Raw genomic sequence first — 57,671 nt, forward strand, 5'->3', positions numbered from 1 at the left:
GAACGAGCGATGCTTCCGGAAACGGCGGGGTCTACCTTGACCAATCCAGGGAGTGGCTAAAATATTTAGACAGCAAAAAAATCAGCTGGGTAAACTGGAATTTGTCTGATAAACAAGAGTCATCAGCAGCTTTAAACCCCGGCGCTTCTAAAAAGGGAGGATGGTCGCAATCCGACTTGTCCCCATCAGGTAAATTCGTCAGGGAAAATATCCGCAGCGGATCAAACGGTTCGTCAGGAGACTCTGGATCGAATTCGAAAGGGTCAGATCAAAAAGACCAAAAAAAGGATCAGGATAAACCAGGTCAAGACAGCGGCGCTGCAGCTAACACGATAGCAGTACAATACAGAGCGGGGGACAACAATGTAAACGGCAACCAAATCCGCCCTCAGCTCAACATTAAAAACAACAGCAAAAAAACCGTCTCTTTAAATCGAATCACTGTCCGCTACTGGTATAAAACGAATCACAAAGGACAAAATTTTGACTGCGACTATGCCCAAATCGGCTGCAGCAAAATCACACACAAATTCGTCCAATTAAAAAAAGCGGTAAACGGAGCAGACACGTATCTTGAAGTAGGGTTTAAAAATGGTACATTGGCGCCGGGTGCAAGTACAGGTGAAATCCAGATCCGTCTTCACAATGACGACTGGAGCAATTATGCCCAAAGCGGCGACTATTCATTTTTGAATTTAAACACGTTTAAAAATACGAAAAAAATCACGTTGTATGAGAACGGAAAGCTGATTTGGGGTACTGAACCTAAATAACAGCACTTTGACGGACACCGGATTTGGTGTCCGTTTTCGTATATATTATAATGGAAGGAATGAGGAATATTTTTGTAAACATGAAAGGAGATGGATGTATGAATGAAACATTGCAGCAATACATGATGCTTGTCAAGGAACACTATGACACGATCAATGGACCGGATTACACAGGCAAAGAGGAAGACATTGAAAAGAGAAAGGAACAAATCGAGCTTTACGCCAAAACGCTTCAGCAAGGCTTTTCAACAGATGATGACTATGATGAATTCGCAGATGCCGTGATTAAATGCGCATACGGAGATCTGACGATAGAAGAATTAGAAACGGTTTATCAGGAATTAACGTCTCCATAATTAATAAAATAAGGGGGAGGAGAAGCATGAAAGACATGATCATGAAGACAGACCGGCTTATTTTGCGAAAAATGAGGCGCGATGACGCCGAAAACCTGCTCGAAATCTTTTCTGATCCGATAGCCATGGAATATTATCCATCGACAAAGAATGAAAAACAGACATTGCAATGGATCGACAGGACGCTTGAAAACTATGAAAAACACGGAACCGGTCTGTGGATTGCCGAACATAAACAAACGGGCGAATTTTTAGGCCAATGCGGCATCGTGCCACAGGAAGTCGAAGGATCGAACGAAATGGAAATCGGCTATTTGTTTAAACGGAGCGTCTGGAAAAACGGCTATGCAACCGAAGCAGCATCAGCATGCAAACAATATGGATTTGAGTCATTTCATCTGAAAAAAATCGTATCTTTACCTGATGCGAAAAATCTGCCGTCCAGAAAAGTAGCCGAACGAATCGGGATGACTTTAGAAAAAACAATACATAAATGGGGAAAAGAAATTGCCGTATATTCAGTGTATCGCTAAATTTTTATTCTGTCTCACTAACTTGAGTATACTTTGATATTGAGACAGAATTTCTTTTTAACCCTCAACTTCCGAGAATATATATTATGTAAACTAGAAAAAGATTTGAAAAAGAGAGGCAATAAGTTAAGCGCCTCCCTCTCTTAATTGGAAGTTAACAGAACTGAATTACATAAATGTTATAAGGGCTGCAATGTTGCTCCCTAAATTTAAAACCTTTGCATTTCCTGCTGACTCTATTACATCTGACTTACAATCATGATTCCGACTTTCTAAACTAAATCGGGTGATCTACAACAGTCCGCGCCAAAAAATATCAAATGAGATCTCTAAAGACCGTTCAAATGATTGTTTGTTTTCGTACACCAGTTGAATGTTAAGCCCGTCATAAAGCGTAATAAATCCTATCGCGCACTTCTCCGGCGGACAGTTCACATCCGAATCCTTGAAAACATTCGCTATCCGTTCTTTTAAAGTATGCAAATATAAAAGGTATTGGGCTGAAATAAAATCACTTACTTCAGCAGGCGCTTTAAAGGACATGGCCTGCAAAAAAGCTACATTTGGCAATGCATGAAAACGGACTTGGTTTTCTTTTAAAAAGTCATATATTTGACTCTTTGCAGGCGTATGTTTTCGGGAATCGAAGTATTCATTGATAAATGAAATTTCCTCTCCAACAATCTCGGGGTATATTTCCATCAGCAATTCTTTTTTTGATGAAAAATGATAAGCGAGAGATTGTTTTCTGATTCCCAATTCTTTTGCAATATGCGACATTTTGACTCCCTCATAGCCCAATTCATTAAATTGGCGAACCGCTGTACGCTTTATATTCTCTCTGGTCAATATAGCGTCCTCCCCTCCATTTTCAGGCTGTTTTTCTCTTCAAGAAGATATATAAAATATATAATAAAACAAACAGCAGGTACATGAAAATAGCGGCAATATAGATCTCACGATAGGAATAAACCGTTGCAACCAAACCTAATAATAAGGAGCCTCCGCCAATTCCCATATCGAAAAAGTTAAAGAACGTTCCCATTGCATCCTCATGTTCATGCTCTTCCACAAGATTTATACACCATGTTTGGATGGCGGGAAAAATTGAGCCGAATCCAAAACCGTAGCATATAGCCGCTGTAAAAAACATTGCATTTGTTTGTGCGAAATATAATATTGACAGCCCTGCTATTGAAAATAGCGAGGCGGGAATCAGGATGGCGGCAGCTCCATATCGGTCAAATGTTCTGCCGGAAATAAGCCGTATAAAAAAACTGGCTCCTGCAATCAAAAAGAAAAACATCCCGACACTATGAAACCCCTTTTCAATTGCATAGAGCGAAAAGAAAGACATAATTCCAGATGCAGCAATACCAACGAATAAAATAAGTATTGACGGAAACAGTACACGTTTTTCCAATACTTTTAACTTTACAGTTCCCTTTTCGCCAGTGCCAGTTGTTTCCGGCTGTCTGCGCACGAAAACAGCCATAAGTACCGCCAGCAAAAGAACGGACATGCCGCCTAAAAAAAGTCTTTGAAAATCATAAAGCTCCAGAGCCGCGATACCGATCATCGGTCCAACGGAAACTGCAATTGTCTCACCTACTCCAAAATATCCAATTCCTTCCCCTCTTCGCTCTTTAGGGATAATTTCGGCTGCGATTGTCGCAAAATAGGTCGTCGCCAAACCAAACCCGGCCCCATGTATTAAGCGAATCAATAATAAAACGCTGACATCAGACGCCAGGTAATAGGCTCCTGTTGAGAAAGCGCTGATCACAATTCCTAAAATGAGCAAATATTTTTTATTGAACCGTAAAGCCAATGCCCCTGCAAAAGGACGAACAGCAATTGCAGAGATCATAAAAATACCCGTGACATAGCCGACTTGTTTTGCCCCTCCTCCAATAGCCGTCACAAACAAAGGCAAAGTCGGCAATAACATTTCAAATACCATAAACAAGAAAGCATTTGCAAGCGTCACAAAAACAAATGACAATGACCATATTTTTGCAGTATTTATTTTTTCTACATTCAATTCCATTTGGCTACCTCTCACTCACTGTTTTTATTTTTCTTCTCAAGCATTCACTTTAACTGACTACGGTCAGTTTGTAAATATAATTTTATAAAATTTAAGCTATTAATAAGCAGAATTTAAAAAATAAAACTTGATTAAACTGACTGTTGACAGATAGAAGTTGGGTCGCAAAGGGTATCTTCCAATAAATAAAAAAGCTACTCTCAAAGAGTAGCTTTTGTGGTGCGTGCAGGCATTAAACTTCCATATGCTTTATAAATTTAGCCTGTTTTCCTATGAAATTATTTAATGACCGGCCAAGCCGGTGAATCCGGATCTAATGTAAAGTCATAAGACTTCTCGTCGCGATACATCGGATCGGCATAAATCGACTCATGATCTTGATTTGTTGCGTTTTGATACGACGAAAACGAGTCATATTCATTCTTCTTCCAAATCCATAGACCGTCTTTGCCGGCTTCCTTGTGGTACACGTTATGATTCACTTTGTTTCCTTCATTTTTCGTAAAATCGTTTGCGATAAATATTCGCGAATCGCTTGCTGTTATGATGTTTTTTTCGATTGTATTGGTTTTTGTGTCATACTGGAGCAAAAGCTGTCCGCCATCCAGCCCCTTTGTATCATTGCGGTAAATAATATTGTGTGCAATGACAGAATGGCTGGTGCCTCCCCGCTTTTTGTCGTATCCTCCGATAGAAATGCCCGTGTACGCATTCTTATATACCGTGTTGTCGGTTATTTGAATATCATCAGCATATTTCCCTTTATGTTCAGACGTTGCTTCAATTCCGATATCGTTGCCGTAGACTGTGTTTTTCTTAATGTCAATACTTTGTCCTCCGTCAACATATATTCCGCCTGCTGAGTAGTCATCTCCATAGGCAGGATTTCCGTAAGTGGAGTTATTGTAAACTGTATTGTTTTCTACGGTCCCGTTGCGAACAAAATCGTTTTGAGCGGCCGTTCCTTCATAACCGATCAGATCAATTCCAATGTTGTTATTGTCGCGAACGACACTGCCTCTGATCGTGAAACCGTCAATGTTTCCGTTCAGCACAACCGCTTCACTCGCTCCGAGTGTCAGCTTTTCAACCGTATTGTCCTCGATCTTAATGTCTTTCATGCTGCCGGATCCATAGACGGCAATTCCGTGGGCATTGCCATCATCCGCTGTTGTTTTTATATCGCGGACGTGATTATTCTTAATGGTGATATGGCTGCTGGAGCCTGACACATAAATTCCCATGGCGGTTGCTTCTTCCGATGAAACGGAAAGATCTTGAATTGTCAGGCCGCTGATTGTGATGTATTGTTGATTGTGAATATGAATGAGCGGTGTTTCATATTCCGCGTCCTTAACAGATTCTCCGCTGATGACGACTTTTTCATTTTCGTAGTTTTGAAACGTGATAGGTTTTTCAGCCGACCCGCTCTCTTTTACATCAATTGTTTCATGATACGTGCCTTCCCGAATCATGACAGTTGTGCCGGGGACAGCTTTTTTTGCTGCATGTCCCAGAGTTCGGAACGGTTTTTCTTTCGTTCCTTCATTTTGATCATTTCCATTTGGGGCAACATACAAGCTGTTAGCCGGTTCTGCTTCTTTTGCTCCGGTCTTATCGTCATTAAAAGCGATGATAACAGAAACTAAAATACACGCTGATAAAATAAAATACCATATTCTCATACTCAGCACTCTTTTCTATTGAAAATGGATAACTAACTCAATTATAGAATATCCATTTATGGAAAACCATCGCAAACACTCGAAAGCATTTAAAAAAGGCATCCCCTATGATTCCAGGGTTGCCTCTATGTTTATGAGTTAATTCAGCTTTTACGCGTACCTTGTATGATTTTTCGTCCGCAGTCTATGAATGAGATAGCCGCCTATTCCTCCTAAAATCGAAGGAAGCACCCAGCCTAATCCGATGTCATACATCGGGAGAAACTGATTGAAAAAATGATTAATAGCTGCAATTTTTAGTCCGGCAGCATTCAGGCCGTCAAACAGACTGATGATAAAGGTCAATATCAGACTGCCTTGATACACTTCCCTCTTCCCTTTAAATAGGGGATGTAAAAATGTTAAGAATATTAAAGAAATCGCAATGGGATACAAAGTTGTTAAAACCGGCATTGAAACGTTAATCAGCTGTGTTAATCCTATATTTGCTACAAGGGTGCTGAACATTGATAAGATGACAGCGATCTTTTTATAGGAGATGTTTGGAAACAAGCCGTGGAAAAATGAAGAGCATGCTGTGATGAGTCCCACACTTGTTGTCAGACATGCTACCGTAATCATTAAGCCCAAAAAAACGGAACCATATGGTCCGAAATAATAGGATGAAACCTTTGCCAAAACCTCGGCTCCATTTTCTAAAAGACCCAGTTTTTCAACGCTGGAAGCCCCCATATATGAAAGTGCTGAATAGATCAGAGCCAAGAGCGCCGCTGCAATCGCCGTTGATTTTGCACAAACGATCATGAGCTGTTTTTTGGAGACCGCTCCCTTCTCTTTCATGGCGTTCACAATGATGATTCCAAATACAAAAGCGACAAGGGCATCAAGTGTAAAGTAACCTTCTTTGAACCCTTTAAAAAATACGTGTGATGCATATCCTTCAGACGGAGCTTGAAAGCTTCCAATTGGGTGAATAATAGCCGTAACAACGAGCAATCCGATAAATGTTAATTTAATAGGAGTTAGAAATTTTCCGATTACATCGATAATTTTAGTTGGATTCAGGGACAGCAAGCATGCCACTGTGAAAAATAATACGGTAAATATGATTAAGGCAACAGGGGCCGCATCATTTGATAAAAAAGGTTTAACCCCTATTTCAAACGACACATTGCCGGATCTGGGAATCGCGAAAAAAGGGCCGATTGCTAAATAGAGAACCGTTGTAAATACAATGCCGAACAACGGATGCACACGACTGGCCAGAGACTGCAAGTCATTTTTTCCTGAAAAAACGAATGCCGTAATGGCGAGCAATGGCAATCCGACTCCGGTCACCAAGAATCCTGCATTGGCTGTCCATACATTCTCTCCGGCCATCTGACCAAGCATAGGCGGGAAAATGAGATTTCCTGCACCGAAAAATAATGCAAATAGCATTAATCCTATGATTAGGATAAATGAAAAAGGAATTTTTTTTGCCATGATGAGTCCTCCGATTCGGGTTAAGCTATTAGTGCGTTTTTAGTAGTCAGCAGTGTAGTACGATAAAAATTTTCAAAATAAATGTCCTGAATTATCAGTAAATATTAAATAAAAGTACTATCCTACTATAGTAGCTGTTACTCGTATTGTCAAAGGTTAAGTCTGTATATAATTACGGCATGCTCTTTCTTTGAAATTGATTTACAAGTTTGTTACAACATGTAAAAATAATAATGGAAAGCAAATTCACTTTGGGAGGTTGTGAAATGCCATTAGGACCTGCAATCATTTCGGTATTAATAGTATTCGGCATCGTATATGTCATTATGAGAGCGGTAAGGAAATCTAATTGATGGCAGGACGCCTCGGCCCCGATCCCTTGTTGCATAAGCTGCATTCAATCCCCGTTCGGCACTCTGCTCTGTACTGAACAAGGAGATATATAGAATGGTATCTCATTCGCTCGGCTGAAATTGCCGGGTCATGCGGGGCAAAAGCTAAGAAAAGAGACCAGTCAAATGGAATGACTGGCCTATCTGGTATTAAATATGATTTACAAAGTAGAGACATCAATCACGAATCGATAACGCACATCGCTTGTAAGGACGCGCTCATACGCTTCATCTACTTGGTCAGCTCCGATGACCTCAATTTGCGGAGCTATGCCGTGCTCAGCAGCGAAATCAAGCATCTCTTGTGTCTCCCGTATGCCGCCGACAAGTGAACCTGCAATGCTGCGGCGGCCCATGATTAAGGAAAACACACTGTACTGATCCCGTTCAGCCGGTGCGCCGACGTTAACAAGTGTTCCATCTACGCGAAGAAGCGATAAATATGCATCAACGTCCAGATTGGCAGACACCGTGTTTAAAATAAGGTCAAAACGGCCGGCCAGTTTAGTGAATACGGCAGGATCACTAGTTGCATAGTAATGGTCTGCGCCAAAACGCAAGGCTTCTTCCTGTTTATTCAAAGAGCGGCTCAAGACCGTTACTTCTGCTCCCATGGCATGCGCGAATTGGATGGCGACGTGGCCGAGTCCCCCCATTCCCACAACGGCAACTTTCTTGCCGGGGCCTGCGTTCCAATGCTTCAAAGGAGAGTACGTGGTGATGCCTGCACACAAGAGCGGGCTTGCAACATCCAAGTTCAGGCTGTCCGGAATGCGGACAACGAAATCTTCTTTAACCACTCGGAAGTCACCTTCTTCAAATTCTCATTTTCTAATAATGGTTTCTGGGAGACGCCGATCCTCACGAAAGTGGTGTTAGACTCCTACTATTTTACCTGCCAATCCGCCTTCCCTGCCCTCCGGTTCGCCCCTGCCTGTTGGTCTTTGACAGGCATTAATTCGAACAGACCAAAAACGTGATGCAAGACACTTTTTTAGCATGAATTTGATGAATCTCAAAACAGGTTATAGATGTTAGTCTGATATGTAATATTTTTCAAGTTAACCCTTGATTTTGAATTTATTAGTGTTATCCTGGTAATGATTCATAAAACAAAGGAGTGGTTTTGTGTTTAAAAAAAGTGTTGCTATGTTCTTAGGTGTCGTGCTGATTTTTTCAATGATTCCTTACGCATCAGCAGTAGAGGGGAAAGACAAATATGTTGTGGCAAAGGAAGTAATATTGAAAACTCAAGAAGATTTCATACAATCTATGAAAAAACTATCTCCTAAAAACGATGATGAAGCAGATGAATTTTCCACTCAATACTTCAAAGATAATCCGGTAAACGAAGAACACTTGATAAATTTTTATAAAAAAGAAAAAACTGTGCTCCCTAATGCAACCTCCGGTGATACAATAGATATTGACAACTACATACTGAGTAATATTGATGAGGGAAACTTCAGTGAGCATGATTTAGGAAATGGCATAAAACTTGTCCTTACTGATTCTCCAACCTATTTTATTACTTCAGTGAGCGAAACCCCAATTGTTGAAAACAAGTTTCAGGTCAAGGCGAGGACAAAAGAACATAAGCTAGTTTACAGAGCAAAAAACATGTTTGGAATAGAATTGTTTAAGGTTCATAATGCCGCATATTTCACGTATGGCGGCAAATCTCCAAGAGCACATCAGACTTCTGCATATTATAAACGAGGGACAACATCGTTGTGGAGAGTTGAAAACTGGAAAAAAGGAACCAGAAGTGTTCCAGGCAATAAAGCGCAAGCCTATGCCGAAGGAAATTTTTTTACAGGATTCGCATTCAAGGGCTTTGATATTATTATGCAGGAATGGCATATCACAAACACAATCACTTGTAATAACAAAGGAAAAGTTGAAAGAAGCGGGAGGGTGAAATAGTTTTGTTCAAGTCTAAGATTTTTGTTTGGGTGAGTAGTATAATCACAGGATTCCTTGCTCTCGTTCACTTGTGGAATATAGCTGTAATACCAGAACAAACAGCTATGGGGTATGTAAGTGTTATAACAGCAATCCTTGTAGTGAGCGCATTATATGGCATCGTAACAGGGGCAATTGCCTATTGGATATTTAACATAATCAAGTTTCTTTCAAAAAAATTCACTCATGATTAAAGGGATGCAGACTAAAAAGTTTGCAGCCAAATAAAACAGAGAAAAAGCCGTCACCAGTCTACGCTGGAAACGGCTTTTTTTAGATTTGCAAAGGGAGTGCCTTGCATACGGATAAACGACCTGCTTACATATCCCACCAAAAGGACTCGGGAAGCGAGTATTGTCCGTTTAACAGAACCGTTGCGCCAATCACTGGAGCGATCATGTTGGCGTCTTTTTTCTCGGCCTCTTTCAATGCGCGTTCAATCGGCTCTTTCCAGCCGTGGTATGCGAGGGTAAAGGCCCCCCAATGAATCAACATCATATTCTTTCCTTTTACATCTTTGTGGGCCTGTACAGATTGTTCAGGTGTCATATGAATCCCGGACCAGCGTCTGTCATATTGACCGCCCTCCATTAATGTAAGATCAAAAGGGCCGTATTTTTTGCCGATTTCCTTAAAGTGTTTATCATATCCCCCGTCACCGCTCGTATAAAAACGCGTATGTTTTCCGAGGATGACCCAGCCGCCCCACAGGGTCGTATTTCGATTCAACATTCCTCTTCCCGAAAAGTGTTTCGACGGTGTCAAGGCTATCGTCAAACCTTGAAACTCCGTTTCATCCCACCAATTGAGTTCGGTGATTTTTTCTTTTTCAACTCCCCACCGAATCAAGTGTGCGCTGACTCCGTAAGGAACGAAGAAATGACCGGCCTTTTCCTTCAGCTTTAAGATGGATGGATAATCTAAGTGATCATAATGGTCATGTGTAATCAAGACGGCGTCAATCGGCGGCATATCATTGACCATGTGCAGGATGTCTTCGCTGTAGCGTCTGCTTCCGATAAATGATACGGGTGAAGCAATTGGACCCAGCATAGGGTCTACGAGTATTTTTTTGCGATCGATGCTCAATAAAAAAGCGGAATGTCCAAACCACGTTAAGCTGTCTTCGTTACTTTTAACGATGTTCCAATCAATCTCAGAAACAGGAATTTGTCCGGAAGGGTTGCGTTCCTTACCGCCGGAAACAGCGTCTCTCATCATCGAGAAAACCCCCGAAATTCCGCCCATATCCATCTTTGCCGGAGCTTGATTGACAAATTTGCCATCGGTATAATTGTCAAAGCTTTGATACAGCTTTTTTTGTTCTTTGCTTGGATTGCCCCCAAACACGGGGTGTAAATTGATGAACAATAAAGCAGCGGCACATACTACGATGATGAAAATGAATAAAAACATCATGATTTTTTCATTGTTCCTTCCTTTTGAGGATGATCTCTTGCTTTTCTTATTCTACCGATTATACCTGCATCATCGCCAGTGTAACGTTGCTGGATATGGTTAATACCATCGTAGCTCAACACAACGTGCAACCAAACAATGAATAAAAATGTAAAGAACCCTCCGAATTTGAAGAGTTCTTAAAATGCGTGCCGTGTAAAACGGCTATTGTGTGATCCGCTTAAATGCTCAGCCGGCGATCTCCGGAGCACCGCCAAACCTTATGCAGTAATTATTTGATTTGCACCAATAAAAATGTGTATTTGGTGCCCTCCGGCTTGTTTTTCCAATAAATCGTTACCTCCGCATCTCCCTTTTGGCGTCCTTCGTAGTCTACCGAGTTCATGTTCGGATTAGGATATGCATGAAGAATAAAGGGATCATCGACCGCAACCTCTAAATCGTCGTCCGAAAATTCAATTTGCGGACCTCCATTTATACTGCCGCAATAAAAATGTGCACGGCCGGAACCGCCAATGCCAACAGTTTCGTCGTATACGGTGAGGATGTGAGTTGAGCATTCGCTTGGTTTAATGGTACCAACTGATGCAGCATTTACAGAGATGGCATGAAAGGACGAAATCGTCGCGAGGGCAATGGCAAGGGACAAGAAATACTTGCTTAATTTTCCGATGTTCATGTTGTCAGCCTCCAACCAAATATTGTTAGTATGCATATTCTCCAGATAGAAATATATACCTCTTTCATAAGACGCTTACAAAAAAAGAGCTGACGTTAATGGTCAGCTCCCGCTTTTAAAACCGGACAGATTCAGAGGGTTGGAAAAACCGGTCCACCGCTTCATCCGTTACATCTGAAACGTGCCGATACTTGTAGTTCGGTGATTGATCACGGTCGATCAGGACGGAGCGGACGCCTTCGAAGAAATCATTGTGCTTCAAAAAGTTCTTTGCCAGCACCAGATCCGTGGCAAAGCATTCTTCCATTGTTTTATGACGTCCGTCCGCCAGCTGTTTCAATGTGATTTTCAATGAAAATGGCGATTTGGAAAGTATCGTTTTTTTCGCATTCGAGCTAAAGGTGCTTTCCTCGCTTTCGAGTGATCGAAGGATATCTTCCAGCTTATCATACTTAAAATGATGGTCAATCGCTTGCTGATCACGGGCGAGCGTGCTCTCCTGGGAGGGTTCGGTTTTCGATTCGCTGATCAGCTGATCGAGCTTTTCTTCAACGTTTGCCAGGCGCCAATCTGTTTGTTCCACTGTTTGGATCAATCGTTCTAAAGCGCCGCTCTCCATGTAGGCGTCTGCCCCATTGATATACAGCACGTCGGCTGCATGGATGACAGACGCTGTTAATCCAAGATACCGCCCTAAGCGGCCTGGGGCTTTGTTTAAAAAATAGGCTGCGCCGACATCCGGAAAGAAACCGATATTCATTTCGGGCATCGCCCATTTTGTTCTCTCCGTGACGATCCGGTGGCTGGCTCCGTATGTCAGGCCGACGCCTCCCCCCATAACGATCCCGTCCAAGCAGGCGATGATCGGTTTCGGAAATTGATAGACTGCCATATCGACTTTGTACTCCGTTTCAAAAAAGCGCTCGGCATCTTGCAGGGCCTGTTTTGACGAACGGGCTTCATAGAGTGCCTTAATATCCCCTCCGGCACACAGTCCTTTTGGTCCTGCACCTTTGATGACCACAACAGAAACGTTTTGATCCGTCTCCCACTCGTTTAACTTTTCACCAATCAGACGGACCATGTCGTATGTGAGTGAGTTGAGCGCTTTCGGACGGTTCAGAACAATCGCTGCGGCGCCGTTTTGATTGACGGAAAACAGCACGTCATCGGACATGTTGATCCACTCCTTTTATGAATGATGAAAGTCTGGTTTGCGCTTTTCGACAAATGCGTGAATTCCTTCTTTGGCATCTGAAGTGACAAACAGCTCGGCGAATCTGTTTCGCTCCCTCTCCAGTGCCTGTTCCATGCTTTCGCTGGCACCCTGTACGATACATTCGACGGCGCGCCTCACGCTGGTCATGCTTTTTCCTTCGATAAAAGACGAAGCGACGCTTGCTGCCGTCTTCATCAGCTCCTCTCCCTTTACGGACATCTGCGCAATTTTCAGCTCTACCGCCTCTTGAGCTGAAAGCGTTCGGCCCGTCAGGATAAGGTCGAGTGCTGTCGCTGTATCCGTTATGGTGCGAAGCCGTTGTGTACCTCCAAATGCAGGAATCAAGCCGAGCTTTAATTCGGGAAGACCGACTGTTGCATCGTTTGATACGATTCTGAAGTGGCAGCTCATCGCGAGTTCCAGGCCTCCGCCAAGAGCCGGTCCGTTTATCGCCGCAATGACGGGTTTTTTGGAAGCTTCGATTTCATCGCAGAGCGCCTGGCCACCTTGTGCGAGCGCCAATCCTTGTTTTTCGTCCCCAAGTTTTGAAACGAATTCTTTTATATCCGCTCCCGCCACAAAAAAGCGGCCTTCTCCTGTGATGATGATCGCTTTTGTCTCCTCGTCACGGGCCAATTCCCGAAAAAGAGAGCGCAATTCGGCGATACAGGAAGAAGAGAGTGTATTTGCCGGCGGATTGTTCAACGTGACGGTTGTGATGCCATGTTCTGTTTTAAGTGTGGCATATTTCAAGTTCAATATTGATCCCTCCCTGTTTAAATAGAAAAGGCCCCTCTTGAAAAAATCTGTTGTGCACGAGAGGGAGCCTTATGTTAAGGATTAGAACCAGCGTTCGGTGACGACCTTTTTACGCGTGTAAAACTGGACGCCGTCCTTTCCGTTTGTCCCAAGATCTCCATAGAAAGAGGCTTTGTTCCCTGCAAAGGAGAAGAACGCCATCGGAGCCGGTACGTTGACATTGACGCCGATCATTCCGGCATCGATTTTGTCGCGGAACTGCTGGGCGCTTTTCCCGCTCGATGTGTAGATGACAGCGCCGTTGGCAAACTTCGATTGATTGGCGAGCTCGATCCCCTCATCAAGGTCTTGTACACGGACGACGCTCAAGACCGGTGCGAAGATTTCGTCCTGCCAGATTTTCATCTCCGGTGTCACATGATCGAAAATCGTGGCTCCCACAAAGTATCCTTCCTGAACATCCGGATTGCGTCCGTCCACGGCAAGTGCGGCCCCTTCTTTAATGCCTGTGTCGATATAGTCAAGGACGCGTCGTTTATGGACTTCACGGATCAGCGGACCGACAAAGTGATCCTCGGATCTGCCGTCTCCTGTCTTCAGCTTCCGTGTTTCAGAGACGAGCATTTCCATGAAGTCATCGGCGATGTCATCAACGACCGCCGCAACGGAGCAGGCCATACAGCGTTCCCCGCTGCTTCCGAATGCCGCCCCGATGATGCCTTGAACCGACTTTTCAAGATGGCAATCCGGCATAACAATCGCATGGTTTTTAGCGCCGGCCAGCGCCTGAACGCGTTTCCCGTTGGCCGTGCCCGTTTGATACACATATTTTGCGACCGGTTCTGAACCAACGAAGGAGACGGCTTTAATATCATCGTTCTCCAATATTCCGTTTACAACATCCTTTCCTCCATGGACAAGGTTCAGCACACCTTTTGGAAACCCGGCTTCATAGAACAGCTCAACAAGCTTCCCGGCAAGAATAGGAGTGCGTTCCGAAGGTTTCAGGACGAACGTGTTTCCGCAGGCGATGGCGAGCGGAAACATCCAAAGAGGAACCATCATTGGAAAGTTAAACGGCGTAATGCCGGCGACGATCCCCAAAGGGTAGCGCCAAATCGATCCGTCGATGCCTCCTGCTATCGCGGGCAGGGATTCTCCCATCATTAAAGTAGGTGTGGCTGTCGCAAGCTCAACAACTTCGATTCCCCGCTGCACTTCGCCTCGGGCGTCTTTTAACGTTTTGCCGTTTTCCGTCGTAATGATGTCTGCCAATTGTTCTTTTTGCTCTTGAAGAAGCTGCAAATATTTGTATAAAAGTCTTGCCCGATTGGGGACAGGCACAAGCGACCAGGTCTGATAAGCGTGCTTGGCAGCCTGCACGGCACGATCGACATCCGCTCTCACAGATAGAGGCGCATAAGCGATGACGCTTCCGTTTGCAGGATTGACCACTTCTTCAGATTCCGTACCTAGAGAATTCACCCATTCCCCGGCGATATGGTTCATCATTTTTTTGGCATTGGTTGTGATCATTTGCTTTCTCACCTCTCCTTACTGATAAGTTGTCTTTTGTTCGCTTATTTTTTTGTATAAAACAGACATATCTTTGTCGCCGTATCCGTTCTGATCGGCGTCTTCATAAATGCCGAAGAGAATCTTGCTTACCGGCAGTTCAACCTCATTCTTCTCAGCCAAATCCAGTGCAAAGCCAAGGTCTTTCAGCAGCAGCTTCAAAGAAAAGCCAGGTTCATAGTTTTCATTCGCTATGAAACTTTTATAGTTGCGCTCATAGATCCGGCTCTGCCCATAGCTGACATTCAGCATCTCAAACAATTGGTCGAGATCGAGATTGCTGTTTTTGGCAAGGTGCAAGGCTTCACTGACACCGGCTGTATAAAAACCGATTAAGAGATTGTTGATCAGCTTCGTATTCGTTCCGCTGTCGATGTTTTCGTTCACATGAAAAATATTCTCCCCCATTGCGTTGAAAACAGGCAACGCTTTATCAAAAACGGACTTCGGACCCCCGACCATAAAGGTCAGCGTCCGGTTGACCGCCCCGATCACACCGCCGCTGACCGGCGCCGCAAGAAAATCGATCCCTTTGCTTTTCGCTTCTTCCGCAATTCGGATATTCAGTTCAGGAGCGACAGTGCTTGTATCGATCAGGAGGACGCCCGATTCAGCCAGGTGTACGATCCCCTTTTTCCCCAGAAAAACCTCCTCTGCAGCGTTTGATGAAGGAAGGCTTGTCAAGATGGCGTCACACTCTTCAACCATCTTTTCAACTGAAATCCCGATTGTTCCTCCTGCATGATGCAAGGCCAATTCAGCTTCTTTGTTAAGGTCCATTCCATACACCGTAAAGTTCTCCTGCAGCAGATTTTTCGACATTGGGAGACCCATATTGCCCAAACCGATAAATCCGATTGTTTTCACACAGTTTCCCTCCGATCACACCGTATATTTTTCATAAGCGGCTATTTTTTCTGCGATTTCGCGTTTTTGAGTAAACAGATTGCTGAAAAGGGGCAAAGAAAGGCTGCGAGCCTCTTCAAATGCGAGCTTGCTTTCGGTTTCATCAGATGCTATGCCTGATAAGGCGGTCACCGCCATCTCTTCGATTCTGCGGAAGCCTTCTTCACAAATGACGTTCGTCATCATTTCTTTCAACCGTGCTTTTTCGCTTCCGCTTCTTTGGATTGTTTTTTCGGTCCGGCGGGCGACGGATTCCATCACATAGATTTCTTTTTTCATGTCGGCGAGAAGCCGGGCGTATTCCTGCTCCTCCTGAATGTTCACACGAGAGCGTATAAGCGCTTTCAATGTTTTGCCGAAAAGCCTGTTGGACAGCTGAATAAACCGCCGGTTTCGGTTCCCCTCGCTGCTTAATTGAGCTTCCTGCCCTGAGATGCCGTTTTGCTGCGCTTCTTTCATCATCAGTTTGGCGATCGTCAAGCGGTTTATCTCGTTTGTCCCCTCGAAAATCCGGCTGATCCGTGCATCCCGGTACAATCGTTCGACTTCGTACTCCTGCATGTATCCGTAGCCGCCATGAATTTGCACCGCTTCGTCTGCAACCCGGTCGAGTATTTCGGAGCAGTGAACTTTATTGATCGCACATTCGGATGCATAGTTTGCCAGTTCTCTCAGTCTATCGTCTAATGGGAGAGCGGAATCTAAAACATTGTCCAAGCAATCTGCCGTTCTGTAAGCAGCGCTTTCCGCGCCGAAAATCAAAATCGCCATGTCAGCAATCTTTTCTTGAATCATTGAAAAACCGATGATCGGCTTGTGAAATTGTTTGCGTTGTTTGGCGTAGCTAACGGCAAGGTTCAATGCTTGTTTTGCCATTCCAATGTTCGAAAACGCGAGCTTTAAGCGGGCCATGTTTAAAATATTCAAAGCGACATGATGTCCTTTCCCGACATGACCTAGAACATTGTTGCTCGGCACCTCGACTTCCTCCAGGATTAAGGTTGCTGTCGAAGACCCTTTGATTCCCATCTTCTTCTCTTCAGGTCCGATGGAAACGCCTTTAAACGAACGTTCGATGATAAATGCTGTCATGCCTTCCGCCGTTTTTGCAAAGACAACATATACATCAGCTACCTGCGCGTTCGTAATCCACTGTTTTTCCCCATTTAAAATCCACGCTGTTCCATCCCTATTCAAGACGGCCGTTGTTTTTGCGTTTAAAGCATCTGATCCTGCGCCCGGCTCTGTCAGAGCATATGCTCCGATCCATTCGCCTGATGCCAGTTTCGGAAGGTATTTTCGTTTTTGTGCTTCTGTTCCATAATAAATATACGGCAATGTCCCGACTCCCGCATGAATATTAAAGGAGACGCTGAACGATCCGCCGGCTCCCATTTTCTCTGCCACTAACCCGGAAAGCTTCTTGCTGAGTGAAAGGCCGCCGTATTCCTCCGGAACTTCGATACTGAGTAAACCGAGCTCTCCCGCTTTTTGAAACAATTTTTTCACGCTTTCGTGATCCTGCTGATCGATCGATTCAAGAAGGGGCATGACTTCGTTTTTGACAAATGATTCTGTCGTTTTTGAAATCAGTTGATCTTCCTCTGTGAAATCTTCCGGCGTAAATCCTTCAGCAGCCGATTCGTGTTGAGAAATCAAGGGTTCATTCCATCGAAGTTTTGCTTTCCCCATTGCTTTCCTCCTCGCTTCCGCTAAATAGAGTGATAAACCGAGATAAAAAGACGATGAATCCGCTTACATTTTTCCTAATACGAATCATCGTCTCTTTTCTCATCCAGATAAGGACCAACCAATTATGAAGGGCACGGTTGTTTCGGTCATTTAGCAGGCTTTTCTTTTGCCTGTCGCCGGAACATAGACCCGCTTTTTGTTTCATGAAGCAGCTGTTCCGCGAAAAGCCCCGGGCAATGCAGCTGATGTTTAAGATATGAAGCTTTTAATATCAGCTTATCAAATAATTGGAAGATTTCCAAATGTTTTTTCAGTTTACTCTATTTTACTTGTGGAAGCTTGGGAATATGCATTGTCAGCCTTGTGGCGAACGCGTTTTGGCAAGCCGGGATTCTTTTTTCGCAAAAATAAAACAGACCATCGTTTTTATGGTCTGTTCAAAAAGGGTACCGTTGATCGCTTATTCAATTGACAAGCTTGAGACGATACATTCTGCATGGCCGGAGAGCGTAAATTCTCCAAAGCCTGCAGGCAGCAGCATGTGATCTCCTTTTTTAAAAGAAAAGTCATGGCCGCCAGCCGCGATGCGCCCTTCCCCTTCTATAGCGCTGACAAGAAGAAACGGTTTATCCTGTTTGAAACAGGCCGATCCTTTTACATCCCATTTTCTCACTGAGAAATAAGGACACTCAATCAGTACGGCTGTCTTGACATCGCCCGATGTTTCATATTGAATGGTTTCGCGATCAGGCGAAGACGGGACGGCGATCACGTCTATGCTTTTTTGCAAATGGAGCTCGCGCAGGTTTCCTTCAGCGTCTTTTCTGTCATAATCATATAGTCTGTAGGTTGTGTCTGAATTCTGCTGCGTCTCCAAGATCAAAATGCCTTTTCCGATCGCATGGACGGTTCCGCTCGGCACATAGAAGAAATCTCCCGGCTTCACTTTGACGCGGCGCAAAAGCTCATTCCATTTTCCGTGTTCGATCATTGAGACCAGTTCTTCGCGCGTCTTGGCATGGTGGCCGTAAATGATCTCCGCATCTTCTTTGCAATCAATGATATACCAGCATTCCGTTTTTCCGAGCTCCCCGTTTTCGTGCAGCTTTGCATATTCATCGTTTGGATGCACTTGTACGGATAGGTCTTGGTCGGCGTCCAAAATTTTTGTCAGAAGAGGAAAACGGTCTCCCTTTATATGTCCGAATAAATGACGGTGTTCATTCCATAATTCGCTGAGTGTGAGCCCTTTATACAAGCCGTTTTTTACGACGCTTTGTCCATTTTGATGTGCGGCGAAAGCCCAGCACTCCCCCGTTTGTTCTGATGGAATCTCATAGCCGAAAGAGGCTAAAGCTGTGCCGCCCCATATTCTTTCTTTAAAAACAGGCTCGAAAAATAATGGTTCAGTCATGACAGGCGTCCCCCTTTTTTAGATGATTTCATCCAGAAGTTTGTATGCTTCTTCTTTTGTTTGGGCAGAGAGAAGCTTGTCCCGATAGGTGTCATCCATCAGTTTTCTGGAGAGCATTTGCAGAAGTTTCAGATGCTCGTTTCCTCCGCTTTCTTTCGGGACGGCGATCATAAAAATCAGTTTGGCGTCAGTTCCGTCAAGACTCTTCCAGTCGACTCCCGAACGTTTAATGCCGAATGCTACACTCGGTTTCTTGACGGCGTCAGACTTCCCGTGCGGGATCGCGATATTCATGCCGATCGCCGTTGTCCCCTCTAGTTCGCGATTGATGATCGCTTGTTTAAATTCGCTTTCCGAATGCAGTGCGCCTTTCCGGGCCAATTTTTGAATCATTTCATCGATAATGTCGTCTCTCGTATCCCCTGATAAATGCGGCTCGATCAGTTCCGTATCGATGATGTCTGTGAGCTTTTTGATTTCCGGCATTTCGGATTTTTTGCTTTTTGCTTCGATTTCGATGTTCGGCTGCGGAATGTCATTTGCTGCAGCAGCTTCACTTACTCCTGCGGGTGCAGCTGTGACCTCTTTTTTAAGCACATTGACCAAAAGAGCGGTGACCAGAGATCCGGCAATAACGGCGATAAAGAACATCAACACATGATCGACAGCGCCAAGAACCGCTACGATCGGTCCGCCGTGGGCGACTCTGTCCCCTACATTACCGATCATGGCAATCACGGAACCAGTCATTGAACCCGCCATAATACTTGGTATGACGCGAAGCGGGTCCTGTGCAGCAAACGGTATGGCGCCTTCAGTAATGCCGAATAATCCCATTGTAAATGCTGCTTTTCCCATTTCTCTTTCTTGCGCCCGAAATTTTCTTTTTCCTAAAAACGTTGCGATGCCAAGCCCGATCGGAGGAATACAAATGGCGACGGCGATCGGGCCCATAATTTCATAGTTTCCTTCACCGATCATGGCCGAACCAAACAGGAATGCCACTTTATTGACGGGACCGCCCATATCAAACGAAATCATCGCCCCTAAAATTAATGCCAGAAGAATCGAGCTTGAGCCCTGCATACCAGCCAGCCAAACCGTCAATGATTCAAAGATCTGCGCGACAGGCGCGCCGATCAGCAATACAAACGCCAAGCCTACAATGAGCGAGGAAACCACCGGTATCACGATGATCGGCATGATCGGCTGAATGGCTTTTGGCACTTTTAATTTTTTGATGGCCAGCGCCGCATATCCGGCTAAAAAGCCCGCGATAATACCGCCGAGGAACCCTGCACCGCTCCCGCTGCCATAAAAGCTTCCCGTCGCTGCAATATATCCGCCGATCATTCCCGGCACAAGCCCCGGTTTATCCGCGATGCTGTAGGCAATATAACCAGCTAAAATCGGGATCATGAATGAGAATGAGGCAGCCCCGATTTGCTCAATCGTTTTCCAAAAAGATTCATCAGGAATCACTAACCCTTTCGGCGTCTTTTCACCTCCAAGCGTCAATGCGACCGCAATCAATAATCCCCCGACGACAATGAAAGGAACCATAAACGATACACCGTTCATTAAATGCCGGTAAATCGGATTTTGCTTTTTCTCCGTTTGTGCGGAGGCTTCCGTTTTCGCAGCCGAACGATAGACAGATATATCGCCGCTGATCGCTTTTTGTATCAATTCTTCCGGTTTTCGGATGCCTTCCTGAACACCGACAGCCAGAAGTTTTTTTCCTATAAAACGGTCTTTGTTGACCGAGCGGTCTGCGGCAATAATAATTGCGTCTGCCTCGCGGATTTCCTGCTCGGTCAGCTCATTTTCCACCCCGATGCCGCCTTGTGTTTCGACTTTCATTTGAACGCCCATTCGATCGGCCGCTTTTTGCAAATTTTCCGCAGCCATATACGTATGGGCAATGCCGTTTGGACATGATGTAATCGCTAACAGTTTCATGCGAATCCTCCTTCTGAAACTAAAGTAGTGAGCAGCTCTTGTCATTACTTTATAATAAAAACCTGCGTGTAAAAGCGTTGTTTTTTACCGCAGGCTCCGGAAAAACCGGCTTTTTTCAAAAAGCAGGACTGTTATGAGTGGCGACTTGTAAAAACATTTGGGACTGAAGGAGACAACTTATGGATGCGGAAATGAGAGGCAAACCCATTGTAACTGGGAAAGATGTCGAAAGGTTCCTAAAGAACGTAATAACAGAAAAGTTGAAACCTGGAGAGCACAAAGAAAAAAGTTAATTCAAAAAGCATCCGCAGCAATTTCACAATCAACATGGAACAGCATTTAAGATGTTAAGCGAAAATGAAGCACTTCCCTCCAACCGAACTACTTGAACTACACTCCCCTACTTTTCAGTGGGGTATGGCTTTTATATTTGATCTAGGATCTTTAATAGTTCCGCATCATTAATTTTAAAAACTATAAATTGAATATAATCAATTTTGTTTGTGTCAGGGAAATTTAAAGTGGTTATAGTAAAGTTTGTAGCGTGTTTTCCTAACAGTCCAGCAATACGCAAGGCGACATCTACATTTTCAAAATCAATATCAAAAGCTACAAATTCTTGATACTCTTGATTCACGTAATAGTTCTTTATTTTTGTATCCTTTGGATTTGAAGGATTTGACGCAGAATTAAGAAGTTTCTTGAATTTCTTAGGATCGAAGTTCATCAATGTTCAACCTCCAATATTTTGGTATTTGAAGTATAGCACAGCCTTCAACCAACGGGCTCTTATTAAGATCATTCTCCCCCTCCCCTTTAAAATTTTCCACATTTACCCGATAATAGGATCGAGGTGAATATTGGTAGAATTTAGTGAAATCGTAAAACATCAGCTTACAACGACGGGGTTAAGAAAATTAACCAAGTTCATTCGAAAGGAGTTTCCGGCAAAAGGGCAACCCCATTCTGAACAAATGAAAAAGTATGAAGCTCTTAAAAAGTTAAGTCATAATGATCTCTCCTTTGGAATAGCTCGGATGGTACGAATTGAATCAAGTTTTGACCATTCGAAATTTGCTGGACTTTTTGTTTTAATAATAGGTTCATTGCTTGGTGCATTTAAATTTATGTTAATCGATAATCCACTACCTCTTGGAGGAGAAGTTTATTTTACATTCACAGTGTTTGCAGTTTCATTGATTTTTATTGGTGTTGGATTGGATAAAAGAGATATGATAACAGCAAATTACTTTAAAGAGTTACTTGAGCAGGCAAAGGCTGATAAAGGGAATGGAAAAGAGAATGAAAAGGACAACCCTATTTCCCAAATAAGGCCTAACAATCGAATTGAAGTAAAGATCTCAAATTTATTGCCTTTTTGGAAAAAGAATAATTTTTATATAAAAGAAGCAAAAAATTTAGAGGAAATCTTACTTGAATGGTCTAACAAAGAATTGGCTTTCTACATAAGTGACTATTTTGGTTATTGGTCATCTAAAAATAAAAAAGCTGAAATGAAACGTATTAGGGGCTTAGATTTGGATACTGTTATTTTGGCTATTGCAAGATTGAAGAATATCGAAGAGTATACTGATAATTCAAAGATTATTCCAGGTCTAGCAACGGTAACCACCTTCTTTGCACCTTCACTCATACAGTACTTTGCCTATGGGAAGCTTACTTATTTTTCAGTCATAGTTGGATTTATTATTTCTTTGGTGACCCTTTATGTGTTTAGTGTGAAAGTTGATTTTGGAAGGACATATCGAGCAAACGCAGTTCAATTTAGAAGCTTATTGGAGCAAGTGAAATCTGAAATGGAGAAGGCGTCCTGATGGATGTCTTTTTTATTTTGGGGATATAGGGCGTTCCCTCCCTCCTCTTTAAAATTTTCCATTTATGTACGATAATCACTTTGAGGTGATTTTGCAATGAGTGCTGATGAATATTATAAAAAATATTTAGAAGAGAGTTTAATTAAGCTAAAAACTCCAGAACTCATAAAATTTATTAAAAGAGAATTTCCTGAAGAGGTGACTTATAACCATGAGGTTCACCAAAAGAAAATTGAAATTTTGAAATCCCTATCTACAACAGACTTATCGGCAGCTAGCGCCAGATTGTCTAGAATTGAGCGAAAGTTTGATCATACTAAATTATGGACTATCGGCGCTGTTTTTATTGGTACAGCTCTTGTTAATTTACAAATCTTATTTAAAGTAAACCTCACAAAAATTTCCGAGGAAAATTATATTAATTGTTTATTGTATGGTATTGCTGCCTTAACAGTGTGTTATATCATGTATAGGGGCATCAGAAAGGATAAGAAAATATCAGATACAGTAGCATATTTAAAGGACTTGATTGAACATGTTAAATCAGATAAGTAACATTTTAAGCTGAAAAGAAAAGGCATCTTAATGGTGTCTTTTTATTTTTGAAGTTGCAAATGAAAAACATTGCATCAGAAAAAGTATGTCAGGATAGAACTAAAAAAAGCAGGCCGCCCACCTGCTTAATCTGTCTTAGCTTTCTTCCATCTACTCTTAATCATCACCATGAACAAAATATGAAACAATACAACGATGATATTATACTTAGGGTCAATTTTTAAAAAGACAGTATTAAAAGTCATCACTAGAATCATGAGGAGTGTTGCAATCCACCATATAACTTCATATTTTTTATCACCCTGCTCTTGGCTCTTCTTACGTTTAACCAGGTCAAAAATCAAACAAGCAGCCACAAAAACCACTAAAACAAATGTTGTCACAGGGAAAGAAAAGTTTGATTTGACGTTATACATTATAACCGCCCCTAAAGCCCCGAATATAAAACTAATAAGTAATCTCATCGTTAATATCCTACCTTTCTTAATTTTCACATTAATTTGCTGGGATAAAGTTTATGAACAAGAATAATATACCAAAGAAAAGGTGAAAAACCCATGAACAAAAGTGAAGTTTTAGAAATATTCGAGGAGGTTCTTGAAGAGTGGTTTTCTGCTGAATTGATTCTTTTAAGCCAAGGTGGTGATGGTACTGCTAACCTTGAAATGAAAAAAGAATTGTATAGGGAGCGTTTTATTGAGGCGTTAGAAGCGACACTCGTTAGCATTATCTAAACATTTTTCGATATCTGCCTTCAAAGATAAAAAGGTTGCCCTGGTAAGGCAACCGATTGAGTGCTTTAAATGCTACCATTTGTCTATTAGATCTTGCGAAATGGAACTTCTTCAATTTTTTTGAGCGTTTCTTTTAAGAAATATCTTTCTGAATAAAAAGACTAACCCAATCAAACATAAGATGGTGATAATACTTCCTGGAATTCCAAAACTACTTAGCATATTATAGATTCTCCTTTTATATAAGTACTAACTTAATTTGGGTTTACCGTAAAAGTGCCGCCTTTATGATTAACAGTAACGGTACACCATGTTGAAGCATAAACTACAACCGCAGAATATCTCTTAGTTGCAGAGAGTGTGGTATTTTTCCCAGAAGTTGAAATTGATCCCGAGTATACTTTACCAACACCTCCGCTCCCTACTAATCCATAAGCATTGTGAAAAACTTCAGTTTTTACAGAAGTTACTTTACTGGCACCTGCAGTTGTACTTGTCTTCAGGTTAGAAGCACCGAAACTTTGATTTATCAAATTTTGAATATCGTCTTTAATGTTTCCGCTTACTTTTACTGTAACACCATTGGATGTTTTAGAGCCAGAAATGTATTTTGTAGCAAGTATATTTACATCTTCAGGATTGGCTGGGGATGCATACATTTCAACAAAAGCTTGATCTTTTAATGAGAATTCTTCTCCGATATTGTATTCTCGATCAATTCTTTCAAAGTTCGAAACTATTTCTTCTTGAGACAAGTTTGTCATCTTTTCTTTATACGCTTGTTTTTGTTCTTCCACCGTTTGGCTTGAATAATCTTCTTTTGAATCCTTTGAAACAGCATTGGTTGTGTTACTAAATGTGAAACCCAAAGTTAAAACAAGTGGCATACCTAAAAATAAGAGTTTCTTTGCTAACAAATGAAATTCCCCCTTACTAGATATTATTTGTGACTAAAAAAATGATATCATAGTAAAGGAGAATTTCATGTAAAGTTTTTGTAAATTTGCTTGTTAATCCCTGGCGACTCTATCCCCTGACGCGCTATAGAAGAAGTCAATTGCGCTACACTTAAACTCCCTGTGCTTAAACACATTCTTTTACTAGTTGGCTTCATTTTTATTAATGATTGTCTCTGAGTGTTTACTCTACTGTAGATGAATGTTAAACAGATCATAGGTTTGACGGGTTAATCTCCTCTCCCCCTTCCCTTCTGCTCAAGATACATGAAGAATGGTATGGTATTCACTTTTTTGAAATAGTGTTAGATTAAACAGACTGCTTAAAAAGGCAACTCCATATAATATGAGTTTACACATCATATAAAATTTGTTTCACTGAAGGTTCTAAATCACGAAGCTCTTCAAATCATGACAAAGACTTTTTAATACAACTTTATATTACCATGGCTCGTAAAATCCTCGAGTTTAATTAAACCTCTATCCAAGAAGTTTTCTATTACGGTTCCAACTCAAAACAAACACTGTTTAATAAATTCTTTCTTCGAAAAGTATATTTAAATTACACATTCAAAAATCTAATCTTGTGAACAACATCACCCATTGCTGTGGTAGCTTCCAATACAAAAAGAATAGGATAAGCAGAACTGATCACTGCTCACCTATCCCATTCTGTTGCCATTTATCATGTGCAAATCGATATTTTCTTGAATTTTAATGAAGGTCAGGGCGCCGCTCCGCTTTTAATAATCCAAATAAGATAAGAACTTCATCACATTTGTTTCTTTCGTCAGCTTTTGGATGAAAGCCGGCTGCTCGCTTAAGGTGGACAGCTCTTGAAACAATTGTTTTGTCATGTTTTGATCCTCATGTTTGACAGCCAGCATAAAGACGAGCGATACTTTTTCAGAGCCCCAGTCAAGCGGCTGTTTTAATGTGGCGATCGCAATGGCTGACTGCTTAATCAATTTAGCATTCGCGTGGGGAATGGCGATGCCCGCACCGATGTTTGTCGCCGACATTTTTTCTCTCATGACGGCGTGTACAGCATATTCTTTTTCCACATAGCCTTTCTCATATAAAGCCATTGCCAGCTGTTCAATCAGCTTGTAGCGGTGTTCTGACTCTTGCTGCAAGAAAACGAGAAAAGGAGTCGTGTCGTTCAGCACCTTAAACGTTTTTTGTTTTTGGCGGTACGATTCACCGAGCTGATCCATAAAATCGCCTAGCTTTTTCTCATCAGCTGACTCGAGCAGCGGTGATACAACAATATGGGGAATTGATAAATCCTCCAGGCTGACCGTTGATATGACAAGCTCGATATCTTCATGTCGCGCAGTATAGTCCGCCAAATCAGCTTTCGCGATGCAGTCCATCACGGCAATTTGGTGGAATTTCCGTTCGATTTTTGTCCGCAGCAGCTGTGACATCCCGATGCCCATGTGACAGACGATGATCGCTTTTTTATGCTTGTCTTTTCCATAGCTGAAGCGTTCGATCGCCGCTTGGAAATGCAATGTCAGATAGGCGGCTTCTTCCTCGGGAATCGAAAGTGAAAATGTTTGGTTGATGTCTTCAAGAACATCAATGACAATATGAAACAGATAAGGGTACATTTTTTTGATATCGTTGAGCATCGGATTTGATACGGAAAGATCATAGCTCAGCCGGTTTAAAACGGTATTTAGGTGAACTTTCAACCCGTTGATCAAAACACGGTCCTCGCGGAAATCCATCATTTTCAACTCTGATACGCGTTTGATTAAATATTCGACAACCTTTGGAAGCAAAGGGTTTTCCAGTCCGCTCTCCCCTTCTTTCCCAAATGGGTAACGAACTTTTCCGCCTAATATATGCAATGTTAAATAGACGGCTTCTTCTTCAGGAAAGCGGATCGCAAAAACCGCTTCCAGCCGTTTTAAACACGCATACGTCCACTGAAATTCTTTTTTCTTTTTGACTGCATCTATTTCCCCCGGCGAAATGGTGATCGGCTGTTTCATTTTGATGCGGCGGATCATCAGCAGTGTATGCAATAGTAAATTTTCGAACGTTTCATCAGTGAAATATAAAGAATGGCGCTTTTGTAATGATCTGATCTCACTTTTAACAAATTCCACTTCGTGACTTAAAAATTGGCTTTTAATAAATCGGCTTGTAAACTCCGGGTTGTCAATCAACTCCGAGATGCGCGCCAACGCTTTTCTCTTATTTTTTTCACTTCCTTCGATCTTTAAACCGAGGCGCTGCTTGGACACCAGTGTGAGGCCAAACCGCTTAAGCCAAACTTCGATTTTATTCAAATCTCTTTTGATGGAAGACTTATTCAAGAAGTGCTCGGCAGCCATTTCTTTTGCGGAAACCGGCTTTGGATTCATTAATAACTGATAAGCGATTTGCAGTATTCTTTCTTCATCAGATTGCTGCTTTGCGGCGTGATGTTGGGTATATAATTGCCGGCTTAAACGGGCCCTTTCATGATCTTCGATATTCAAATAAACGCCCAGTCCCGGTTTGCGAATCAATTGAGCATGAGAATGCTGATTGAGATAATCCTCAATCGTTTTCAGATCATTTCTGATCGTTTTTTCAGAACACTTTACCCTGTCTGCGAAATCTTGTACGACTAAATAGTCATCAGGTTCAGATAACAACAGATTCAGAATGTCTTTTTGCCTCATATTCATATCTCTCTCACCTGTTTTTCTATCCTTCCCGTCAATTTCACTCAAAAGAAATGATAGTATAAGTATACTACATACGTAACCGTTTACATTATACAGTGAAATAAAAGGGCCAAAAGTTTCGTTTTTTACCGAAACTTCCGGAAAAAATGCTTTTATCATCAACTCGGAAATTTTTCTTTTATAGGGATTTTTTACAATAGATGATAGTGAGGGGGGCAGACGGGACAAGTAAAACAGTCGTACGGCCTTGAGCAACGTTTAAGGATCAGCGGAGTTGCTCCCGCCGATCCTTAAACGTTAAAATTCTCTTTTATGATAAAAGCTCAGCGATATCGCATATGAAACAGAGATCATCACGAGCAGTACACCAACCAAAAGGATGAATGTACCCGCATTTGACATTTCGCTCAGAAAAGCCGTTAATTTTTGGCTCAATGCAAGGTTCTCCTCCGCATCTATAAATTTAAAAAAGGCAGTCCCTCCAAATATAATGACGAAAAATATAATGATATTCGCCATTTTGGACTTCAAATAGCCGTACTTAAAAATCAGCGGAAATGAGATCGAGCTAAATAAAGTGACTGCCACTACAGCACCCATGGCTCCTGAAAATGTCAATGGGAAATCAAGCGGCAAGTGCAGCAATTGTCCGAGCGCATTAATCAAAGTATAGAAGAGAATGGCATAAGCCGTATAGACATAAACCGATACATATTTCGATAAAACGATGATGCTTCTTTTAATAGGCAAGCTGATCAGGATTTTATCACTGTTGTTTTTGTCTTCTAAGGAGCTTGCGCCTAATGCCAGCTGATACGTGACAGCCAAAACCGCGACTGTATATCCGACAAGCTCAAGCTGCGACAATGTAAAAGTGAAAAAAATCATCAATAACAGCGATAGTTTCATTGCCCTTTTCTGCATTAAAATATCCTTTTTAATAAGATGATACATGTTGATCACTCCTGCCGGTAGAAAATACTAGAATATCTTCCAAAGTCGGTTTTTCTATCATGACGGAATCCCCAAAATGCTGAACGACTTCCCGCTTATCTCTGGAGAGCGCTTCAAAACCATAGCGGTTTTTCTTGATGCCGATTAAGGCGTCTTCGTTCCCTTTGCGCAGCGTATCAAGGTCTCCTTTCACAATGCAGTACTCCTCCAACAGCTCATCCTTTGTCTTGCTCAGCACGAGCCGGCCGTTATGAATGAAAGTGATATAGTCCGCTACTTTTTCTAAATCAGAGGTAATATGCGTCGAAAAGAAAATCGACTTGTTTTCGTCCTGCAGCAATGTTTGCAGCACGTCAAGGAGCTCGGACCTGACAAGGGGATCGAGTCCTGATGTCGGTTCATCCATGATCAATAATTCGGCATGATGGGATAGCGCGACCGCCAGTGAGAATTTCATCTTCATCCCTTTTGACAAGTTTTTGATCTGTTTGTTTAAAGGGAGCTGGAAGTCTTTTGCGTAGCGCTGAAAAACAGCCTCGTCCCACTTTTTGTAAAACGGTCTGATGATTCCTTTCATTTCGTTTGGCGTCAGTTCTTCGTAAAAATAATTTTCATCGTATACAAAGCCGATTTTCTGTTTGATTTCGATATTGTGTTTTTCATTGTCGAGACCGAAAATGCTGATGTCTCCTTCATCTTTTTTGATCAGGTTCATGATCAGCTTGATGGTCGTGCTTTTTCCGGCTCCGTTCGGGCCGATAAAACCCATAATATACCCTTTTTCAAGCGAGAAGTTGATGTTTTCTAAAGAGAAATCTTGATAATGTTTTGTTACATTTTTTAATTCCAGTATGCTGGTCACTTTTACCACTCCTCATAAACCAGTTTGAGCATCTCTTGGAGTTCCTCGTATGTTAAGCCGATTTGTTTCGCTTCAGTGACGGCTTCTGCTATGTGTTCTTCGATCAATTTGACTTTTGTTTCTCTCAGCATGTCTTTGTTGATGGCTGCGACATATGAGCCCTTTCCCGCAACTGTGACGATAAACCCTTCTCTCTCCAGCTCGTCATAGGCTCTTTTTGTTGTAATCACGCTGATTTTAAGCTCTTTGGCCAGGTTTCTGATCGATGGGAGCGCCTCTGACTCCGAGAGTTCTCCCTTGACGATTTGCTCTTTTAATTGGTTGACGATCTGCAAATAAATCGGTTCATCAGATGAATTTGAAATGATGATATTCAAAGCATGACATCCCTCTATTCGTTATAACTGTATATACACAATATAAACAGTTATAACACCTTTGTCAAACAATAACAAAACAATGCATATCAATTGCAATGTTTTGTATTACGTGGCAGAAGAAAACCTCCTGTTTCCTGCACGGCGGTAGAGATTCGATAATATTGAAGAAATAAGGAAGCAGATCATCCAACAATGTTGTTTATCATTTTTCCTGTAAAAAGGAAAAGTTGAATGAATAAATCCCAATTTCTCAATGTGACACAGAGAAATTGGGATTTTTATCAGTGTTGAAAATCAGCTTTTTGGAGTAAATCCTCTTAGTTATACTCCAGAATAGGCGGAGAATCCTCCATCGACCGGTATGATGGTTCCAGTGACAAATCGCGAGGCTTTATCGCTTACCAACCATAATAACGTTCCGATTAGATCTTCCGGAACCCCAAATCTATCCAACGGCGTCTGGTTGATAATTTTTTGTGCTCGCTCCGTATATGTTCCGTCTTCATTGAGCAATAGGCTCCTATTTTGGGCGGTAAGAAAAAAGCCTGGGGCAATGGCATTGACACGAATTCCGACTTTTGACATATGCACAGCAAGCCATTGGGTAAAGTTACTGACGGCCGCTTTTGCACCGCTGTAGGCGGGAATTTTCGTCAGCGGCGTATAGGCGTTCATGGATGAGATGTTAACGATCACATTTCCGTCGTGATCAGCCATGTCTTTTGCAAATACTTGAGTGGTTAACAGTGTGCCAAGAAAGTTTACATCAAATACAGACCTTACACCCTCTATTTCTAAATCAAAAAACGTAGTCAATTCTTTAGTATTCAAGTCTTTTTTATATAAATATTCTTTATCTGTTGTTCCCATTGGATGATTGCCGCCTGCACCGTTAATGAGGATATTGCATCTGCCGAATGTTCTGTTAATGAGTTGTTTCGCTTGTTCAAGGCTTTGTTTATCAAGGACGTTTGCTGTAACGGCAAGTGCTTCGCCTCCGTTTTCTTGGATATCTCTCGCTACTCTGTCTGCCGATTCAGCTCTTCGGCTGACTACTGCTACTTTTGCACCGCATTGAGCTAATGCTTTAGCGAAACCGCTGCATAAGATGCCGCTTCCACCTGTCACTACAGCCACCTTATCTTTCAAGTTGACATGAAAAGGAATCTGCACATTTATCCCTCGTCTCTGCATTTTAGTTAGTGCTTGTTCATTTATTGCATTCAAAGGCTATCCGCTTCTTTTCTTTCGTCAATGTTTCCCACATTCCATTTAAATACACTGCACCAAGCGCCCGGTCATATAAACCATAACCCGGTTTTCCGGTCTCTCCCCAAATCATCCTTCCATGATCCGGTCTGGCTGGTCCGGCAAAATCTATATCTCTTAATGCTCTTACGATTTCATACATATCTAAAGAACCGTCTTCTGAACGGTGGGAGGATTCTTGAAATGACTTTTCCCCGATGATCTTAATGTTTCTCAGGTGCACAAAGTTGACTTTTCCTTTTTTTCCGAAATAACGAATCAATTCCGGAATATCATTTGTTGACTTCACACCCAGTGACCCGCTGCATAAACACAAACCGTTAAAGGAGCTGTCATAGAGATGAATCAATCGCTCCAAATTCTCTTTGTTCGTTATGATTCGAGGCAGTCCAAAGATAGGCCATGGCGGATCATCCGGGTGAATCGCCATTTTGACTTGTTCATTTTCTGCCGCCGGTATAACCGCTTTAATAAAATACGAAAGATTTTCCCATAAATCCTCTTCCGTCATGTGCTGATATTGTTGAAAAAGATTCTTTAGCTGTCCATCTTCATAGCTTGTGTCCCAACCGGGAAGTTTTAGTTCACCATGTAATGGATTCATTTGTCTAACTTTTTCTTCTTCATAAATTAATGCTGTAGAACCGTCTTCTAGTGCATAGTCTAAAGAAGAACGGGTCCAGTCAAAGACCGGCATGAAATTATAACAAACGATTTTAACACCCGCTTTTGCCAAGTTGCGTATCGTCGTTTTATAGTTTTCAATATATTGATCTCTTGTCGGAAGACCTAATTTAATATCTTCATGGACAGGTACACTTTCAATGACACTTAACGATAAACCATGATTTTCAATTTTTTCTTTTAACTCTACAATTTTCTCATAAGGCCATGCTTCCCCTACAGGAATATCATAAATGGCCGAAACAATTCCAGTAACGCCGGGAATTTGGCGAATATACTCTAATGTGACCGGGTCGCTGTCTCCATACCATCGAAACGTCATTTTCATGGTTCTTCCATCCTCTTCCCTCTTATTAATTAACATTCGATATCATCATTTCGCATGACAATAACAATATATTGGAGCGATTTTTTTCAAAAGAATTTGCCGATTAGTATCCGCTTACATAAATTTTCATGATCATGATTCATGTATCGTGCTCGATGACAAAATTCAGCTGGCCGGGATGTGACCGCGGACAAAGATTCCTGCTCGAATTAATGGAAACATCATCATCATGTGGCCTTAATCTTTTAATCACACGGCAAACTGTAAGAAAACGCTCCGTTCTTGCTTTCCAGTTCTGTGCCATTTACGATCAGTTTTCTCTTTTCTCCATTTGGTACGTGAAAAGTGAGTTGATCATACGATAACTCGTATGTTCCTTCCTTTTGTATTGAAAGTTTGATCCCGTCTTCTGTTGTCTCCATATCGACATGTATAAAGGCAAATGTATGAGTATATTCATTTGTTAACCCATCATCTTCATACAAACGATAAGTCGATTTTCCTTTTCCTTTGAATGGGAATAACAAAAATCCTCTTTCATCTTGGTTCTTTGTTTGGAATGTCACTTTTGCATCATTTACCGGAACGATCGCTCCCGCTTTCGCTAATAGCGGAGTATAATGTAATGGTGCCGGCAGAACGACTGTCTTCCCTCCTTCATACCATGTTCCCGTATGGAAATCATACCAGCCTTTTTCATGGTTCGGTAAATATACCTCCCGCTCCGTCATTCCTTTTTCGACGACAGATGCAACCAGCAAAGATTCACCAAGTATAAATTCATCGTTCTCTTCAAATGTTTTCTCATCATGTTCAAAATCATAAAATGTCGGTCGAATGATCGGCTGATAATGTTTGTGCGCCTCATATAGCGCGGTGTAAATGTAAGGGATGATCTTATGTCTAAACTTAATGAGTTCACGGATTTCATCGATTGTTTCAGGAAACATCCATGGTTCATTAACTGTCCCGTCATCGTTCCACGAATGAATGGTAAATCTCGGATGCATGATGCCGTTTTGAATCCATCTTACGAATAGCTCCGGTTCAGGGGCCAGTCCTGAAAATCCGCCGACATCATGGCCGAAATTGTAAATGCCTGATAAACTTAAACCGATGCCAGTTTTAATATTAAATTTTAATGTTTTCCAGCTTGTTCGGTTGTCACCGGTCCAGGTTTGTGCATAACGGTGCATGCCGGGACAGCCGGATCTTGAGATCAGGTACGGGCGTAATTCCGGGTTGTATTCTAGCTGCGCTTCGAAAGACGCTTTCATCATCAAAAGCGGGTGAAGCGCGCGGATCAGTTCAAATTCCACTTCTTTGCCGAAGCCGTGACACTTGGCATTTTGACTCCATATTTCAAATTCGTTATTATCGTTCCAAGTTGAATCAATTCCGTATTCAAGCAGCTTTTTTGTTACTTGAGCCTTCCACCAGTCGAACGTTTGGCGCTTCGTGAAATCTAAATAAGCCCCGATATCATCCCAAAATTGGGCCATTTCCGGTTTTTGTGTTTCTCTGTTTACAATGAACATGTCTTTTTCTTGTAGTTCATCAAAGTACGGATGATCCTTTAGCAAACACGGTTTAATGTTGGCGCATAAACGGACGCCCTTCTCATGGAAGTGTTGCACCATCTCTTTTGGAGCAGGAATTTTGATCTCATCCCAGTTAAAGACATAACGTTTATCACCGATAGATGTGTATCCTGACGATAACTGAAACGAATCGCATAACATATCATGTTCTTCACAAAGACGAACGAAATTTTTTAATTGTTCTTGTGCATTTGGAGCATCGGTATAGCTCATCGTAGAGCCTGAATAGCCCAGGCTCCATTTTGGCGGCAAGATCGTTTTGCCTGTCAGCCAAGAGAATGTTTCGACTACATCTTTTATTTTCGGACCGGCTATGAAGTAGTAGTCTAAATCCCCCTTTTCGGCCTGATAATAGCGGTACAGTCCATGATAGTTATCAAGCTCTGAACCCATATCAAAAATGGAAGCTGATAGATTATCATAGAACATTCCATAGGAGATGCCTGTTTTCTTATGACGTGTAATATAAAATGGGATATGTTTGTATAGCGGATCTGACCACTCTGCGTCGTACCCCATCGCATCGATATTTAACATCCGGTAGCGTTTCCCGTGTTTATCGACGTTTCCCGTTTTCTCGCCAAATCCAAAATATTGTTCCTGGACATCGCGTTGTAAATAATGGTATACGCCCTTTCCAAAAGCCCCTTCAAAATTATACCCTTGTGTTTGCCGATCGTTTGCAACATTGATCCATTCAGAACCATTGTGATAAAACCAGCTGATTCTAAAGCCGTTCAATTGAACATGAAGCTTGACCTTGCCGGTTTTCACGATAAAAACATCTTTGACTTGCTGGCATTCGTATTGAGGCAATGTAAATCCGCTCATGTCTAAACGATGGCGTCCCTCCCATGGCACATCGATCTGTCCAGGCGCGACACTCCACGTTTTTTCAAGCGTTAACGCTTCTCCCTCCGTCAGCAAAATCCGAATTATATCTTCTTCAAGAATGAATATTTTCGCATGTGCATGACCGTCATTCAAATGAAAATCCAGCACATTATTCTCTTCTTTCATAAATGTAAACATATAGGTTTCTTTAATTGACATTAAATAGACGCCTCCTGTCTTAAAGTCCAAATAATTGAGGCAGCATTAAGCTGATTTGTGGAATGTAGGTAACAATTAAAAGGACGATCATGATCGCAGCATAAAATGGCAGAATCGGTTTAACCACTCGTTCAATATCAACTTTACCTATGCTGCATCCCACAAACAGAGCACTTCCTACAGGAGGAGTGATATTGCCGATACAAAGGTTAAATACGATCATAATTCCAAAATGCACGGGATCCATGCCAAAGCTTTCAACAATTGGCAGAAAGATTGGAGTGAAAATTAGTACAGCCGGAGTGATGTCCATAAATGTACCGATTATTAATAAGATGATATTCATCATCAGCAGGATCAAAATTGGGTTATCTGTAATCCCTAAAATTCCATTGCTGATTGCCGTCGGTATGCCTGTAAACGCCATGACCAATGACAGCATCGTTGAGGTCCCAACCAAAAACATAATAACGGCTGTGATTTCTACCGTTTCCAGCAGCATTTTGGGGAGCTGTTTCCATTTCAATGTCCTATAAAAGTGCGATAACAATAAGGAATAAGCCACCGCTATTGCCGCTCCTTCAGTTGCTGTAAAAACACCGGCGATAATACCCCCGATTACGATTACAATGAGCAACAGGCTTGGAATCGCATCGAGAAGCACTTTAAAACCTTGACTAATTGTAATCTTTGGCGCAACAGGGTACTTTTTCTTTTTTGCAATCATACAGGCGACAACCATCGTAGCCAGCCCCCACAAGATTCCGGGTAAATAGCCCGCCATAAATAAAGCGGCGACAGATGTTCCGCCGCTGACTAGTGAGAAAATGATCAAAAGACCGCTAGGCGGGATAAGCAAACCAGTTGGTGCTGAAGCAATATTTACTGCGGCAGAGTAAGTCCGGTCATATCCTTCCTTTTCTTGCAGCGGCGACATGACCCCGCCGATTGCAGCAGCAGCAGCTACAGACGAACCGGAAATGGAACCGAATAACATGTTTCCGACAACATTTGTATGGGCCAGAGAACCGGGCAGCCTGCCGCTGATCAATTTTGCGAAGTTAATGAGCCGCATTGCAATACCGCCATTATTCATAATAATGCCTGATAAAATGAAGAACGGCACCGCTAATAAAGCAAAGCTGTCGATTCCAGTGACCATTTTTTGCGCCGAAGTGAAAATAGCAACATCAAAAGGAAAAATGGTAAGCATTGTTACAATGGACGCCGTCGCAATACTTACAGAAATCGGAACGCCGAGAAACAACAATATGAAGAATACTGCCGATAAAATGAGACCGGCTGCTATGGCCATATCATTTCACCTCTTTTTTAGTTTTCAAAAAGCCTCAGTCACATCTTTGCTGCTTTTTTTACATCATCACCTGACTTTTGTTTTGAATTGAATTCATGTAAAGATTCATATAAACCGGCCAAGCTGTATCCAATGATGAGTATGCCTGCAACAGGAAGTGATAGATAAACAAATCCCACCGGTATCCCTAATGCTGCTGAAGATTGCTCCATTGTGGTGATCACTGCTTTCGAACCTCCTAACACCAACACAATCAGAGCAAAAGCAATCAAAAGAATCTGAATGAAAGTATGAACGAAAACAGCTGCTTTTATTGGAAGTTTTCGAACGATAAATTCAATCGCCAAGTGCTTTTTTTTCCAAAATGCATAGGCACCGCCCAACATAGAAATCCATATCAGTGAATAGCGTAAAAATTCTTCTGAAAACGTACTAGGAGAATTTAGTATATATCGCGTAAATACTTGCCATATCGCAACCAAAACCATGATGGCCATTAGTGTGCAAGTCAAACATTCAATCGTTTTATTCACTGCTTTTTTTAAAGTTAGCATATACATCCCCCCCTTATCGAAACATATTCGAGTCGCTCATTCATCCAGAGTCATTTTACTTTTTTAGCTTTCGCACGAATTTCCCTATAGTATTTTCCGATCAATTCTTTTTTGGCAAACTCATCATGAAGCGGGCTTACCGCTTCCCGGAATGGAGTCTTGTCTGGTTTGTGGAACTTCACTCCCATTTCCTTTGCTTTCTTAACCGCATTTTCAGTTTCTTCAGCCCAAACGATTTTGTGATACTCAGTAGATTCTTTCGCCGCTTCGATCACCGCATGCTGCTGCTCTTCGCTTAATTGATCCTTTTTGTCCAAATTCATGATTAAAATATCCGGCACGATCGCATGTTCTGAGTATGAATATTCTTTTGCCACTTCCCCGTGATTGCTGCTTGTTAAAGCCATTTCGTTGTTTTCGGTGCCATCGATTACACTTGACTGCAATGCTGTATATACTTCTCCATAAGCCATCGGAGTAGGTGCTCCACCCATGAGTTCCACCATTCGAATCGCTGTAGCACTCGGCTGCACCCGAATTTTTAAACCTTTAAGGTCATTTGGGTGCATAATCGGTTTGTTCTTTGTGTAAAAGTTCCGTGAACCGGCATCATAGTAGGTTAATCCAATAAACCCTATGTTTTTCGTTGTATCATACATTTCTTTTGCAATATCACTGTCCATGGCTTCATAGAAATGATGTTTGCTGTCAAATAAATAAGGCAGGCTGAAAATGGAGTAGACCTCTGAAAAACTTTCTAAAGCGCTCGCACTTACTTTAGCCAGATCGACAGCTCCGGTTTGTGTCAATTCAATCACTTCACGCTCTGAACCGAGCTGAGCATTTGGATACAATTGCACTTTAACGGTGCCATTGGTTTTCTTTTCTACATCTTTTGAAAATTTGAGTAAAGACTTGTGGACGGGGTGCTCCTCATTATGGTTGTGAGCAAGCCGTAACGTTACGGTTTTATCGGTGCCTATTACATCGCTGCTTTTACATCCCGTAAGCATCCCAAAGATTAAAGCGCATACAAAAAACACGAATAGCATTTTTCTCATGAACTACCCTCCTTGAATCTCATGGCCGTTGCTTTCTAAGCAATGATTGATTGCGATTCATGTTTTCTTTCATTGTCATATTTTTTTGATAACGTTTACAATTTCGCTCAAATAGTGAACGAATAAGTAAAATTATTGCATTGTATATTTCGGTTTATCCCCTGAATCCCGTTTCCGATGTTGTTCAGTAACAATTTGTGTAATATTTTAGTGGTGCAAGACATTAGATGATCGTCTTTCTCACACTTCCCCTCCTTTACGGTAAGTTTAACAACGTTGTTAAAAATAAACGTTGCTTCATCATCCGAAAAACCCCTATAACAACGTTGTTATTTTATTCGGAAGATGTATATGATTGTTATTTTATAATGTATCATTTATAATAACAACGTTGTTATTTATTATCATAAAATCATTTTCGAAAATTTGCAATATTATATTTTTAAGGATTTTTTGGAGGTCCAAAATGACTGTAACCATTAAAGACATCGCCCACGCTTCCGGAGTAAGCTATTCAACAGTCTCAAAGGCTTTAAGAAACAGCCCTCTTGTAAAACCGGATACAAAGAAAAAGGTCTTGCAAGTTGCCGAACAATTAGGGTATACTCCGAATTTTGCAGCGAGAAGCTTGGCATCTAAAAAAAGTCAAACGATCGGTCTTGTCTGGCCTACAATTGAAAGAATCGCTTTATCGGCACTTGTTACAAAAATAAATGAAGTGGTCGAAAAGAACAGCTATTCAATGATTTTATCCGTTAACAGAGCTAAAGAGGCAGTAGAATTGTTCAAGAGCTTTCGCGTGGATGGAATCATGATTTTTGAAGAAGGCGGCGAAACTCAGCTTAGTGATGATGCTGGATTAACGATTCCTATCTTATCTTACGGAGTGTCAGGTGAACATACACATCCTATTATCGATGTCAATCATAAAAAAGCAATTTACAAAGCCGTTGCGTATCTGTATCAACTTGGCCACAAAAACATTAGCTACGTCGGCGACCTTTCCCCTGCCGATAAGCGTCAGATTGAAAAAAGCAAAGGGTTTGAAGAGGTTATGATGGAAGCCGGTTTAAAGTTAAGTCGAAACAGTATTTTAAATACTAATGGGTTAAGCTGGTATAACGGTTACACCGCTGCGAAAAAACTGTTACAACAAACCTCAAAACCTACAGCTATTATTAGCGGAAGCTACGATATCAGTGTAGGGATTTTACGAGCCGTAAAGGAACAACAGCTCAGCATACCAGAAGACCTATCTTTAATTTCTTATGATAATATTCCTCAAATGGCAAGCCTTGAAACCCCGCTGACGAGCGTAGGGGTTCCAATCGATCAATTGGCTCACAAAATGGTCGATTCTCTACTGTCTCTTATTCGTGAGCCGGGCTTAATACCATTAACTCAAAAAATGGACCCTGAATTAAACGTCAGAATGTCATGCGCTTCTCCAGCAGTTTTAGGCAAAGAAAACAAATAACATTTAGTACGAGTTTTTCAGGTCATCTTTTCTTTTTAAAGTGAAAAATCCCCGGCTTGGGGGTTTTTTAGTGTTCGCCGGGAATCCCTTGGTACTCATTCAGCCGCTGGCAATAGATTTTACAGAATTTCTCGGTACATTGATTTCTGAATTTTTACATGAACGGCCGCATGCCTTTTGGTACGTTCTTTCACTTTATAATAAATACAAAGCTCAGGTAAATACCTGAGCTTTGTATTTATTCGCCTGTCTCCGCAAATCGCTTAATCCGCTCTCCAATTTCATTGCGTACGCGCTGAAAGAATGCCCATTTCTCTTCTTCTGTCCCTTCTGCTTTGGCGGGATCGTCAAAACCCCAATGCTCGCGCTTGACGTGCGGCGGTGTCATCGGGCATTTATCAGCCGCGTCCCCGCACAGCGTAATGACGAGGTCTGCGTTGTGTAAGATATCGGGATCAATGATATCGGACGTCTGCTCAGAAATATCGATGCCTGCTTCTCGCATGGCTTTGACCGCGTTCGGGTTTAAACCGTGCGCTTCAATCCCTGCACTGTAGACGTTCCACTCGTCTCCGAGGTGTTTCTTCGCCCAGCCTTCAGCCATTTGGCTGCGGCAGGAGTTGCCTGTGCATAAAAAATAGATCGTCTTTTTTGACATTGGTCATCGTCTCCTATCATGTTTAGTGGATAATCAGCAGCCACACATAAAGTCCGGCAAGCGTGATGAACAGGGTTGGAATGGTCAAAATGACACCTGTTTTAAAATAGGTTCCCCAAGAAATCTTTACGCCTTTCAGTGAAAGGACGTGAAGCCACAAAAGCGTCGCCAGGGAGCCGATCGGCGTGATTTTCGGACCGAGATCAGAGCCGATGACATTGGCGTAAATCAGCGCTTCTCTGAGAATCCCGTGTGTGTCGGTATTCTGAATCGCAAGCGCATCAATCATCACTGTCGGCATATTGTTCATCAATGAAGACAGGATGGCTGCGATAAAGCCCATTCCGATTGTTCCGGCAAACAGCCCTTGATCACTGACGGTCTGGATGACCTGTGAGAGAACATCTGTTAAGCCGGCATTTCTTAAACCGTATACGACGACATACATCCCGATTGAGAAAAAAACGATCGCCCAAGGCGCTCCCTTCAGCACTTTCTTCGTTTGTACCGCGGGGCTGTTTTTCGCTGTAATTAAGAAAATGACGGCGATCACGCCTGCGATGATCGAGACGGGGATCGAGAACAGTTCGCTGATAAAGTATCCGGCCAACAAAACGGCTAATATGAGCCATGACAGGCGGAATATTTTCCTGTCTTTAATCGCTTCCGCCGGCTGTTTTACATTTGTCATGTCATAATGCCGCGGAATGCTTTTTTTGAAAAACAGAAAAAGCACGATAATGCTTGCAATGAGGGAAAACAGGTTAGGAACTATCATTCTTGTTGCATATTCGATAAATCCGATGTTGAAAAAGTCTGCTGAGACAATATTGACAAGGTTGCTGACAACAAGCGGCAGCGATGTTGTATCCGCGATAAATCCGCTTGCGATAATAAAAGGAAAAACGAGCTTTTCTTGAAAATGTAACGCGCGTACCATGGCAAGCACAATCGGCGTCAAAATTAAAGCAGCTCCGTCATTGGCAAACAGCGCGGCTACTATGGCTCCCAGCAGGGAGACATAGACGAACATCCGAATGCCGTTTCCTTTCGCTGCCTTGGCCATGTGCAGGGCGGCCCACTCGAAAAATCCGATTTCATCAAGAATCAGGGAGATGATGATGATCGCGACAAAAGCCAAAGTCGCATTCCATACGATTCCCGTCACATCTAATACATCCTGAAAATTGACGACCCCGGCAATTAAAGCCAGCACCGCACCTCCGCAGGCCGACCAGCCGATGGATAGATTTTTCGGCTGCCAAATCACGAGCGTGAGGGTCAGCAGAAAAATCAAAATCGCTAAGACTGTCGTCATCGCGTGTACGCCTCCTTCATAGGTTTCCTCTCCGGACACATCTTATAATAAAATCATTATATAAGTCAATGCTTATATAAAAACTGAAATGAAAAAGAGGGAACCGTCCTCCCTCTGCTTTCTTATTGGCACGAAACGGGTCTTTCTTTTCTTTTAACGGTTTGAAGAACCTCATCGTGTTCATCGATCTGATTGAGAATGGCAAGGACCAATTCGCGCTCCGGAAAGTCGTCATGAAGCGAATAAAAACGCCATTGCTCCCTTCTTTCTTCCTTGATCATATTTGCACTTTTCAGCTTTCGCAAATGCTGGCTGATTGCGGGCTGGCTTGTTTCAAACATATCGACAAACTGGCAGACGCAATATGGTTTCTCCTGGAGCAGCCTCAGAATCAAGAGCCGGGTGGAATCGCTCAATATCTTCATGCAGCTCACCGTGCTTTTCGAATCAAGCTTCGTTTGTACGGTCATGACATTCCCTCCAATCTCAGGCGCTTTGCAGCCGGTATATTGCATCCATTATATAAATGTCATTTTATATAATCAAGCGGTGATCATCAAGGCATGGATCTTTTGACATTCGAAAAATTGAGCGGCCCTTCACTAATCAATTCACCGCTCCTTCGGCCATATGGTTATGATTCGCCTCTCCCATGAAAACGGTAGTTGCGAAATAGACTAGTCATTCAATCCCTTTCCATCAAGAATTTGCTTTGTATATTTTTCAATCCTCGACTCTCGGGTTTTGGATTGTTTTGGTTTAGAAAAATACAGAATATAAGCTCTTTGCCGTCCCGGCGTCAATTCTTCAAACGCCGTTTTTAAAGCTGGGATTTCAGCGAATTTTTTTTGAAGCTCTTCTGGAATTGTATATTCTGCAGTCTTTTTAAAATCCACTTGCACACCGGCTTTTTCAACTTCAATGGCCTCATTTATATAAGCTTTCAACATGGTTTCCATTTCAGCTATTTCTTGTACGTTGGTAAATCGAATCTGCCGCGCGGCTTGTACATTCTCCGTCTGCTGGATGAGAATCCCGTTGGGGTCCTTTAACAATGCGCCTTTGTGAAACAGAAGTGCACAATATTCCTTAAATCCATGGATTAATACGATGTTTTTTTTCTCAAACGTATAACAAGGATGCTTCCACTTGAAATCTTCGTTCAGCTCACAGTCAAGAACGATTTGACGCAGCTTCTCAAACTCTTCCTTCCACTTTTCGGCTTTGTTTAAAAATTCATCAACCTTTGGATTCGTTCTGCTATTTGTCATCAAGGAACACTCCTCTTTAAGTCATAATGTCATTTTAACCTAATCTTGCTCCGCCGACAGCTGAAATATTTTAATCGTTCCGGAGATACAATATGCTTAGCTTAAAGAAGAGGCGGGATGATTATGAAATTTGGCATCATGACGTTTAATATCCATCATGGAAAGGGAAGGGACCGGCGCGTTGATTTAGAAAGAACAGCTGGTGTGATCGCTCAAAGCGGCTGCGACATCATCGGCCTTAATGAAGTGGATCAGCATTACTCCAATAGAAGCGATTACGAAGACCAAATCGGCCGGCTTGCAGAACAATTGAACATGCACTATGCGTACTGCCCCTCCCTTTCATTGAGTTCTGATGATTCTTCTGTGAAAAGGCAATACGGGAACGCCCTATTAACGCGTTTTCCGATTGTGAAAGAACAGCATCATTCATTTAACTTTATCAAAGGGCTTGTCGAAGGAAGGTCTCTTCTTGAGGCTGATGTCCGGATCGGTGATCGGCTCTTTCGCGTCTTTGTTACGCATTTGAGTCTGAATCCGTGGCTTCACGGCAAGCAGACGGATTTTTTAATCGAGAGGGTTCAAGAGAGCGATGTGCCTGTGATCGTCATGGGAGACTTTAATATGAAACCTTATTCACGGGGGTGGAAAAAGATCGCGGAAAAACTAGCCGACCTGTGGGATGAAAGTCAATACGGACAGGGGTTCACCTACCCTTCCCACCGCCCGAGACGGCGCTTGGACTACATCTTTCTCAGTCCGTCTTTTCATGTGACAGCGGCTGAAGTTGCCGCCGTTGATCCGAGCGCTTCCGACCATCTGCCGCTTAAGGGCAGCGTGACATATTAAAGGACGGCTTTAGAAGCCGTCCTTAAGCTTTTGCAATGCCCAGCAAAACGCCGGCTGCGACAATCAGTATGATGCCGATGGCGATACCGATCAGCTGCCGCTTCGTTTTCTTTTCGCCGAGTAAAATAATGCCGCCGAGCGTTGAGATGACGATCCCCATCTGCGATAGCGAAAAGCTGGTCGCTACACCGACCCGCGGCTGGGAAATGAATAAAAACATGTTTCCCGCTGCCCAGATTAAACCCGGAATGATGTTTTTGATGACGTAAAAATTAAACGGCTTATGCCTGAATGTCAAGATCAAGCCGCCGGCAACCATGCCGATAGCCTGAGGAAAAAGAGCCGCCCAGCCGCTGACATCGAAAAGCCGGACGACGACGACATACACGAGATAGCCGAATGTTGAAATCAGCAAAATCACGATCCCTTTTTTCATGTCGCCGGTTTTTTCCTCCGTTTTTTGGCTGCGGTCTTCCAGCGATGTCAGCACGATTCCCACGATGATAAAAATCAGCGCCAAAACGCCGAGAATGATCGAGATTGTCGTCGCCCACTCGTGAAAAACAAGCACGCCGAACAAAGAAGTGGATACGAGCTGAAGCCCTGTCGAGATCGGCATTGTTTTAGACACGCCGATCAGATCGATGCTTTTCAGCTGATTGGTCTGGCCGAGCGCCCAAAATAGTCCGGAGACGACGCCGACGGCAAATATACGGGGGGATAATTCAGGCTGGACGACGAAGTAGATTCCGATTGAGAAAATTAAAGCGCCGAATGTCGTACCGAGCACCTGGCTGTACGGTCCGCCCCCAAGTTTTACATTAAAGAGCACGATGCTTCCCCAGAAAACCGCTGGTAAAATCGCTAAGAAAATGTCCATTTGATTTAAACCTTTCTTTCCTTGTTTTTATCTATTAAGGTGCACGATACATGCGATTTTTAACACAAAAAATCCATTTTGAACAACGTTCAAAATGGATTGGTACTGTTACCGGCGGCCGTATCACAAAATATCAGTTTTCAATGTTTGCTGTTTACGCTGTCAAGCCAAGGCATGCCGGGAATAGCTGCCGGTTTTTTGTACAGGTCCTGGATCAGCCTGTCTTTAATGCCGAGCGGGTTCCGGTTTAAATCTTTCAGGCTGAAATGGATGCTTCCCATCACATTTGAGTCGCGGTTTAAGGCGATCTGTCGCGGATATTCTTCAGGGTCTGACCAGGCGGGATCTGAGTTTTGATTGATTTTATAGGCTGCTTGTCCGATGTATAAATGAACGGGGCGATGGCTGACTTCATTTTTCCACCAGTCCACTAAAATGTCGTAGGAAGCCGGGGCAAAGCCGATGCTCCAGTAGATTTGCGGGGCGATGTAATCGATGTATCCCTGCCTGATCCATTCTCTCGTGTCAGCGTAAAGGTCGTCATAGTTTGTCATTCCGGCGGCTGTATTCGATCCCGTCGGATCATCTGCTATATTTCGCCATACACCAAAGGGGCTGATACCAAATTTGACCGATGCCCTCTCTTTTTTAATGGCGGCGTTGATCTGTTTGACAAGCTGGTTGACGTTGTCCCTCCGCCAATCTTCAATATTTGAAAAACGGTCCTTTCCATATTGTTCATACGTGCTCAAGTCGGGAAATTCGACTCCCGCGATTTTATACGGATAAAAATAGTCATCCATATGAACGGCGTCGACTGGGAAATTCTTAACGACTTCCGCTATGCCTTGGACTATGAATTCCTGGGCCTCAGGGATGCCGGGATTGTAATAAAGCTGTCTGCCGTAGGCAACGACCCAGTCGGGGTGCGTTCTCGCCGGGTGATCCTGTGACAGCCTGTTCAAATCCGTATGATTCATCGTGATCCGATAAGGGTTGAACCATGCATGAAATTCAAGCTTTCTCCGATGGGTTTCTTCGAGCAAAAATGACAGCGGATCGTATCCAGGGTCTTTTCCTTGAACACCTGTTAAGTATTCCGACCACGGCCCGTATGCGGAAGGATAAAACGCATCCGCCGCCGGCTTAATTTGAACGACGACCGCGTTCATCCCCATTGTTGTCACATCATCCAAAAGCTTCACATACTCAGCTTTTTGCTCTTCGATTGTCAGCCCTTTTTTCGAAGGCCAGTCAATGTTTGTGACGGTGGCGATCCACACTGCCCGAAATTCTTTTGTTTCACAGTTTGCGCTCTTTTCTTTCATGAACATCTCCCCTTCTGGAAAAATCAGAACTTTCTGTTATTATATGCCGGAAGTTCTTTTTTGTATATGAAAAAACAGGCCAAGACATGTTGCTGTCTTTAGCCTGTCGTCTGTATCGCCTGTTTCACCTGCTGCATCAAATATTGGACAAATGCTTCATCCCTTGCGAGCCATGCAGCGTAATTTCTTTTAATAAACCGCTCTGCCTCTTCGAATGAAGTAAATGTCTCATGCTGAGTTACGCCGTTTAATTGAATGTTCCAGCCGTGTTCGCCAGGAAAGAGAAAAAACTGGTCTTCATCCCTGTTGATATAAAGGCTGCCGTAGTCAGACTCTTTTATATTATAGACGTTTTTAAAGGCATCCGCTCTCAATGGCTCCAGCGGAAACGGTTCAGCTACATACAGCTTGAACGCTTCATCTGTCAGCGGGCACCCCGCTGCCTTGGCATGGCCGCCTCCGCCGAACGTGCCGGCGATTTCTGATACATCTGTTTCATCATGGATGGTGCGAAGGCTCACTTTTTTGCCGCCCATATTTAAGATGGCGATATAGTCAAGGTGCGGATACGTTTTCCCAAGTTCGTTCCCTACCTCGGAATGATAGGATTCCGCATGCACGATGCCGACGCAGTGTGCATTGATGAAGGTCTGAACGATTTCCCGCCGTTTCCTGCGGATATACCGTTCAATTTTTTCTTCTTCCATATCCAAGATTTTTTCTTCGAATTCATCAAATGAAAACGCGTCGCTTTCTTTAAGGCGCCGGACCATTTTTTCCTCAAATTCGTCGATGGATACCATAAAAAACAGGTCATTCAGGCGTTTCGCTTCGAGTGCGCCCGTCTGTTCCCATTCCCATGTATCATAAAGGCGTACGAGTTCGACGAACTGATCCATCGCTTTTGTCTCTTGGATGTGGCCGTTGTCTATTAAGTATTCATAAAAAAGAGAAGTCGCTGAAGCGAGCCTGCCGTCCTCATATTGAACTTTTACCATGCCCCAAGAGCGTTCATTCAAATGAAGCGCAGTTTTATGGTGGTCGATGAGTTTGACCTTTCCGCCCGCTTCAGCAAATTGGTCCAGCCTTTCTTCATTGTCTTGATGAACCGACAAGTCCGTGATAAACAGGCCTTCATGCTGTTTTTCCTTGCCTTTTGTCCGTTCCAAAAAACGCCCGACTTGCATATCAAGTCCGGTGACCGAATTGTAGCGGACCTCGACCCGTTCGCCAAAAGCCACCTTTGCGAGAATTCCGCAGCCGACTCCGTCCAAGTCGTTGTGAGAATACAAATGATACATGCTTCCCGCCCACCTTGCTGTTTTATTGTCGGCCTGCCGCAGCAGGCGCATCTTTCTCATCTTACTATTGTAAAAAAGCGGATTTTTTATACAGTTGTGCGAAGACAAAAAGGACAGCTTCTTTCTTAGAAAAAGTCTGTCCGGTTAAAAGCGTTTATGTCTCTTGCAGCAAGGCTTCGCCTTGCAAGTGTGCGGTGAGCAGTCTGTATGCATGTTCGGCCCTGTCGGCACTTGGCGGTTCAACCCCTTTTAACGGATAATCCAGGCCAAGCGCCTCCCATTTGTAGACGCCGAGCTTGTGATAAGGAAGAACCTCCACCTTCTGAACGTTCGCAAGCGTGCCGATAAACGTGCCGAGGGCCGTTAAATCGTCATCAATATCGGAGATCCCCGGAACCAATACGTGACGGATCCAGACGGGAACTTGATGTTCAGCGAGAAACCGGGCAAAATCCAAAATGTGGTCATTCGGCATTCCTGTCAGGTTGATATGTTTTTTTCTGTTGATATGCTTGAGATCAAGCAAAACAAGGTCTGTATACTGGATCAGCTCTTTGATCTGCTCTTGAAATGCCGGCGCAGCCGAATAGCATCCGCCGGACGAATCGAGTGCCGTGTGAATGCCGAGGCTTTTGCATGCTTTGAACAGCTCGATTAAAAATGGTAATTGTAAAAGCGGCTCCCCTCCGCTCACGGTAATACCTCCGCCTGATGATTGAATAAACGGGAGATAGTGCTGAACATCCTGAACGATTTCAGAAACCGTCATTTGTTGTCCGGTTCCGATTTCCCAAGTATCAGCGTTATGGCAAAATTGACAGCGCATCAGGCAGCCTTGTGTGAAGACGACATATCTGATGCCTGGGCCGTCGACAGTACCGAATGTTTCGATCGAATGAATATTTCCATCCATGATGAAGATCACCTCTTTTTATGGAGGCGGAGCGCCTCGCTCGCGCTCCGCTTTTTGCTCGTTACATCGATTCATGGAAGGTTCTGCTGATGACGTCTAACTGCTGTTCTTTCGTCAGCTTAATAAAGTTGACCGCATAGCCTGAGACGCGAATCGTTAACTGCGGATATTCCTCTGGATGTTCCATGGCGTCGAGCAATGTCTCTCTGTTAAATACGTTAACATTTAAGTGATGCCCTGTTTTTGCGGCATATCCGTCAAGGATGCTTGATAAATTGGCGGCGCGGCTCTCTTCATCTTTGCCAAGCGCTTTCGGGACGATTGAAAAGGTGTTGGATATGCCGTCGAGCGCATAGCTGTAAGGCAGCTTTGCCACTGAAGACAGCGATGCAAGCGTCCCTTTAGTATCGCGGCCGTGCATCGGATTCGCGCCTGGAGCAAACGGTTCTCCCGCGCGGCGTCCATCCGGCGTATTTCCGGTTTTCTTGCCATAAACAACGTTTGACGTGATCGTTAAAATTGACATGGTATGAACGGACTGTCGATATGTCTGGTGCTTGCGCAGTTTTTTCATAAAGCGCTTGACAATGTCAACGGCGATCGCGTCGACGCGGTCATCATTATTTCCGTACTTAGGAAAGTCGCCTTCTGTTTCAAAATCGACCGCAATGCCGTTTTCATCGCGAATCACGTTGACTTTGGCATATTTGACAGCGCTTAACGAATCGGCCACAACGCTCAAGCCGGCGATCCCGGTGGCCATCGTCCGCAAAATTTCCGTGTCGTGCAGGGCCATTTCAATTCTTTCATAGCAATATTTATCATGCATGTAGTGAATGACATTGAGCGTATTGATGTACAAGCCTGCGAGCCATTCCATCGTCTGATCGAATTTATGCATGACCTCGTCATAGTCCAGCACATCGGAAGCAACCGGCGGCATTTCCGGACCGACTTGCATTTTATGCTTTTCGTCTTTTCCGCCGTTAATCGCATAAAGAAGCGCTTTCGCCAAGTTGGCGCGTGCTCCGAAGAACTGCATTTGTTTGCCGATTGCCATTGCCGATACACAGCAGGCGATTCCGTAGTCATCTCCGTATTCAGGACGCATGATATCGTCATTTTCGTACTGGATCGAGCTTGTTTTAATCGACATTTTGGCACAGTAGTTTTTAAACTTTTGCGGCAGCCTGACAGACCAAAGCACGGTTAAATTCGGTTCAGGCGCCGGGCCTAAATTGTCAAGCGTATGCAGGAAACGGAACGAGTTTTTCGTGACGAGGGCGCGTCCGTCGTGCGCCATTCCGCCGATTGATTCTGTCACCCACGTCGGATCGCCGCTGAACAGTTCATTGTAGTCAGGTGTGCGCGCAAATTTGACCAAGCGCAGCTTCATGACGAAATGGTCGACAAGTTCTTGGGCCTCCGGTTCTGTTAATACGCCTGTTTTTAAATCTCTTTCGATGTAAATATCAAGGAACGTGGACACGCGGCCAAGGCTCATTGCTGCTCCGTTTTGCTCTTTAATGGCAGCTAAATAGGCGAAATACAGCCATTGAAATGCTTCTCTTGCATTCGCCGCAGGCTCGGAAATGTCAAATCCATAGCTTGCTGCAAGCGCTTTAAGTTCGTTCAATGCTCGGATTTGTTCTGACAGTTCTTCACGAAGGCGGATGTTTTCTTCAGACATCACCCGAGAGGTGCCGGTCGCATCTTTTTTCTTTTCATCGATCAAAAAATCCACGCCGTAAAGCGCCACTCTCCGGTAATCACCGATGATGCGCCCGCGCCCGTAAGCATCAGGCAGTCCGGTAATGATTCCGACTTTTCGGGCGAGCTTCATTTCGTCCGTATACGCGTCAAACACGCCTTGGTTATGGGTTTTGCGGTAATCGGTAAAGATTTTTTCCACTTCTTCATTCAGTTCAAAACCATAGGATTCACATGCCTGTTTTGCCATGCGAATGCCGCCGAAAGGCTGAAGCGACCGTTTAAACGGCTCATCGGTTTGAACGCCGACGACTTTTTCCAAGCCTTTGTCCAAATATCCGGGACCGTGCGAGGTGATCGTTGAGACGATCTCTGTATCCATATCAAGGACGCCTCCGTTTTCACGCTCTTTTTTTGTCAAATCCATTACATGATCCCATAATGCCGATGTAGCTTCAGTCGGAGGTTCGAGAAACGATTCGTCACCTTGATATGGCTCAAAGTTCGAGAGAATAAAATCGCGGACATTGACTTCTTTTTGCCAAACGTTTGTGGTGAAACCTTTCCATTGTTCCATTTAAATCCCCCTCTTTTTCAAGTTGAAATGATATAACAGTTGTTGCATTTATATCTTATGTTGAATATAACAGGTTTGAATGTGATAAATATCACATATTTTGTGAAATAGTTAACAAATTTGAGAAAGTTCTTTGAACATCGCGTTTTTTCCTAATATAGGATGTTGTTTGAAGCCATTTTCTTATGTAAATCTGTATTATAATAAAATCAAATAAAAAGAAAACTGTTATATAAAAAAGCCGGCATAAAAGCCGGCTTTCACAAAAGTATTTATCATCAGCCGATGGATACGGTCTGATTGCCGAATGCTTCGATGGTGCTTTTCAAGACGTAGCGGCCTCGCGGGAGCTGGTGAAATTCATAGCACCCTTTCGAATCGATCGCTTTTGTCTGCAGCAAAACGCCTGACAGATCATAAACATGAATGTAATGTTCCTCTTTTTCAAGTTGGCTTTTGAGGTGTTCCGGGATTTCCCCGGCTATCGTGTACGCCGCTTCTGACGTTTTCTTTTCACCGATTTGATCGAGGATTTCCAGGTCCAGACCCTGTTCTTTTCGATGATTTTTGCGGGGCCGCTCTGCGCGTTTTTGTGCCTCGAATGTTTGATACAGGTTTTCGATCGACCTCATATGAACGCTGATATCCCAATGTTTCATAGCTTTTTGAAACGCTTGGCGGGCCAATTTTTGCCGGGCTTTGTCATCTTCGAGCAGCAGGCGCAGCTTTTCAGCAAGCGCTTCGCTGTCTGCCGGGGGAACAAGCAAGCCGTCCGCACCGTCGTCAATGATTTCTTTTATCCCGCCTACGCTTGCCGCCAGAACAGGTTTTGCGGAGAACTGCCCTTCCAGGATGACGAGCGGAAATGTATCGTGAAGCGACGGCAAAACAATGACATCACTAATATTCATTAAGTGGGGCATATCTTTTCGCTTTCCGAGAAAAGAGACCGCCGACGCGATACCGAGCTTTTCGGACAGGCTTTGCAGCGTTTCGAGCTCCGGGCCCTCGCCTGCGAGAAGGCAGTGAAAATCATCCCTTTCGCACCGCAGTTTATAAAGCGCTTCGATCAAGTAGCGGTGTCCTTTCACAGGTACGAGCCGCGCCGGACAGAGAATGATCTTTTTTCCTTGATGCGGGCGGTTTTTTGGGAGATGACTTTTCTTTTCGATAAAGGGTGTTTTTACAATTCCATACGGGATGACTCGAATGTTCGAAGGTGTCACACCAATTTGAATCAGCTCGTGTTTCAGCCATTCGCACGGAACGGCCACAACGTCTCCAGACATTGCGCCCAAACATTCTTCGATTTTCATATATTGTTGTTCCTGGCCGCTTTTCTCGTCATATTCCCCGGTAATCTTTGCTTCGTGATATTTAAAGTTATGGAGGGAAACGATTAAAGGCGTATGCTGGGGTTTGGAACGGGCCAGTGCTCTTGCCGTCATAAAATCGTGGCAGTGGATCAAGTCATACTTCTCTAGATCAAACTGTTTAACAGCTTGTTCCAAACTGTAGCGCTCCATTTCACGCCAATATATCCACAGGGGATATTTTGCGGTGTAAGCCGTTTGAAGACGATGAATCAGCTCATGTTTTAACCGGTGTTTATCGGTCGGCTGCTGATCAGCAACCTGAATGTTGAGCCACCGGGTATCGTGCGACATTAAATCGACAGAATGCCCTTTTCCTTCCAAGCTTTTTCGAAGTATATCAATATAGGTAGACGGGCCGTTTGTATGTGGGGAGTATCGATAATAAGCCAGCAAAATGTTCATATATTTCCCCCTGTCTGCTGTTAATCTTATAGAAAATGAATCTCTTAGCATTATATGGCCGCAGCTGAAAAAAGTACGCAGTGAATAGAAGCCTTATCAATAAGAAAACCCATTGCCTGTCGCAATGGGAGGTGTCATGAAGAAGCTAATATTTGAACGATTTTGTCTTCAATATCCTTTCCTTTCTCATCATCCACGAGCTGATTGAGGAGAATCGAGAAAATCAACGTCTTTCCGCTTTCAGTATCAATATAGCCCGACAATGAACTGACGGTTGAAAGAGAACCTGTTTTCGCCCTGACTTTGCCTTTTAGAGCCGGGTCTTTCAGCCGGTTTCTTAATGTGCCGCCGACCATTCTGTCGCTTTCCCCCGCAACCGGGAGTGAACGGGCAAACGACGGAAACCATCTCTCGTTTTGAACGGAATACAATAGCTTTGTGATCTGGTCGGCAGAAATCAAATTGATATGCGAGATGCCTGACCCGTCTCTGAGAACAATCTTTTCTGTGTCCATTCCAAATCCCTGCAGTTCTGAATTTAACACTTCCAGACCTTGATCCCAGCTTCCTTCACGTCTCACGGCCCTTCCCATTTCCTTGAGCAGTGTTTCGCCATGGCCGTTGTTGCTGAGCTTCATAAAGGGAATCATCAGCTCTGACAGCGGCATGGATTGATGCGCGGTGATACGGCGCGCTTTTTTTGGCGTTTTGCCGGTTTTAGTCTTTCCCATGATTCGAATGCCTTGTTGATGTAAAGCCTGTTTAAATAAATCGAGTGCATATTCTGACGGCTCCCAAACCGCAACCCATTGTCTGACCCTTGAAGCGCCTTGTGGAATCGTCCCTTTGATTTGGATTGTATTTCCGCCGTGTTCCCTTTTAATCGTAATATCTTTTTTTCCATCTGCAGCAACGGTCTTGGCATCGTTTTCGATTTTGATATGGTTTGTTTGCGGGGTGAGCGATACAGCGGGTTTTTTTCCGGTTTTGCTGTCAGGATTCACGTCGATTATGACCGTTCCGGCATCATAGTCTTCATTAGGCGAAGCCGTTAAAGCTGAGATCTGAGCTCCGTAGTATGCGTCTTCATCGGTCCAGGAAAGGTCTGGAGAGTAGCGGATCTCATCGTACCAGGAATCGTCGCCGATCAAGTCTCCCCTGATGACTTTGATCCCTTGTTTTCGGAGTGCTTCGGCCATTTGCTGAAAGTCCGCTGTCAAAAGTGTCGGATCGCCTTGTCCTTTTATATAAAGGCTGCCTTTGAGTGTGCCCGCGACTCGCGCTCCGTCTGCCAACACCTCTGTAGGAAAGGTATAGTCCTCGCCCAGGACGGAAAAGGCAGCTGCTGCCGTTAAAAGCTTCAGATTGGACGCCGGTCTCATCCGTGTATCGCCCATATGGCCGTATATCATTTTCCCGCTTTCCGCGGACCTGACGCTGATGCCTGCGAGCGCTCCTTTTAAATCAGGCTCGGTCTTTAACAGCTGATCGATTTGCTCTTTGAGCCCGGCGCCTTTTTCCCCGGCGGCCAAGCCGTCTATGCTGCCGGCCAAAGTCAATACAAAGATCATCATGATACACAGGCAAAGCTTCATATTTTTCTTCATCGGATATCCCGCCTCCCGCTTATGTTTTAATACTTTATTGCAAAGTGCGGCGGGTTATACTCCTATTGATCGGTTTTCATCAAAAACCTGCGGTATAAAAACAGCAGTATCATAATGTGCAGCACAACTCCGATGATGCCGAAAACGAGAACAAACCCTTCATGAGAAGTTCCCGCCAAGTACGTTTTCGCTGTCCAATAAGTCGGCGTGAAAACGCCGAAAAGCTGCCACGGCAAAGGAATAAAATAAACCGCGGCCGGCATGAGAGTGAGCAGGCTGAATCCTTTCATTAAAGCGAGCCCTTCCACTTTGTTCGAAGCATAGGCAGCTAAAAGCAGCGTGTAAATCGGGGCTTCAAGCGTGACCATGATCAGGACGAACAAAAGGTGCACAACACCAGGCGTCATTAAACCGCCGGACGCAAACAGCAAAATGCTGTAGCATAAAGTGAGTGCCATCGGCAGGATGAGACGGATCATGACATATCCGCGCTTCGACATGGGCGTCACGGCAAAATACTGAATCATATTTTCGTCGCGCTCATCAAGCAGGATAAACCCCGACATGACACCGAGAATCAGAGGAATGAACAGCATGGCAAGGCTCATGATCAAATGACGGTATGGGGTGATATTGAATTCCGTCAATTCAGCTGACAAAGGAATGCCTGTTGCAGTCACGATGATGAGCAGAAAAGGCGCCAGCCCGTAAAAAGCGAGCATTGAATCGCGTCTGATCTGTTTCATATCCCCGCGTATCAGCTGAATGATTTTCATCATCGCGTATCACCTCCGCCAAGCTTTAAAGTGATAAATGTTTGGAGTGAATGCCTCGCCCACAAATACGCGGCTCCGTTCCATAACAAGAGGACGGAAATCGCGTAGATGAGCTCCCACTGCTGAAGATCGGTAAATGCGGAACCCAACAGCATGAATGAGGCCCTTGACGGCAGAGCGTAAAACAGCGGGCTGCTCCAAATGCCCGCTACTTCAAACAAAGGCAGAACAAACACAAAGGTGCTCAAAGAAGACAAAAAGAAAAATCCATTTAAGGTTTCGCACCGCACCGCCAAACCTAAGCCGATCATCGTGAAGAAAAATGAAGTGAAAAGCACGCCGCAAGCAAACAAACCGGAATGTGTTCCAAAGCCAAACACGCTGCTGTGGATGAAAATGCTCGATCCGAGAGACAAAACGGACAGGGACGCCGTTTTGGAAAGAATATACTCACTTGCACTTAGCGGCGTTACAAACAGGCTGTCAAGGATGTTTTGCCCTTTCTCAAGTAAAACAAGGCCCCCGATGAAGAAAAACCCCAGAACGCCCGGATCTGAAAATGTCAAAGCAATGTTAGCCGCCTCCCTGTATTCAACCGGAAGAAACTGCAATACGGCGATATACACCGTGCTGATCAGCAAATAGGCATAATAAAAACCGTGCTTGAACTGAAGTTTGATATCGTGGGAAATCGCTGATAAAATCCTCAACTTAAACGCCTCCCCGTCACTTCGATAAATATGTCTTCAAGCGACGCTTCTTGGGAATGGATTGTTTCCACAGGGTGTTCCTTGATCAAGTTCAAAAATTCCGGGCTGCTGCCGATCTGATCAAGGTCGAAATGAGCGGTTTCCAACTGTCTGTGGCTGCGGTACTCCACTTTTACATGCTTTTTTCCTTTTTGCACTTTCAAGGCGCGCGGAGAATCAATCAAAGCCACGCGGTCGCAGATTTCTTCAGCTGTTTGCATGTGGTGTGTTGTGATCAGGATCGTCTTCCCCTCCGCCTTTTTATTCAGAATGAGCTGTTTTAATTTCTTGGCATGAACGGGATCGAGGCCTGAAGTCGGTTCGTCTAGAAATAAAAGATCAGGCTGATTGATCAGGGCTCTTGAAAAATTCAGCCTCATTTTCATGCCTTTTGAGTAGGCGGATACTTTTGTCCGGCCGTAATCTTCAAGGCCCGTTAAAGCGAGCAGCGCTTCCGGCTCCTCGGTTTCAGATGCATACAAGGAACGGAACAAATTTAAGTTTTCCAGCGCAGTCAATCGTTGATAGAAATTCGGAAATTCAAAGGCGACGCCGATTTTCTCATAAAAGGAGCTGCCGGCTTGGTTCAGTTCTTTTCCCATCACAGAGACCCGGCCTTCATATTGCTTTAAAATACCGATTAATATTTTTTGAATCGTGCTTTTTCCGGCGCCGGACGGCCCGAGAAATCCAAAAATTTCCCCCTTTTGAATCGAAAAATCGATCCCTTTCAATACAGGCGTTTTTTGTCCGGGATATGTGAAGCGAAGCCCGCTGACTTCAATCATGAGCTTTCATCCTCCTTGGCCGAAAGCCCCTGTCCGATCAATTCGATAAGCAAATCCATCGTTTCTTCGTAACGATCTTCCCCAATGTTTGTTTTTTGAAAGGATAAAAGAACAACGGCGCGAATCACGCTGATGATCGTCTCCGGTTTTTTTCTGACAAGCCGGCCTTTTTCCTGGCCCATTTCAATTAAAGGCTTGAAAAAATCTTCGTCGCTGGCGAAATGCGCCTTAAGCTTTTCTTCGGGGAGTTTGCGGAAGAGCGTCTCCATTAAGTTTTCATCATAAACTTGGCGAATGTACGGGTTATGTTCCATCACCGTCAGTGCTTCACGCAAAAACTGTGCAAATGTTTTCCCGCTTTCAGAAAATGAGGCTTCAAGCTGGGCGCGGATCTTTTTTTCTTCCTGCTGCAAAATCTCAAAATAAAGCTCCTCTTTCGAATCGAAAAATGTATAAAATGAGCCTTGGGCAATCCCTGCTGAGGCTGTTAATTCACCGACGCTCGTTTTCTTCAATCCAAGCTGTGCAAAAAGCTCTCTTCCGCTTTGCACTAGTGCTGAACGGATCGCTTCCTTCTCTTTTTCGGTAAATTTGGGCACAGACATCTCTCCTCAATCCATAAACATATGAATAATTTTATTTTATATTCATATAATGCGCTGCGATTCCGCTCTTGTCAATATATTTTGGTTCAAATTTACCACAATATTTTCATTTGCCCGTCAAATTTAAAGCAAAAAAAAGCACCACTTATAGTTTAAACTATAAGTAGCGCTTCATTTCCATTAATAAGCGAGGCTGAACAGACCTTTAATATGGCTCAGGTAGCGGACGTTGCTTGCTTCTTTCATCAATGAAGCAGGCAGGCCTTTAAGAGATGTGCTGTTCGCGCCGATTACGGCAACTGCGTCTTTGCGGCCAAGGCTTGCAAGCGTACCTGAGTTAACAGGGCTGAACGTTTCCATTGATTTGTTTTCTAAGTATGCATACAGGTTGTAGCCGATCAGCTCGCCCATTTGCCATGCGATTTGAGCTGTCGGAGGGTACGGACGGCCATCCGGACCGAAGACAACGGCGCTGTCTCCTGCAACAAATACGTCTTCATGTGATGTAGATTGAAGGAAGTCGTTTACAGTTGCGCGTCCGCGATTGACTTCAAGACCTGAGTCGCCGATAAGCGGATTGCCTTGAACACCGCCGGTCCAGACAAATGTATTCGTGACGATTTTTTGCCCGTCTTTCAAATCAACAACGTTTCCTTCTACATTTGTGACAGGCAATCCTGTCAAGAATTCAACGCCGCGTTTTTCAAGGCTCTTTGTCGCACGTTCGATCAGCTCATCCGGGAGAACCGGCAGGATTTTTGGACCGGCTTCAACAAGCTTCAGCTTGATTTCTTTCGGATCGACACCGTAGCTTCTCGCAAGGTTCGGCATGATATCGGCGAGTTCACCGACAAGTTCGACGCCTGTGAGTCCGCCGCCGCCGATTAAGATTGTAGCATCAGCTTCGTTTTTCGTTTTAGCATATTCGCGCACGCGCTCTTCAACATGCTTGAAGATTTTGTTTGCATCGTTTGCAGATTTGAGCACCATGCTGTTTTCTTCAAGTCCCGGAATGCCGAAGTAAGCAGTAACAGAACCAAGACCAACGACAAGCGCGTCATACGTTAGGGTAGAGCCGTCAGAAAGAGCGACTTCTTTTTTGTCAACTGAGAAAGAGTTGACTTTGGCGATTTTAAGATCGATGTCTTTTCCTTTGAAAAGCTTTGCAATCGGCATCGCAACTGCCTGTTCTGACACATTGCCCGCAGCAAGGCGATGCAATTCTGTGATGATTTGATGTGTCGGGTATTGGTTAACCACTGTGACTTTTGCTTCTTCTTTTGTGTAGTGTTTGCGAACTGTTAAAGCAGACAGTAATCCGCCGTAACCAGCGCCTAAAATGACGATATGTTTTGACATCGTGAATCCTCCGTCCTTATTCTGAATGTATAGTG

General features: G+C 43.5%; 50 protein-coding genes and 2 pseudogenes (1 of these 52 cut by a window edge). 9 read left to right on the forward strand and 43 right to left on the reverse strand.

The window, feature by feature from the left end; all coding sequences use genetic code 11:
• The 3 genes from BTA31_RS17635 to BTA31_RS17645 form a co-directional block, all read left to right on the forward strand.
• Nucleotides 1-773, forward strand: the 3' portion of a protein-coding gene (locus BTA31_RS17635; RefSeq protein WP_076793391.1) for a cellulase family glycosylhydrolase. Its footprint begins 772 nt before the window's first position; the window shows 773 of its 1,545 coding nt (coding positions 773-1,545); its start codon lies beyond the left edge, outside the window; its stop codon occupies nt 771-773.
• A 98-nt stretch (nt 774-871) separates the two neighbouring features.
• Nucleotides 872-1,129, forward strand: coding sequence for a YnfE family protein (locus BTA31_RS17640; protein WP_076793339.1), 258 nt, complete (start codon nt 872-874; stop codon nt 1,127-1,129).
• Between the two features lie 26 nt (nt 1,130-1,155).
• Nucleotides 1,156-1,662 (forward strand): GNAT family N-acetyltransferase, encoded by a 507-nt coding sequence (locus BTA31_RS17645; protein ID WP_076793340.1) that lies wholly within the window; start codon nt 1,156-1,158, stop codon nt 1,660-1,662.
• Nucleotides 1,663-1,953: 291 nt separating this feature from the next.
• Here BTA31_RS17645 and BTA31_RS17650 read toward each other — a convergent pair whose 3' ends face one another.
• From BTA31_RS17650 to BTA31_RS17675, 5 genes and pseudogenes are all read right to left on the reverse strand, one after another.
• Complete coding sequence (locus tag BTA31_RS17650; protein ID WP_076793341.1) at nt 1,954-2,511, reverse strand: TetR/AcrR family transcriptional regulator; 558 nt, start codon at nt 2,509-2,511, stop codon at nt 1,954-1,956.
• A 22-nt stretch (nt 2,512-2,533) separates the two neighbouring features.
• On the reverse strand, nt 2,534-3,712 hold the full coding sequence (locus tag BTA31_RS17655) for an MFS transporter (RefSeq protein WP_043928176.1): 1,179 nt from the start codon (nt 3,710-3,712) through the stop codon (nt 2,534-2,536).
• Between the two features lie 278 nt (nt 3,713-3,990).
• Nucleotides 3,991-5,397, reverse strand: coding sequence for a right-handed parallel beta-helix repeat-containing protein (locus tag BTA31_RS17660; RefSeq protein WP_076793342.1), 1,407 nt, complete (start codon nt 5,395-5,397; stop codon nt 3,991-3,993).
• A gap of 150 nt (nt 5,398-5,547) precedes the next feature.
• Entirely contained in the window at nt 5,548-6,882 is a 1,335-nt protein-coding gene (gene brnQ, locus BTA31_RS17665) for a branched-chain amino acid transport system II carrier protein (protein ID WP_076793343.1), read from the reverse strand.
• 553 nt (nt 6,883-7,435) lie between these two features.
• A pseudogene (locus BTA31_RS17675) lies at nt 7,436-8,074 on the reverse strand (NAD(P)-dependent alcohol dehydrogenase); the annotation flags it as partial.
• Between the two features lie 328 nt (nt 8,075-8,402).
• Here BTA31_RS17675 and BTA31_RS17680 point away from each other — a divergent pair.
• Complete coding sequence (locus tag BTA31_RS17680; protein WP_076793345.1) at nt 8,403-9,200, forward strand: hypothetical protein; 798 nt, start codon at nt 8,403-8,405, stop codon at nt 9,198-9,200.
• Nucleotides 9,201-9,557: 357 nt separating this feature from the next.
• On the opposite strand, the gene BTA31_RS17690 is transcribed toward BTA31_RS17680, so the two are convergent.
• The 10 genes from BTA31_RS17690 to BTA31_RS17740 all read right to left on the reverse strand — a co-directional run bounded on the left by BTA31_RS17690 (nt 9,558) and on the right by BTA31_RS17740 (nt 21,591).
• Nucleotides 9,558-10,658, reverse strand: a complete 1,101-nt coding sequence (locus BTA31_RS17690; RefSeq protein WP_076793346.1) for an MBL fold metallo-hydrolase — start codon at nt 10,656-10,658, stop codon at nt 9,558-9,560.
• A gap of 271 nt (nt 10,659-10,929) precedes the next feature.
• Nucleotides 10,930-11,337 carry a hypothetical protein gene (locus tag BTA31_RS17695; RefSeq protein WP_239693236.1) on the reverse strand — a complete coding sequence of 136 codons (408 nt, stop codon included), beginning with the start codon at nt 11,335-11,337 and terminating at the stop codon, nt 10,930-10,932.
• 115 nt (nt 11,338-11,452) lie between these two features.
• Nucleotides 11,453-12,514, reverse strand: coding sequence for an enoyl-CoA hydratase/isomerase family protein (locus BTA31_RS17700; protein WP_076793348.1), 1,062 nt, complete (start codon nt 12,512-12,514; stop codon nt 11,453-11,455).
• Between the two features lie 15 nt (nt 12,515-12,529).
• Complete coding sequence (locus BTA31_RS17705; protein ID WP_076793349.1) at nt 12,530-13,315, reverse strand: enoyl-CoA hydratase-related protein; 786 nt, start codon at nt 13,313-13,315, stop codon at nt 12,530-12,532.
• An 81-nt stretch (nt 13,316-13,396) separates the two neighbouring features.
• Nucleotides 13,397-14,851 (reverse strand): CoA-acylating methylmalonate-semialdehyde dehydrogenase, encoded by a 1,455-nt coding sequence (locus BTA31_RS17710; RefSeq protein WP_076793350.1) that lies wholly within the window; start codon nt 14,849-14,851, stop codon nt 13,397-13,399.
• Nucleotides 14,852-14,869: 18 nt separating this feature from the next.
• A complete protein-coding gene (locus tag BTA31_RS17715) occupies nt 14,870-15,757 on the reverse strand; it encodes an NAD(P)-dependent oxidoreductase (protein WP_076793351.1) in 888 nt (295 codons plus the stop codon).
• Nucleotides 15,758-15,772: 15 nt separating this feature from the next.
• Nucleotides 15,773-17,488, reverse strand: coding sequence for an acyl-CoA dehydrogenase family protein (locus BTA31_RS17720; RefSeq protein WP_076793352.1), 1,716 nt, complete (start codon nt 17,486-17,488; stop codon nt 15,773-15,775).
• A 460-nt stretch (nt 17,489-17,948) separates the two neighbouring features.
• Nucleotides 17,949-18,902, reverse strand: a complete 954-nt coding sequence (manA, locus tag BTA31_RS17725) for a mannose-6-phosphate isomerase, class I (RefSeq protein WP_076793353.1) — start codon at nt 18,900-18,902, stop codon at nt 17,949-17,951.
• 18 nt (nt 18,903-18,920) lie between these two features.
• Nucleotides 18,921-20,864 carry a PTS fructose transporter subunit IIABC gene (locus BTA31_RS17730; RefSeq protein WP_076793354.1) on the reverse strand — a complete coding sequence of 648 codons (1,944 nt, stop codon included), beginning with the start codon at nt 20,862-20,864 and terminating at the stop codon, nt 18,921-18,923.
• A gap of 424 nt (nt 20,865-21,288) precedes the next feature.
• A complete protein-coding gene (locus BTA31_RS17740) occupies nt 21,289-21,591 on the reverse strand; it encodes a hypothetical protein (RefSeq protein WP_076793355.1) in 303 nt (100 codons plus the stop codon).
• Nucleotides 21,592-21,724: 133 nt separating this feature from the next.
• Between BTA31_RS17740 and BTA31_RS22435 the strand changes: the two genes are divergently transcribed.
• Both BTA31_RS22435 and BTA31_RS17750 read left to right on the forward strand, forming a co-directional pair.
• Nucleotides 21,725-22,699, forward strand: coding sequence for a hypothetical protein (locus tag BTA31_RS22435; RefSeq protein WP_083698337.1), 975 nt, complete (start codon nt 21,725-21,727; stop codon nt 22,697-22,699).
• Between the two features lie 96 nt (nt 22,700-22,795).
• Complete coding sequence (locus BTA31_RS17750) at nt 22,796-23,254, forward strand: hypothetical protein (RefSeq protein WP_076793356.1); 459 nt, start codon at nt 22,796-22,798, stop codon at nt 23,252-23,254.
• Between the two features lie 125 nt (nt 23,255-23,379).
• Here BTA31_RS17750 and BTA31_RS17755 read toward each other — a convergent pair whose 3' ends face one another.
• Nucleotides 23,380-23,718 (reverse strand): hypothetical protein, encoded by a 339-nt coding sequence (locus BTA31_RS17755; RefSeq protein ID WP_239693237.1) that lies wholly within the window; start codon nt 23,716-23,718, stop codon nt 23,380-23,382.
• A gap of 93 nt (nt 23,719-23,811) precedes the next feature.
• Here BTA31_RS17755 and BTA31_RS23100 point away from each other — a divergent pair, with 93 nt between their 5' ends.
• The gene (locus BTA31_RS23100) at nt 23,812-23,988 is read left to right on the forward strand and encodes a hypothetical protein (RefSeq protein WP_167370617.1); all 177 of its coding nucleotides are present in this window, start codon (nt 23,812-23,814) and stop codon (nt 23,986-23,988) included.
• Between the two features lie 254 nt (nt 23,989-24,242).
• Here the strand turns inward: BTA31_RS23100 and BTA31_RS17760 are convergent, their stop codons facing one another.
• The 11 genes from BTA31_RS17760 to BTA31_RS17810 form a co-directional block, all read right to left on the reverse strand.
• Nucleotides 24,243-24,905 carry a hypothetical protein gene (locus tag BTA31_RS17760; RefSeq protein WP_076793357.1) on the reverse strand — a complete coding sequence of 221 codons (663 nt, stop codon included), beginning with the start codon at nt 24,903-24,905 and terminating at the stop codon, nt 24,243-24,245.
• A 782-nt stretch (nt 24,906-25,687) separates the two neighbouring features.
• Nucleotides 25,688-27,631, reverse strand: coding sequence for a mannose transport/utilization transcriptional regulator ManR (gene manR, locus BTA31_RS17765; RefSeq protein ID WP_076793358.1), 1,944 nt, complete (start codon nt 27,629-27,631; stop codon nt 25,688-25,690).
• Between the two features lie 297 nt (nt 27,632-27,928).
• Nucleotides 27,929-28,585, reverse strand: a complete 657-nt coding sequence (locus BTA31_RS17770) for an ABC-2 transporter permease (RefSeq protein WP_043928787.1) — start codon at nt 28,583-28,585, stop codon at nt 27,929-27,931.
• Entirely contained in the window at nt 28,569-29,447 is an 879-nt protein-coding gene (locus BTA31_RS17775; RefSeq protein WP_076793359.1) for an ABC transporter ATP-binding protein, read from the reverse strand. Before BTA31_RS17775 ends, BTA31_RS17770 begins: the two co-directional genes overlap by 17 nt.
• A 2-nt stretch (nt 29,448-29,449) precedes the next feature.
• Nucleotides 29,450-29,824, reverse strand: a complete 375-nt coding sequence (locus tag BTA31_RS17780; protein WP_076793360.1) for a GntR family transcriptional regulator — start codon at nt 29,822-29,824, stop codon at nt 29,450-29,452.
• Between the two features lie 324 nt (nt 29,825-30,148).
• Complete coding sequence (locus tag BTA31_RS17785) at nt 30,149-31,021, reverse strand: SDR family oxidoreductase (protein ID WP_422109664.1); 873 nt, start codon at nt 31,019-31,021, stop codon at nt 30,149-30,151.
• Nucleotides 31,022-31,037: 16 nt separating this feature from the next.
• Nucleotides 31,038-32,108, reverse strand: coding sequence for a mannonate dehydratase (gene uxuA / locus BTA31_RS17790; RefSeq protein WP_076793362.1), 1,071 nt, complete (start codon nt 32,106-32,108; stop codon nt 31,038-31,040).
• A 245-nt stretch (nt 32,109-32,353) separates the two neighbouring features.
• Nucleotides 32,354-34,762, reverse strand: coding sequence for a glycoside hydrolase family 31 protein (locus tag BTA31_RS17795; RefSeq protein ID WP_076793363.1), 2,409 nt, complete (start codon nt 34,760-34,762; stop codon nt 32,354-32,356).
• A 19-nt stretch (nt 34,763-34,781) separates the two neighbouring features.
• Nucleotides 34,782-36,077, reverse strand: a complete 1,296-nt coding sequence (locus tag BTA31_RS17800; protein WP_076793364.1) for a TRAP transporter large permease — start codon at nt 36,075-36,077, stop codon at nt 34,782-34,784.
• Nucleotides 36,078-36,115: 38 nt separating this feature from the next.
• Complete coding sequence (locus BTA31_RS17805; RefSeq protein WP_076793365.1) at nt 36,116-36,631, reverse strand: TRAP transporter small permease; 516 nt, start codon at nt 36,629-36,631, stop codon at nt 36,116-36,118.
• A 50-nt stretch (nt 36,632-36,681) separates the two neighbouring features.
• Complete coding sequence (locus tag BTA31_RS17810; protein ID WP_076793366.1) at nt 36,682-37,692, reverse strand: TRAP transporter substrate-binding protein; 1,011 nt, start codon at nt 37,690-37,692, stop codon at nt 36,682-36,684.
• Between the two features lie 466 nt (nt 37,693-38,158).
• On the opposite strand from BTA31_RS17810, the gene BTA31_RS17815 reads away from it, so the two are divergent.
• Entirely contained in the window at nt 38,159-39,169 is a 1,011-nt protein-coding gene (locus tag BTA31_RS17815; protein ID WP_076793367.1) for a LacI family DNA-binding transcriptional regulator, read from the forward strand.
• Nucleotides 39,170-39,407: 238 nt separating this feature from the next.
• Here the strand turns inward: BTA31_RS17815 and arsC are convergent, their stop codons facing one another.
• The 4 genes from arsC to BTA31_RS17835 all read right to left on the reverse strand — a co-directional run bounded on the left by arsC (nt 39,408) and on the right by BTA31_RS17835 (nt 42,416).
• Nucleotides 39,408-39,827 carry an arsenate reductase (thioredoxin) gene (arsC, locus tag BTA31_RS17820; protein WP_076793368.1) on the reverse strand — a complete coding sequence of 140 codons (420 nt, stop codon included), beginning with the start codon at nt 39,825-39,827 and terminating at the stop codon, nt 39,408-39,410.
• A gap of 22 nt (nt 39,828-39,849) precedes the next feature.
• The gene (locus tag BTA31_RS17825; protein WP_076793369.1) at nt 39,850-41,145 is read right to left on the reverse strand and encodes an arsenic transporter; all 1,296 of its coding nucleotides are present in this window, start codon (nt 41,143-41,145) and stop codon (nt 39,850-39,852) included.
• A 122-nt stretch (nt 41,146-41,267) separates the two neighbouring features.
• The gene (locus BTA31_RS17830) at nt 41,268-41,615 is read right to left on the reverse strand and encodes an ArsR/SmtB family transcription factor (protein WP_043928799.1); all 348 of its coding nucleotides are present in this window, start codon (nt 41,613-41,615) and stop codon (nt 41,268-41,270) included.
• 207 nt (nt 41,616-41,822) lie between these two features.
• On the reverse strand, nt 41,823-42,416 hold the full coding sequence (locus BTA31_RS17835; protein WP_076793370.1) for a YdeI/OmpD-associated family protein: 594 nt from the start codon (nt 42,414-42,416) through the stop codon (nt 41,823-41,825).
• Nucleotides 42,417-42,539: 123 nt separating this feature from the next.
• On the opposite strand from BTA31_RS17835, the gene BTA31_RS17840 reads away from it, so the two are divergent.
• Nucleotides 42,540-43,265: an endonuclease/exonuclease/phosphatase family protein gene (locus BTA31_RS17840; RefSeq protein ID WP_043928801.1), complete on the forward strand. Its 726-nt coding sequence runs from the start codon at nt 42,540-42,542 to the stop codon at nt 43,263-43,265.
• 22 nt (nt 43,266-43,287) lie between these two features.
• Here the strand turns inward: BTA31_RS17840 and BTA31_RS17845 are convergent, their stop codons facing one another.
• From BTA31_RS17845 to BTA31_RS17900, 12 genes and pseudogenes are all read right to left on the reverse strand, one after another.
• Nucleotides 43,288-44,145, reverse strand: coding sequence for a RhaT/GlcU family sugar-proton symporter (locus tag BTA31_RS17845; protein ID WP_043928802.1), 858 nt, complete (start codon nt 44,143-44,145; stop codon nt 43,288-43,290).
• 146 nt (nt 44,146-44,291) lie between these two features.
• A pseudogene (locus tag BTA31_RS17850) lies at nt 44,292-45,440 on the reverse strand (glycoside hydrolase family 10-like protein); the annotation flags it as partial.
• A gap of 131 nt (nt 45,441-45,571) precedes the next feature.
• Nucleotides 45,572-46,774: a DHH family phosphoesterase gene (locus tag BTA31_RS17855; protein WP_076793394.1), complete on the reverse strand. Its 1,203-nt coding sequence runs from the start codon at nt 46,772-46,774 to the stop codon at nt 45,572-45,574.
• A gap of 154 nt (nt 46,775-46,928) precedes the next feature.
• Nucleotides 46,929-47,687 carry a pyruvate formate-lyase-activating protein gene (gene pflA, locus BTA31_RS17860; RefSeq protein WP_076793372.1) on the reverse strand — a complete coding sequence of 253 codons (759 nt, stop codon included), beginning with the start codon at nt 47,685-47,687 and terminating at the stop codon, nt 46,929-46,931.
• Nucleotides 47,688-47,748: 61 nt separating this feature from the next.
• A complete protein-coding gene (gene pflB / locus BTA31_RS17865) occupies nt 47,749-49,974 on the reverse strand; it encodes a formate C-acetyltransferase (protein ID WP_076793373.1) in 2,226 nt (741 codons plus the stop codon).
• A gap of 278 nt (nt 49,975-50,252) precedes the next feature.
• Entirely contained in the window at nt 50,253-51,752 is a 1,500-nt protein-coding gene (locus tag BTA31_RS17870; protein WP_076793374.1) for a glycosyltransferase family 4 protein, read from the reverse strand.
• A 134-nt stretch (nt 51,753-51,886) separates the two neighbouring features.
• Nucleotides 51,887-53,359 carry a D-alanyl-D-alanine carboxypeptidase/D-alanyl-D-alanine endopeptidase gene (dacB, locus tag BTA31_RS17875; RefSeq protein WP_076793375.1) on the reverse strand — a complete coding sequence of 491 codons (1,473 nt, stop codon included), beginning with the start codon at nt 53,357-53,359 and terminating at the stop codon, nt 51,887-51,889.
• 62 nt (nt 53,360-53,421) lie between these two features.
• Complete coding sequence (locus BTA31_RS17880) at nt 53,422-54,138, reverse strand: ABC transporter permease (RefSeq protein ID WP_076793376.1); 717 nt, start codon at nt 54,136-54,138, stop codon at nt 53,422-53,424.
• Nucleotides 54,135-54,845, reverse strand: a complete 711-nt coding sequence (locus BTA31_RS17885) for a fluoroquinolone export ABC transporter permease subunit (RefSeq protein WP_076793377.1) — start codon at nt 54,843-54,845, stop codon at nt 54,135-54,137. The genes BTA31_RS17880 and BTA31_RS17885 overlap by 4 nt, the downstream gene beginning before the upstream one ends.
• Complete coding sequence (locus tag BTA31_RS17890; RefSeq protein WP_076793378.1) at nt 54,842-55,672, reverse strand: ABC transporter ATP-binding protein; 831 nt, start codon at nt 55,670-55,672, stop codon at nt 54,842-54,844. Before BTA31_RS17890 ends, BTA31_RS17885 begins: the two co-directional genes overlap by 4 nt.
• Nucleotides 55,669-56,271 (reverse strand): TetR/AcrR family transcriptional regulator, encoded by a 603-nt coding sequence (locus tag BTA31_RS17895; protein ID WP_239693238.1) that lies wholly within the window; start codon nt 56,269-56,271, stop codon nt 55,669-55,671. Before BTA31_RS17895 ends, BTA31_RS17890 begins: the two co-directional genes overlap by 4 nt.
• Before the next feature lie 186 nt (nt 56,272-56,457).
• On the reverse strand, nt 56,458-57,636 hold the full coding sequence (locus tag BTA31_RS17900) for an NAD(P)/FAD-dependent oxidoreductase (protein WP_076793380.1): 1,179 nt from the start codon (nt 57,634-57,636) through the stop codon (nt 56,458-56,460).
• Nucleotides 57,637-57,671: the final 35 nt, after the last annotated feature.

It is taken from the genome of Bacillus haynesii (assembly GCF_001969855.1).
Classification (GTDB): domain Bacteria; phylum Bacillota; class Bacilli; order Bacillales; family Bacillaceae; genus Bacillus; species Bacillus haynesii.

Excerpts from the sequence above, each read along its gene's own strand:
- BTA31_RS17640 (WP_076793339.1), top strand. The coding sequence starts at position 872 with ATGAATGAAACATTGCAGCAATACATGATGCTTGTCAAGGAACACTAT.
- BTA31_RS17645 (WP_076793340.1), top strand. The coding sequence starts at position 1,156 with ATGAAAGACATGATCATGAAGACAGACCGGCTTATTTTGCGAAAAATG.
- BTA31_RS17655 (WP_043928176.1), bottom strand. The coding sequence starts at position 3,712 with ATGGAATTGAATGTAGAAAAAATAAATACTGCAAAAATATGGTCATTG.
- BTA31_RS17660 (WP_076793342.1), bottom strand. The coding sequence starts at position 5,397 with ATGAGAATATGGTATTTTATTTTATCAGCGTGTATTTTAGTTTCTGTT.
- brnQ (WP_076793343.1), bottom strand. The coding sequence starts at position 6,882 with ATGGCAAAAAAAATTCCTTTTTCATTTATCCTAATCATAGGATTAATG.
- BTA31_RS17690 (WP_076793346.1), bottom strand. The coding sequence starts at position 10,658 with ATGATGTTTTTATTCATTTTCATCATCGTAGTATGTGCCGCTGCTTTA.
- BTA31_RS17695 (WP_239693236.1), bottom strand. The coding sequence starts at position 11,337 with ATGAACATCGGAAAATTAAGCAAGTATTTCTTGTCCCTTGCCATTGCC.
- BTA31_RS17700 (WP_076793348.1), bottom strand. The coding sequence starts at position 12,514 with ATGTCCGATGACGTGCTGTTTTCCGTCAATCAAAACGGCGCCGCAGCG.
- BTA31_RS17710 (WP_076793350.1), bottom strand. The coding sequence starts at position 14,851 with ATGATCACAACCAATGCCAAAAAAATGATGAACCATATCGCCGGGGAA.
- BTA31_RS17720 (WP_076793352.1), bottom strand. The coding sequence starts at position 17,488 with ATGGGGAAAGCAAAACTTCGATGGAATGAACCCTTGATTTCTCAACAC.
- manA (WP_076793353.1), bottom strand. The coding sequence starts at position 18,902 with ATGACTGAACCATTATTTTTCGAGCCTGTTTTTAAAGAAAGAATATGG.
- BTA31_RS17730 (WP_076793354.1), bottom strand. The coding sequence starts at position 20,864 with ATGAAACTGTTAGCGATTACATCATGTCCAAACGGCATTGCCCATACG.
- BTA31_RS17740 (WP_076793355.1), bottom strand. The coding sequence starts at position 21,591 with ATGAACTTCGATCCTAAGAAATTCAAGAAACTTCTTAATTCTGCGTCA.
- BTA31_RS17750 (WP_076793356.1), top strand. The coding sequence starts at position 22,796 with ATGAGTGCTGATGAATATTATAAAAAATATTTAGAAGAGAGTTTAATT.
- BTA31_RS17755 (WP_239693237.1), bottom strand. The coding sequence starts at position 23,718 with ATGAGATTACTTATTAGTTTTATATTCGGGGCTTTAGGGGCGGTTATA.
- BTA31_RS23100 (WP_167370617.1), top strand. The coding sequence starts at position 23,812 with ATGAACAAAAGTGAAGTTTTAGAAATATTCGAGGAGGTTCTTGAAGAG.
- manR (WP_076793358.1), bottom strand. The coding sequence starts at position 27,631 with ATGAATATGAGGCAAAAAGACATTCTGAATCTGTTGTTATCTGAACCT.
- BTA31_RS17770 (WP_043928787.1), bottom strand. The coding sequence starts at position 28,585 with ATGTATCATCTTATTAAAAAGGATATTTTAATGCAGAAAAGGGCAATG.
- BTA31_RS17785 (WP_422109664.1), bottom strand. The coding sequence starts at position 31,021 with ATGCAGAGACGAGGGATAAATGTGCAGATTCCTTTTCATGTCAACTTG.
- uxuA (WP_076793362.1), bottom strand. The coding sequence starts at position 32,108 with ATGAAAATGACGTTTCGATGGTATGGAGACAGCGACCCGGTCACATTA.
- BTA31_RS17795 (WP_076793363.1), bottom strand. The coding sequence starts at position 34,762 with ATGTCAATTAAAGAAACCTATATGTTTACATTTATGAAAGAAGAGAAT.
- BTA31_RS17800 (WP_076793364.1), bottom strand. The coding sequence starts at position 36,077 with ATGGCCATAGCAGCCGGTCTCATTTTATCGGCAGTATTCTTCATATTG.
- BTA31_RS17805 (WP_076793365.1), bottom strand. The coding sequence starts at position 36,631 with ATGCTAACTTTAAAAAAAGCAGTGAATAAAACGATTGAATGTTTGACT.
- BTA31_RS17810 (WP_076793366.1), bottom strand. The coding sequence starts at position 37,692 with ATGAGAAAAATGCTATTCGTGTTTTTTGTATGCGCTTTAATCTTTGGG.
- BTA31_RS17815 (WP_076793367.1), top strand. The coding sequence starts at position 38,159 with ATGACTGTAACCATTAAAGACATCGCCCACGCTTCCGGAGTAAGCTAT.
- arsC (WP_076793368.1), bottom strand. The coding sequence starts at position 39,827 with ATGTCAAAAAAGACGATCTATTTTTTATGCACAGGCAACTCCTGCCGC.
- BTA31_RS17825 (WP_076793369.1), bottom strand. The coding sequence starts at position 41,145 with ATGACGACAGTCTTAGCGATTTTGATTTTTCTGCTGACCCTCACGCTC.
- BTA31_RS17830 (WP_043928799.1), bottom strand. The coding sequence starts at position 41,615 with ATGACCGTACAAACGAAGCTTGATTCGAAAAGCACGGTGAGCTGCATG.
- BTA31_RS17835 (WP_076793370.1), bottom strand. The coding sequence starts at position 42,416 with ATGACAAATAGCAGAACGAATCCAAAGGTTGATGAATTTTTAAACAAA.
- BTA31_RS17840 (WP_043928801.1), top strand. The coding sequence starts at position 42,540 with ATGAAATTTGGCATCATGACGTTTAATATCCATCATGGAAAGGGAAGG.
- BTA31_RS17845 (WP_043928802.1), bottom strand. The coding sequence starts at position 44,145 with ATGGACATTTTCTTAGCGATTTTACCAGCGGTTTTCTGGGGAAGCATC.
- BTA31_RS17855 (WP_076793394.1), bottom strand. The coding sequence starts at position 46,774 with ATGTATCATTTGTATTCTCACAACGACTTGGACGGAGTCGGCTGCGGA.
- pflA (WP_076793372.1), bottom strand. The coding sequence starts at position 47,687 with ATGGATGGAAATATTCATTCGATCGAAACATTCGGTACTGTCGACGGC.
- pflB (WP_076793373.1), bottom strand. The coding sequence starts at position 49,974 with ATGGAACAATGGAAAGGTTTCACCACAAACGTTTGGCAAAAAGAAGTC.
- BTA31_RS17870 (WP_076793374.1), bottom strand. The coding sequence starts at position 51,752 with ATGAACATTTTGCTGGCTTATTATCGATACTCCCCACATACAAACGGC.
- dacB (WP_076793375.1), bottom strand. The coding sequence starts at position 53,359 with ATGAAGAAAAATATGAAGCTTTGCCTGTGTATCATGATGATCTTTGTA.
- BTA31_RS17880 (WP_076793376.1), bottom strand. The coding sequence starts at position 54,138 with ATGATGAAAATCATTCAGCTGATACGCGGGGATATGAAACAGATCAGA.
- BTA31_RS17890 (WP_076793378.1), bottom strand. The coding sequence starts at position 55,672 with ATGATTGAAGTCAGCGGGCTTCGCTTCACATATCCCGGACAAAAAACG.
- BTA31_RS17900 (WP_076793380.1), bottom strand. The coding sequence starts at position 57,636 with ATGTCAAAACATATCGTCATTTTAGGCGCTGGTTACGGCGGATTACTG.